At 65.9% G+C, this 56,628-nt stretch carries 53 protein-coding genes and 1 pseudogene (2 of these 54 cut by a window edge); 19 read left to right on the forward strand and 35 right to left on the reverse strand.

Translation table 11 applies throughout. The annotated features are described in order from the left end of the window. The 6 genes from PL79_RS09145 to PL79_RS09170 form a co-directional block, all read right to left on the reverse strand. A protein-coding gene (locus PL79_RS09145; protein WP_044847795.1) for an ABC transporter permease crosses the window boundary here: on the reverse strand, positions 1-693 show its 5' portion. 345 nt of this gene lie to the left of the window's left edge; the window shows 693 of its 1,038 coding nt (coding positions 1-693); it begins with the start codon at positions 691-693; its stop codon lies beyond the left edge, outside the window. Positions 694-712: 19 nt separating this feature from the next. Beyond that, positions 713-2,257 (reverse strand): sugar ABC transporter ATP-binding protein, encoded by a 1,545-nt coding sequence (locus PL79_RS09150; protein WP_044847794.1) that lies wholly within the window; start codon positions 2,255-2,257, stop codon positions 713-715. 12 nt (positions 2,258-2,269) lie between these two features. Beyond that, positions 2,270-3,046 (reverse strand): SDR family oxidoreductase, encoded by a 777-nt coding sequence (locus PL79_RS09155; RefSeq protein WP_044847793.1) that lies wholly within the window; start codon positions 3,044-3,046, stop codon positions 2,270-2,272. Between the two features lie 83 nt (positions 3,047-3,129). Further along, a complete protein-coding gene (locus PL79_RS09160; protein WP_044847792.1) occupies positions 3,130-4,407 on the reverse strand; it encodes an L-fuconate dehydratase in 1,278 nt (425 codons plus the stop codon). 23 nt (positions 4,408-4,430) lie between these two features. Then, entirely contained in the window at positions 4,431-5,273 is an 843-nt protein-coding gene (locus PL79_RS09165; protein ID WP_044847791.1) for an ureidoglycolate lyase, read from the reverse strand. 54 nt (positions 5,274-5,327) lie between these two features. After that, the gene (locus tag PL79_RS09170) at positions 5,328-6,092 is read right to left on the reverse strand and encodes an SDR family oxidoreductase (protein WP_044847790.1); all 765 of its coding nucleotides are present in this window, start codon (positions 6,090-6,092) and stop codon (positions 5,328-5,330) included. A gap of 677 nt (positions 6,093-6,769) precedes the next feature. Here PL79_RS09170 and PL79_RS09175 point away from each other — a divergent pair. The 3 genes from PL79_RS09175 (at position 6,770) to PL79_RS09185 (ending at position 8,735) form a co-directional block, all read left to right on the forward strand. Further along, entirely contained in the window at positions 6,770-7,060 is a 291-nt protein-coding gene (locus PL79_RS09175) for a DUF3331 domain-containing protein (protein ID WP_044847789.1), read from the forward strand. A 171-nt stretch (positions 7,061-7,231) separates the two neighbouring features. Beyond that, entirely contained in the window at positions 7,232-8,218 is a 987-nt protein-coding gene (locus PL79_RS09180; RefSeq protein ID WP_044847818.1) for an oxidoreductase, read from the forward strand. Positions 8,219-8,432: 214 nt separating this feature from the next. Further along, on the forward strand, positions 8,433-8,735 hold the full coding sequence (locus PL79_RS09185; RefSeq protein WP_044847788.1) for a DUF4148 domain-containing protein: 303 nt from the start codon (positions 8,433-8,435) through the stop codon (positions 8,733-8,735). 222 nt (positions 8,736-8,957) lie between these two features. On the opposite strand, the gene PL79_RS09190 is transcribed toward PL79_RS09185, so the two are convergent. From PL79_RS09190 to PL79_RS09240, 11 genes and pseudogenes are all read right to left on the reverse strand, one after another. Then, positions 8,958-10,154, reverse strand: a complete 1,197-nt coding sequence (locus tag PL79_RS09190) for a TauD/TfdA family dioxygenase (protein WP_044847787.1) — start codon at positions 10,152-10,154, stop codon at positions 8,958-8,960. Between the two features lie 23 nt (positions 10,155-10,177). Further along, on the reverse strand, positions 10,178-11,137 hold the full coding sequence (locus PL79_RS09195; RefSeq protein WP_044847786.1) for an alpha/beta hydrolase: 960 nt from the start codon (positions 11,135-11,137) through the stop codon (positions 10,178-10,180). A 43-nt stretch (positions 11,138-11,180) separates the two neighbouring features. Beyond that, complete coding sequence (locus PL79_RS09200; RefSeq protein WP_044847785.1) at positions 11,181-11,669, reverse strand: thioesterase family protein; 489 nt, start codon at positions 11,667-11,669, stop codon at positions 11,181-11,183. A 6-nt stretch (positions 11,670-11,675) separates the two neighbouring features. Then, positions 11,676-12,641: an L-carnitine dehydrogenase gene (locus PL79_RS09205; RefSeq protein WP_044847784.1), complete on the reverse strand. Its 966-nt coding sequence runs from the start codon at positions 12,639-12,641 to the stop codon at positions 11,676-11,678. Positions 12,642-12,726: 85 nt separating this feature from the next. Further along, the gene (locus PL79_RS09210) at positions 12,727-13,656 is read right to left on the reverse strand and encodes a 3-keto-5-aminohexanoate cleavage protein (protein WP_006484708.1); all 930 of its coding nucleotides are present in this window, start codon (positions 13,654-13,656) and stop codon (positions 12,727-12,729) included. Between the two features lie 100 nt (positions 13,657-13,756). Next, positions 13,757-14,710, reverse strand: coding sequence for a choline ABC transporter substrate-binding protein (locus PL79_RS09215; protein ID WP_044847783.1), 954 nt, complete (start codon positions 14,708-14,710; stop codon positions 13,757-13,759). Between the two features lie 262 nt (positions 14,711-14,972). Next, positions 14,973-15,578 (reverse strand): M17 family peptidase N-terminal domain-containing protein, encoded by a 606-nt coding sequence (locus tag PL79_RS09220; RefSeq protein ID WP_044847782.1) that lies wholly within the window; start codon positions 15,576-15,578, stop codon positions 14,973-14,975. A gap of 145 nt (positions 15,579-15,723) precedes the next feature. After that, positions 15,724-17,289: an outer membrane protein assembly factor BamB family protein gene (locus PL79_RS09225; protein WP_082088706.1), complete on the reverse strand. Its 1,566-nt coding sequence runs from the start codon at positions 17,287-17,289 to the stop codon at positions 15,724-15,726. Next, the gene (locus tag PL79_RS09230; protein WP_135801020.1) at positions 17,286-17,525 is read right to left on the reverse strand and encodes a hypothetical protein; all 240 of its coding nucleotides are present in this window, start codon (positions 17,523-17,525) and stop codon (positions 17,286-17,288) included. Before PL79_RS09230 ends, PL79_RS09225 begins: the two co-directional genes overlap by 4 nt. Before the next feature lie 173 nt (positions 17,526-17,698). Then, positions 17,699-17,947 (reverse strand): annotated as a pseudogene (locus PL79_RS09235) (porin); the annotation flags it as partial. A gap of 644 nt (positions 17,948-18,591) precedes the next feature. Next, a complete protein-coding gene (locus PL79_RS09240; protein ID WP_044847779.1) occupies positions 18,592-19,563 on the reverse strand; it encodes a LysR substrate-binding domain-containing protein in 972 nt (323 codons plus the stop codon). A 136-nt stretch (positions 19,564-19,699) separates the two neighbouring features. Here PL79_RS09240 and PL79_RS09245 point away from each other — a divergent pair, with 136 nt between their 5' ends. Together PL79_RS09245 and PL79_RS09250 are read left to right on the forward strand one after the other, a co-directional pair. Continuing rightward, complete coding sequence (locus PL79_RS09245) at positions 19,700-22,000, forward strand: NADP-dependent malic enzyme (RefSeq protein WP_044847817.1); 2,301 nt, start codon at positions 19,700-19,702, stop codon at positions 21,998-22,000. A 124-nt stretch (positions 22,001-22,124) separates the two neighbouring features. Next, a complete protein-coding gene (locus PL79_RS09250; RefSeq protein ID WP_044847778.1) occupies positions 22,125-22,853 on the forward strand; it encodes a transporter substrate-binding domain-containing protein in 729 nt (242 codons plus the stop codon). Between the two features lie 217 nt (positions 22,854-23,070). Here the strand turns inward: PL79_RS09250 and PL79_RS09255 are convergent, their stop codons facing one another. From PL79_RS09255 to PL79_RS36100, 3 genes are all read right to left on the reverse strand, one after another. After that, a complete protein-coding gene (locus tag PL79_RS09255; RefSeq protein ID WP_135801021.1) occupies positions 23,071-23,328 on the reverse strand; it encodes a hypothetical protein in 258 nt (85 codons plus the stop codon). A gap of 129 nt (positions 23,329-23,457) precedes the next feature. Continuing rightward, complete coding sequence (locus tag PL79_RS09260; RefSeq protein WP_082088705.1) at positions 23,458-24,279, reverse strand: cysteine hydrolase; 822 nt, start codon at positions 24,277-24,279, stop codon at positions 23,458-23,460. A gap of 401 nt (positions 24,280-24,680) precedes the next feature. Then, positions 24,681-24,836 (reverse strand): hypothetical protein, encoded by a 156-nt coding sequence (locus tag PL79_RS36100; protein WP_193759826.1) that lies wholly within the window; start codon positions 24,834-24,836, stop codon positions 24,681-24,683. Positions 24,837-25,366: 530 nt separating this feature from the next. Between PL79_RS36100 and PL79_RS09265 the strand changes: the two genes are divergently transcribed. Together PL79_RS09265 and PL79_RS09270 are read left to right on the forward strand one after the other, a co-directional pair. Then, positions 25,367-26,197: an alpha/beta fold hydrolase gene (locus tag PL79_RS09265; protein WP_044847776.1), complete on the forward strand. Its 831-nt coding sequence runs from the start codon at positions 25,367-25,369 to the stop codon at positions 26,195-26,197. 137 nt (positions 26,198-26,334) lie between these two features. Next, on the forward strand, positions 26,335-27,765 hold the full coding sequence (locus tag PL79_RS09270; RefSeq protein ID WP_044847775.1) for a catalase: 1,431 nt from the start codon (positions 26,335-26,337) through the stop codon (positions 27,763-27,765). Positions 27,766-27,845: 80 nt separating this feature from the next. On the opposite strand, the gene PL79_RS37020 is transcribed toward PL79_RS09270, so the two are convergent. After that, positions 27,846-29,657 (reverse strand): LysR substrate-binding domain-containing protein, encoded by a 1,812-nt coding sequence (locus PL79_RS37020; protein ID WP_082088704.1) that lies wholly within the window; start codon positions 29,655-29,657, stop codon positions 27,846-27,848. A 232-nt stretch (positions 29,658-29,889) separates the two neighbouring features. Between PL79_RS37020 and PL79_RS09285 the strand changes: the two genes are divergently transcribed. Further along, positions 29,890-31,437, forward strand: a complete 1,548-nt coding sequence (locus tag PL79_RS09285; RefSeq protein WP_044847774.1) for a winged helix-turn-helix domain-containing tetratricopeptide repeat protein — start codon at positions 29,890-29,892, stop codon at positions 31,435-31,437. A 209-nt stretch (positions 31,438-31,646) separates the two neighbouring features. Here the strand turns inward: PL79_RS09285 and PL79_RS09290 are convergent, their stop codons facing one another. From PL79_RS09290 to PL79_RS09305, 4 genes are all read right to left on the reverse strand, one after another. Then, complete coding sequence (locus tag PL79_RS09290; RefSeq protein WP_044847773.1) at positions 31,647-32,774, reverse strand: aminotransferase class V-fold PLP-dependent enzyme; 1,128 nt, start codon at positions 32,772-32,774, stop codon at positions 31,647-31,649. Positions 32,775-32,918: 144 nt separating this feature from the next. Continuing rightward, complete coding sequence (locus PL79_RS09295; protein WP_044847813.1) at positions 32,919-34,298, reverse strand: epoxide hydrolase family protein; 1,380 nt, start codon at positions 34,296-34,298, stop codon at positions 32,919-32,921. A 178-nt stretch (positions 34,299-34,476) separates the two neighbouring features. After that, positions 34,477-35,469 carry a carbon-nitrogen hydrolase family protein gene (locus PL79_RS09300; protein ID WP_044847772.1) on the reverse strand — a complete coding sequence of 331 codons (993 nt, stop codon included), beginning with the start codon at positions 35,467-35,469 and terminating at the stop codon, positions 34,477-34,479. A gap of 205 nt (positions 35,470-35,674) precedes the next feature. Then, positions 35,675-36,712, reverse strand: a complete 1,038-nt coding sequence (locus PL79_RS09305) for a GlxA family transcriptional regulator (RefSeq protein ID WP_044847771.1) — start codon at positions 36,710-36,712, stop codon at positions 35,675-35,677. 104 nt (positions 36,713-36,816) lie between these two features. Here PL79_RS09305 and PL79_RS09310 point away from each other — a divergent pair, with 104 nt between their 5' ends. The 6 genes from PL79_RS09310 to PL79_RS09335 all read left to right on the forward strand — a co-directional run bounded on the left by PL79_RS09310 (position 36,817) and on the right by PL79_RS09335 (position 42,860). Beyond that, positions 36,817-37,362: a tautomerase family protein gene (locus PL79_RS09310; RefSeq protein WP_044847770.1), complete on the forward strand. Its 546-nt coding sequence runs from the start codon at positions 36,817-36,819 to the stop codon at positions 37,360-37,362. Positions 37,363-37,367: 5 nt separating this feature from the next. Beyond that, positions 37,368-37,844: a hypothetical protein gene (locus tag PL79_RS09315; protein ID WP_044847769.1), complete on the forward strand. Its 477-nt coding sequence runs from the start codon at positions 37,368-37,370 to the stop codon at positions 37,842-37,844. 43 nt (positions 37,845-37,887) lie between these two features. Continuing rightward, the gene (locus tag PL79_RS09320; RefSeq protein WP_044847812.1) at positions 37,888-38,226 is read left to right on the forward strand and encodes a muconolactone Delta-isomerase family protein; all 339 of its coding nucleotides are present in this window, start codon (positions 37,888-37,890) and stop codon (positions 38,224-38,226) included. 82 nt (positions 38,227-38,308) lie between these two features. After that, positions 38,309-39,283, forward strand: a complete 975-nt coding sequence (locus PL79_RS09325) for an alpha/beta fold hydrolase (protein WP_044847768.1) — start codon at positions 38,309-38,311, stop codon at positions 39,281-39,283. A gap of 237 nt (positions 39,284-39,520) precedes the next feature. After that, positions 39,521-41,308, forward strand: coding sequence for a SulP family inorganic anion transporter (locus PL79_RS09330; protein ID WP_082088703.1), 1,788 nt, complete (start codon positions 39,521-39,523; stop codon positions 41,306-41,308). 25 nt (positions 41,309-41,333) lie between these two features. Continuing rightward, positions 41,334-42,860 (forward strand): CYTH and CHAD domain-containing protein, encoded by a 1,527-nt coding sequence (locus PL79_RS09335; RefSeq protein WP_044847767.1) that lies wholly within the window; start codon positions 41,334-41,336, stop codon positions 42,858-42,860. Between the two features lie 37 nt (positions 42,861-42,897). Here the strand turns inward: PL79_RS09335 and PL79_RS09340 are convergent, their stop codons facing one another. From PL79_RS09340 to PL79_RS09370, 7 genes are all read right to left on the reverse strand, one after another. After that, the gene (locus tag PL79_RS09340; protein ID WP_044847766.1) at positions 42,898-43,275 is read right to left on the reverse strand and encodes a RidA family protein; all 378 of its coding nucleotides are present in this window, start codon (positions 43,273-43,275) and stop codon (positions 42,898-42,900) included. 133 nt (positions 43,276-43,408) lie between these two features. After that, positions 43,409-43,891: a c-type cytochrome gene (locus PL79_RS09345; RefSeq protein ID WP_235879241.1), complete on the reverse strand. Its 483-nt coding sequence runs from the start codon at positions 43,889-43,891 to the stop codon at positions 43,409-43,411. A gap of 41 nt (positions 43,892-43,932) precedes the next feature. Then, positions 43,933-44,436: a c-type cytochrome gene (locus tag PL79_RS09350; protein ID WP_044847764.1), complete on the reverse strand. Its 504-nt coding sequence runs from the start codon at positions 44,434-44,436 to the stop codon at positions 43,933-43,935. Then, the gene (locus PL79_RS09355) at positions 44,433-44,978 is read right to left on the reverse strand and encodes a methylamine dehydrogenase light chain (RefSeq protein WP_044847763.1); all 546 of its coding nucleotides are present in this window, start codon (positions 44,976-44,978) and stop codon (positions 44,433-44,435) included. Before PL79_RS09355 ends, PL79_RS09350 begins: the two co-directional genes overlap by 4 nt. Before the next feature lie 39 nt (positions 44,979-45,017). Continuing rightward, positions 45,018-45,653: a methylamine dehydrogenase accessory protein MauD gene (gene mauD, locus PL79_RS09360; RefSeq protein ID WP_044847762.1), complete on the reverse strand. Its 636-nt coding sequence runs from the start codon at positions 45,651-45,653 to the stop codon at positions 45,018-45,020. Next, the gene (locus tag PL79_RS09365; protein ID WP_044847761.1) at positions 45,650-46,207 is read right to left on the reverse strand and encodes a MauE/DoxX family redox-associated membrane protein; all 558 of its coding nucleotides are present in this window, start codon (positions 46,205-46,207) and stop codon (positions 45,650-45,652) included. Before PL79_RS09365 ends, mauD begins: the two co-directional genes overlap by 4 nt. 7 nt (positions 46,208-46,214) lie before the next feature. After that, complete coding sequence (locus PL79_RS09370; protein ID WP_044847760.1) at positions 46,215-47,372, reverse strand: amine dehydrogenase large subunit; 1,158 nt, start codon at positions 47,370-47,372, stop codon at positions 46,215-46,217. Positions 47,373-47,613: 241 nt separating this feature from the next. Here PL79_RS09370 and PL79_RS09375 point away from each other — a divergent pair, with 241 nt between their 5' ends. The 5 genes from PL79_RS09375 (at position 47,614) to PL79_RS09395 (ending at position 53,659) form a co-directional block, all read left to right on the forward strand. Further along, complete coding sequence (locus PL79_RS09375) at positions 47,614-48,576, forward strand: helix-turn-helix domain-containing protein (protein WP_044847759.1); 963 nt, start codon at positions 47,614-47,616, stop codon at positions 48,574-48,576. A gap of 137 nt (positions 48,577-48,713) precedes the next feature. Further along, a complete protein-coding gene (locus PL79_RS09380; RefSeq protein WP_044847758.1) occupies positions 48,714-49,658 on the forward strand; it encodes a GlxA family transcriptional regulator in 945 nt (314 codons plus the stop codon). Positions 49,659-50,137: 479 nt separating this feature from the next. Beyond that, positions 50,138-51,850, forward strand: coding sequence for a M36 family metallopeptidase (locus tag PL79_RS09385; RefSeq protein ID WP_044847757.1), 1,713 nt, complete (start codon positions 50,138-50,140; stop codon positions 51,848-51,850). 76 nt (positions 51,851-51,926) lie between these two features. Then, the gene (locus tag PL79_RS09390) at positions 51,927-53,180 is read left to right on the forward strand and encodes a M20/M25/M40 family metallo-hydrolase (RefSeq protein WP_044847756.1); all 1,254 of its coding nucleotides are present in this window, start codon (positions 51,927-51,929) and stop codon (positions 53,178-53,180) included. 110 nt (positions 53,181-53,290) lie between these two features. After that, entirely contained in the window at positions 53,291-53,659 is a 369-nt protein-coding gene (locus PL79_RS09395) for a YbjQ family protein (RefSeq protein ID WP_044847755.1), read from the forward strand. Positions 53,660-53,693: 34 nt separating this feature from the next. Here the strand turns inward: PL79_RS09395 and PL79_RS09400 are convergent, their stop codons facing one another. The 3 genes in view from PL79_RS09400 to PL79_RS09410 are tightly spaced (at most 46 nt apart) and all read right to left on the reverse strand, a layout consistent with a single transcriptional unit that may run on beyond the window. After that, positions 53,694-54,404 carry a PepSY-associated TM helix domain-containing protein gene (locus PL79_RS09400; protein WP_044847754.1) on the reverse strand — a complete coding sequence of 237 codons (711 nt, stop codon included), beginning with the start codon at positions 54,402-54,404 and terminating at the stop codon, positions 53,694-53,696. Next, a complete protein-coding gene (locus PL79_RS09405) occupies positions 54,401-55,084 on the reverse strand; it encodes a Fe2+-dependent dioxygenase (RefSeq protein ID WP_044847753.1) in 684 nt (227 codons plus the stop codon). Before PL79_RS09405 ends, PL79_RS09400 begins: the two co-directional genes overlap by 4 nt. Positions 55,085-55,130: 46 nt before the next feature. Beyond that, a protein-coding gene (locus tag PL79_RS09410; RefSeq protein WP_044847752.1) for a TonB-dependent receptor crosses the window boundary here: on the reverse strand, positions 55,131-56,628 show its 3' portion. Its footprint extends 698 nt past the window's final position; only the last 1,498 of its 2,196 coding nucleotides appear in the window; the start codon falls outside the window, past its right edge; it ends in the stop codon at positions 55,131-55,133.

A 56,628-nucleotide genomic window follows, 5' to 3' on the forward strand; every position in this document is an offset into this window, starting at 1 on the left:
CCGCAGCGCTTCCTCGTTGCTGCCGAGCGCGAACGTGTAGCGGCCGAAGATCGTCCGGTTCAGCACGATCGACGCGCCGACCGCGACGAGGAACAGGATCAGCACCGCGTTCGGAATCGGCAGCGCGGGAACGAGGCTGCCGATCAGCGAATCCTGCGCGATCGACGTGAAGCCCGGCGTGTCGTTGAAGTAGATCGGCCGCGTGCCCGAGATCACGAGTGACAGCCCCTTGAGCAGCATCATCATGCCGAGCGTCGCGATGAACGGCGGCACCTTCATCTTCGCGATCACGAAGCCCGACACGCTGCCCGACAGCGCGCCGAACAACAACGCGGCCAGGATCCCGAGCGGCAGCGGCATGCCCCACTTCGTCAGCACGACGCCGGCCATCACCGCGCAGAAGGTCATCAGCGTGCCGACCGACAGGTCGATGCCCGACGTGATGATCACGTAGGTACACGCGACGGCCAGCACACCGTTCACGGCGGTGGCCTGCAGGATCGTCACGAGGTTGTCGACTTCGAGGAAGTTCGGCGACGCGAAGCTGAAGAACACGATCAGCAGCACGAGGCTCGCGAACGCGAGCAGCTTCTGCCGCGCGGCCGGGTTGAAGAAGCGGGCACGGAGGCCCGCTGCGCCGGCCGGCGTGTCGCCGGTGGCCAGAGGCGGAACGGGATGCGTATCGTTGGACATGATCGGGTAAGCGTCGGAATCAGGACAATACGGTCGACTCGCGCTGCGTCGCGAGCTGCATGATCTTTTCCTGCGTGGCGTCGGCCGCGCGCAATTCGCCGGTCACGCGCCCTTCGCACATCACGAGGATCCGGTGGCTCATGCGCAGCACCTCGGGCAACTCCGACGAGATCATCACGATCGCCTTGCCGTCGGCGGCGAGCGCGTCGAGCAGCTTGTAGATCTCGCTTTTCGCGCCGACGTCGATGCCGCGGGTCGGTTCGTCGAAGAACAGGATGTCGCAGTCGCGCAGCAGCCACTTCGCGATCACGATCTTCTGCTGGTTGCCGCCCGACAGGAGCCGCGCCGGCTGCGCGACGGACGGCGTGCGGATCGCGAGCTGGCGCACGTACGACTGCGCGGTGTCGCGCATCCCGCGCGCATCGAGGAACATGCCGCGGCGCACGAAGCGCCGCATGCTCGACAGCGCGATGTTGTTCTGCACGTCCATCCCGACCGCGAGCCCGAAGTGCTTGCGGTCCTCCGAGAGATAACCGATCCCGTGCCTGACCGCGTCGGCCGGCGTGCGGATCGTCACGGCCTTGCCGTGCACGCGGATCTCGCCCGCGTCGACCGGGTCCGCGCCGAACACCGCGCGCGCGACCTCGGTGCGGCCCGCGCCCATCAGCCCCGCGAAGCCGAGGATCTCGCCTCGCCGCAGCGTGAAGCCGACGTCGCGGATCGCGCGGCCGCGCGACAGCCCGCGCACCTCGAGCGCGACCGCGTTGGCCGACGTATCGGGCGGCGTGCGGAACGTCGCATCGAGCTGGCGGCCGACCATCATCGCGATGATCGCTTCCATCGACGTATCCGCCATCGGCACGGTCGCGACGTACTTGCCGTCGCGCATCACCGTCACGCGATCGGCGATCTGGCGCAGCTCGTCCATCTTGTGCGAGATGTAGACGATGCCGACGCCGCGCGCGCGCAGGTCGCCGATGATGCGGAACAGCTCGGCGATCTCCGCGTTGTTCAGCGCGGCGGTCGGTTCATCCATGATCAGCACGCGCGAGTCGAACGACAGCGCCTTCGCGATCTCGACCATCTGCTGCTTCGCGACCGTCAGCCGGCCGACCGGCGTGCGCGGATCGAGATCGAGCCGCATCCGCGCGAAGATCGCGGCGGCGTCGCGGTTCAGCCTGTCCTCGTCGACGAACACGCCGAAGCGGCCGCGCGGCTCGCGGCCGATGAAGATGTTCTGCGCGACGCTCAGGTGGTTCATCAGGTTCAGTTCCTGATGGATGATGCCGATCCCGAGCGCCTGCGCGGCGCGCGGATCGTCGATGTCCACCGCGCGGCCGTCGATCCGGATCTCGCCTTCGTCCTTCTGATAAACGCCGGCGAGAATCTTCATCAGCGTCGACTTGCCGGCGCCGTTCTCGCCCATCAGCGCATGCACTTCGCCGGCGCGCAGGTCGAAGCGGCAATCGTCGAGCGCCAGCACGCCCGGAAAGCGCTTGCTGACGCCGGTCAGCTCGATCAGCGCCGCGGGCGCGAGGGTCGTCGGGTTCGGATCGGGTTGCATGGCTCGCCGCCCTCAGCCGATCGCGCGATCGAGATGCGTATAACCGCCATCGACGAACAGCCACTGGCCCGTCGTGTGCGATGCGCGCGCCGACAGCAGGAACACGGCCGTGTCGGCAATCTCGTCGGCGGTCGTGAAGCGCTTGCCGAGCGGCACCTTGCCGGCGATTTCCGCGAGCTTCGCTTCCGGGTCGTCGAAACCGGCGATCCAGTTCTGGTAAAGCGGCGTCATCACCTCGGCCGGGATCACCGCGTTCACGCGCACGCCGTCGTCGCGCAGTGCGACCGCCCATTCGCGCGTGAGCGCGAGCTGCGCGCCCTTCGATGCGCAATAGCCGCTCGTGTTGCCCTGGCCGGTGACCGCCGTCTTCGACGAGATGTTGACGATCGCGCCGCGCGTCGCCTTCAGGTGCGGCACGCAGTAATGCGCCATCACGTAGTAGTGGATCAGGTTGCGTTCGAGCGATGCGACGAACGCGTCGCGCCCGGCATCGAGCCCGACGCCGTCGTTGATGCCCGCGTTGTTGACGAGGCCGTCGATGCGGCCGAAGCGCGCGAGGGTCTGCGCGACCGCGTCGCGGCATTGCGCGTCGTCCTGCAGCTCGACGGACACGCACGCGGCGCGCGGCTGCTTCTGCGCGAGCGCGCGCCAGAAGCCGTCATCCGGCGCGTGGCGCGCGAACACCACCGGAATCGCGCCTTCGTCGGCAAGCCGCATCGAGATCGCGGCGCCGATGCCCGACGCGCCGCCGGTCACGATCACGACCTTGTCTTGCAGATTCAAATCCACTTCGCGTCTCCGTCGTTCATGTTGTCGCCGCGCGCAGGCCATGCGCGGGTCATCGTGCGCCGTCGTGCTGCGTGCTGCGTGCTTCAGCCGCGGAACCGGTACCGCTCGAGCGATGCGGGCTTCATCTCGATCGAGAAACCGGGTGCCGTCGGCGGCATGTACGCCGCGCCGCGCACGACACAGGGCTCGACGAAATGCTCGTGCAGGTGATCGACGTATTCGGTCACGCGCCCTTCCTTCGTGCCGGCAATGCACACGTAGTCGATCATCGACAGATGCTGCACGTATTCGCACAGCCCGACGCCGCCCGCATGCGGACACACCGGCAACCCGTACTTCGCGGCGAGCAGCATCACCGCGAGAATCTCGTTCACGCCGCCGAGCCGGCACGCGTCGATCTGCACGACGTCGATCGCGCCGCGCGCGATGAACTGCTTGAACATCACGCGGTTCTGGCACATCTCGCCGGTCGCGACCTGCACCGGCGCGATCGCCTCGCGGATCTTGCGGTGCCCTTCGACGTCGTCGGGGCTCGTCGGCTCCTCGATGAACCACGGTTTCGCGAACGCCAGCTCGCGCACCCAGTCGATCGCCTCGTCGACTTCCCACACCTGGTTCGCGTCGATCATCAGCTTGCGGTCCGGGCCGATCACCTCGCGTGCGATCGTCACGCGGCGGATGTCGTCCTCCAGGTTCGCGCCGACCTTCAGCTTCACGTATTCGAACCCGGCGTCCACCGCTTCATGGCACAACCGGCGCAGCTTGTCGTCGCTGTAGCCGAGCCAGCCGGCCGACGTCGTGTAGCACGGGTAGCCTTCGCGCTCGAGCGTCGCGATCCGCGCCGCCTTGCCCGGCGCCTGCCGGCGCAGCAGGCCGAGCGCTTCGTCCGGCGTCAGGCAGTCGGTCAGGTAGCGGAAGTCGATCGCGCGCACGATCTCCTCGGGACTCATGTCGGCGACGAGCCGCCACAGCGGTTTGCCGACCGCCTTCGCCCACAGATCCCACACCGCGTTGACGACGGCGCCCGTCGCCAGATGAATCGCGCCCTTGTCGGGGCCGATCCAGCGCAACTGGCTGTCCGAGGTCACGTGCCGCCAGAAGCGGCCCATGTCCTCGCGGATCCAGTCGAGGTCGAGGCCGACGACGAGGTGACGCATCGCGTCGATCGCCGCGCAGCAGATTTCGTTGCCGCGCCCGATGGTGAACGTGAGCCCGTGGCCCTCGAGCCCGTCGCGGTCGGTTTCGAGCACGACGTACGCAGCCGAATAATCGGGGTCCGGATTCATCGCATCGGAACCGTCGAGCTGGCGCGAGGTCGGGAAGCGCACGTCGAGGACGCGCATCGATCGAATGATAGGCATAACGAACCGTCCGGGAAAGGGTTTCAGGCCTGCACGGTGCGCTGGCGCTGCTCGCCGAGCCCGTCGATGCCGAGCGTGATCACCTGCCCGGCGCGCAGATAGACGGGCGGCTTCTGCCCGAGGCCCACGCCCGGCGGCGTGCCGGTCGAGATCACGTCGCCCGGCTGCAGGCTCATGAAGCGGCTCAGGTAGCTGATCAGGTGCGGCACACGGAACACCATCGTCGCGGTCGTGCCGTTCTGGTAGCGGTGGCCGTCCACGTCCAGCCACAGCCGCAGCGCGTGCGGATCGGGCACTTCGTCGGCCGTCACGAGCCACGGGCCGAGCGGCCCGAACGTATCGTTACCCTTGCCCTTGTCCCACGTGCCGCCGCGTTCGAGCTGGTACTCGCGCTCCGACACGTCGTTCACCACGCAGTAGCCGGCGACGTGCGACAGCGCGTCGGCTTCGTCGATATAGCGGCCGCCCCGGCCGATCACGACGCCCAGCTCGACTTCCCAGTCGGTCTTCTCCGAGCCGCGCGGGATCTCGACGTCGTCGTTCGGCCCCGAGATCGCGCTCGTCCACTTGCCGAACACGACCGGCTCCTTCGGGACGTCCATCCCCGATTCGGCCGCGTGGTCGGAATAGTTGAGCCCGATGCAGATGAACTTGCCGACGCGGCCGACGCACGCGCCGAGCCGCGGCGCGCCTTCGACGAGCGGCAGCGACCCCGGGTCGAGCTCGCGCAGCCGCGCGAGCGACGCGGGTGCGAGCGCGTCGCCGGCGACGTCGTCGATCACGCCCGACAGGTCGCGGATCCTGCCCTGCGCATCGAGCAGGCCCGGCTTTTCATGGTGTTTGTCGCCAAATCTCAGCAGTTTCATGTGGTGTGGGCGGAAATGGAAAGTGAGTGGAAAGGCGCGGTCGGCTAGACGCGGTCAGTTCGACCAGCCGCCATCGATCAGGTGAATCGCGCCGGTCGTGAACGACGCTTCGTCGGACGCGAGATACAGCGCGAGCGCGGCCACTTCGTCCGCGGTGCCGATACGGCCCATCGGCTGACGCGCGACGAACGCCTGGCGCACGGTATCGGTCGACACCTGGCGCGTGCGCGCCTGCTCGGCGATCCGCTGCTCCAGCGACGGCGACTCGATCGTGCCCGGGCAGATCGCGTTGCAGCGGATGCGCTGCTCGACGAAATCGGCGGCCACCGACTTGGTCAGGCCGATCACGGCCGCCTTGGTCGTGCCGTAGACGAAGCGGTTCGGCACGCCCTTCACGCTCGACGCGGCCGACGCCATGTTGACGATCGACGCGCCGCCCGCTGCCAGCATCGCCGGCAGCAGCGCACGGATCAGCCGGTACATCGACGTGACGTTCAGGTTCAGCGAGAACGCCCACGCGGCGTCGTCGCAGTCGAGGATCGAGCCGTGGTGAACGAAGCCCGCGCAGTTGAACAGCACGTCGAACGCGCGCTCCTGCGCGGCGAGTGCGGCAACGTCGCCCGCATCGGTCACGTCGAGCCGCCGCGTGGCCAGCCGGCCGCCCGCGCGTTCGGCGTCGGCCGCGAGTTGCGCGAGCGCGGCTTCGTTGATGTCGGTTGCCAGCACGTCGGCACCCTCGCTTGCGAACCGCAGCGCGGTCGCGCGGCCGATACCCTGCCCGGCCGCCGTTACCAGCGCGCGCTTGCCCTGCAATCTCATGAGCACCTCTCCCGAAGAAGCCGGCCGGGCCGGCTGATTGGCACAAAGGACTAAAGGTCCAACCAATCATAGGAACAGATTCCGGATTTGTCACGTTCGCGTGATTCAGTATTTTCCCGAGCGGGAGAATCGGGCGGAAGGCGCTGCGGCGGGCTTCGATTACCGTATTTTTCAGGTTCCGCCGATCGGCCGCGTATCGCGCAAAGCCAATACCGGTGGGCGTTTCGGCGACACCCGGGGCACCGGAGTCGCGCCGTCGGCACGGCGAAACTGACAAAAAAGTCATGTTCCCGTCAGGGTGTCAACGGCGGGCGCGCGCGATCATGGTGTTGCCGGACCGCGCTTCCCCGGACACCGCCCCCGCCCGTCGCCGATCCCTGACGGGCGTCTCCGTCCCCCGCGGTGTCCACGTGACTGAGCGAGCAGACACGGGGGCGCGGGCCGATTTTCCGCCCCGGGCGTGCGCGTCCGGGGCGCTTTTGTCGTTGGCTTTTTCACGAAAATGCGCGTCGATTGTTTCTGATTCGGCAAAAGGTAATTTGAGCCAGACAGGATGTTTTTTCCGGTCACAGACGCTTACATTTAGCGCACCACTCATGGAAACCGCTACGGATTCGCCCTCGGGTAGTGACATCCACTGCCACGGCCGAAACCGCACGAGCTTTAGGAAACGGCAAATGAAGGCCTCCAAATCCCTGCCTGTGCTCGATCCCGCCGACGTCCACGTCGAAATTCTGGAACGCTCCGATACGCTGCTCGTCGTCCGCTGGGTCGAACCCGGCCGCTGTCACTACGGCGAACAGCGCTGGCGCCGCCGCTTCGCGCAGCGCACCGGTACCTGCGCGCTGTCGCGCCAGGTCATCCAGCGCGGCGACGAAGTATTCCGCCCGGCCGAGCGCCCGGCACCCGCGAATGCGGCGGCAATGATCTCCGCCGCCGAAGTGCTCGCGCTGGCCGGCAGCCGGTAACGCCCACACCGGCCACCCGTGCCGCGGGGCCCGCGGCGTGATGCGCTTGCGCGCCCTAGAAGCGCCGGTCTAATTCCCCCGCTTGTCTGTCCCGCCCGCGCGGACTATCGTTACACCACTCAATGTAACGATTGCGCGTCGTGGCGCACCGCCACGCCGATGGAGGCAGACATGCATGCATGGAGCGCGCGCCACGTCCCGGCGCAAGGCGGCAAGGTCGCGGTCGTGACCGGCGCCAACAGCGGCCTCGGCTGGCACATCGCGGAAACGCTGGCCGCCAAGGGCGCGACGGTCGTGATGGGCTGCCGCGATGCCGCGCGCGCCGCACAGGCCGCCGCTGCGATTCACCGGCTCCATCCCGCCGCACGGGTCGAAGTCGATGCGCTCGACCTCGCCGATCTCGCGTCGATCCAGCGCTTCGCCGCCGGTGTCGCCGACCGCCACGGCCGCGTCGACATCCTCTGCAACAACGCCGGCGTGATGTTCCTGCCGCTGCGGCACACGCACGACGGCTTCGAGATGCAGTTCGGCACCAATCACCTCGGCCACTTCGCGCTGACCGGCCATCTGCTGCCCGCGTTGCGCGCCGCCCGGCGCGCGCGAGTCGTGACGATGTCGAGCGGCTTCAACCGCGGCGGCCGGATCCGGGTCGACGACCTGCGCGCCGAGCACCGTTACAACCGTTATCTCGCCTACTGCGACAGCAAACTCGCGAACCTGGTGTTCGCGCTCGAGTTGCAGCGCCGCTTCCAGCGCGCGGGGTTCGCGGGAATCAGCGTCGCCGCGCATCCCGGCTACGCGGCAACCAACCTGCAGTTCGCGGGCCCCGCGATGGACAGTTCGCCCACGCGCGCCGCGCTGATGCGCGCGGCGAACCGATATCTCGCGCAACCGGCCGAGCAGGGTGCGTTGCCCGCGATTCATGCGGCGACGTCGCCCGACCTCGCCGGCGGCTCGTACATCGGGCCGTCCGGCTGGCTCGAGTCGCGCGGCCTGCCGGCACCGGCGAGCGTGCCGCGCGCGGCACGCGACGTGGCCCTCGCGGCTCTGCTGTGGGAGGCGACCGAAGCCGCGACGGGCGTGCGTTTCCTGAGTTCGGGCGCGCCCGCCGGCCGGCCGCCCGCCAAGCCGTTCGACGCGGCCGCCGAGGCGCGCTGAATGCGGTGCGCGTCGCGGCCACATTCTTCATACTTATTACGCTTACAGAAACGAAAGCCGGATGAAAGCGTGATCCGGCGTCCCACTGTTACCGCCTTGGAAACAATCTATCGTCAAAACCAGCGTTTACCCTGAACGACCCGGTGACTAAGATTTAGTCAATCGCTGCAGACATGGTGTCGCAAGCGAACCCAATAAAACACCGGAGGTCATCATGAAATCGCTCGTTTCCGCAGTTGTTGCCGCTGTCGCCCTGTCCGCTTCGTTCGGCGCTTTCGCACAAAGCACCGTGACCCGCGCGCAAGTCCGCAACGAACTGGTTCAGCTCGAACAAGCCGGCTACAAGCCGGGCGTGTCGAGCCCGTACTACCCGAACGACATCCAGTCGGCGGAAGCGCGCGTTCATGGTGCCGACGCCAGCGGCTACGGCGCGCAACCGGCTCCGGTCGTCCACTCGGGCGCCCCGGCTGCCGCAACGTCGTCGAACGCACGCGACTCGGTCTTCTTCGGCCAGTAAGCCGACGCGCCCCCGGCGGGCGCACCGCGCATCGCGCGATGAAGAAGCTGGATCCGGACGAGCCCCTCATGCGGGCTCGTCTTTTTTTGTGAAACGCATACCTCCGCCGCCCGGCAGCGGGTGGCTTCGCCCGGGCGCCCTGCGTCCGGGCGCTTTTTCCCCGGCGAGGTATGCGTAACGAAGTCGAATGCGGCAGCCGACTGCGGAAGTCGAATGCGCCGATCAGCGCCCGGCGGCAGCCGCGGGCAGCGCACGCGACAGCACACGCCAGCGCGACAGCAGTTCGTCGCGATCGACGTAGCAGCCCTGCAGATGCCGGCGGCCCGTCGACGGATCGAACTCGGTGCGCGCATGCAGCACGCGCCGGTTGTCGAACGCCCACATGTCGCCCGCCCGCAGCCGGCGCTGCACGCGGAAACGCGGCTCGCGCGCGAGCGCGAGAAACCGCCGGTACGCGCGGTAGACGGCCGCGACGGCGCCGGCCGGCGCATCGAGCGGCCCGCGCAGGAAATTCGCGACGCGCACCTCGGTCACGTTGCCGCGCGCATCGAGTCCGATCACCGGCGCCGAACAGCGGTAGTCGCTGTTCGCACTCTTGTTCCAGAACTCGAACGGTGTCGACGCAAGTTGCGTGAAATCGTCCGGATATTCGTGCCGCAGCGCATCCGCGAGCGCGAAGCCGTCGAGAAACACGCTGTCTCCGCCCGTTGCGTCGTTCGCGAGGCAGTGCAGGAACTGCACGCCCGGCTGCAATTCACGCGTCGGCAGGTCGGTGTGCGGCGGCAGGTTCAGCGACGTATAGGCATTGCTGTCCGGCCGCGGCTTCGATTCGACATCGAACAGCACGCCGAAATTGCTTTCGCGGATCAGGCCGACACGCCGCGCGATCTGGTCGACCCGGCCGGGTTCGGCCGGCACGCCCTCGACGAGCGTCAGCCCGGTGCGCTGCAACGCGGCGAGCCAGGCGAGCAACGCGCCGTCGTCCTCCATCACGTCACGCCACGCGAACACGCCGATCGCCGTCGCATCGTCGCCGGTCCACACGTGCCGCCCGTGCGCGGCCTGGCGTTCCGCGCGGGACGCATCGTCGTAAGCATGCGCGCGCAACCATCCCGGCGACCAGGCGCTGCGATGCCCGTCGTTCCACTCGACGTGCAGCGCGCCGTCGGTTTCGACATGCACGACGAGCGCCGACAGATCCTCGCGCGCATCGGCGATCTCGAACACCTGTTCGCGCGTGAGCGCATGCACGCACGCGGAACACGCGCAGTTGTCGCGCAACCAGTCGAAGTGAAACGGCGATCGTCGCGTGTCGCTCCACTCGACGTTCACCGCACCCTCGCCGATCGTCGCCGCCGCAATGGCCGCGTCGGCGGAAAAGGTCCGCCAGTCCTCGATACGGTGTTGCGCTGCCTGCATCGTTGCCTCCCGGAAAACGCCCGCTACGCGTGTGGTGCGAGCAGAAACCCGCCGATCATCCGGTGCATCCGCGCCGCCTGCGGGCTCTTTCCGAGCGCGCGCCAGCAGCCGTGCACCAGCCCCTCTCCCATCCAGTAACGCGCGGCGCCGCCGGCCGCAAGAATGTGTTCGACATAGACGCGCGCATCGTCGCGCAGCGGATCGTGTTCCGCGCCGATCGCGAGCACGGGCGGCAGGCCGTCGAAACGCGCCGCCGCGAGCGGCACCGAAGCGCGCAGCAGCGGATCGTCATCGCCCGGCGCATCGTCGCGTTCACTGCCCCAGTACAACGCGCGATAGCGATGGACGTCGTCGAGCGTCAGCATCGGCGCGTGTGCCTCGGTTTCGCGCGCCGGCGATTGCGGTTCGAAGCCGAGCATCGGATAGACGAGCGCGATCCCGTCGATGCCGCCTTCGCCCGCATCGCGCAGCGCGGTCGCGACGGCGGCCGCGAGGTTGCCGCCGGCACTGTCGCCGGCGAGCGTCAGCGGTCGCGCGCACGCGTCGAACGGCCAGTGCGCTGCGTCGCGCGCGGCGCGCGTGACGGCCAGGCAATCGTCGAGCGCGGCCGGCGCGCGATGCTCGGGCGCGAGCCGGTAGCCGACCGCGATCACGGCCAGCCCCGTGTCGGCCGCCAGTTGCGCGGTGATCAACGCATGACTGTCGAGCGAGCCGACGACGAAGCCGCCGCCATGAAAGAACAGCACGGTGCCGCGCGGCTCACCGTGCGCGGGCGCATAGCGCCGCAGCGCGATCGCGCGTCCGTCCGGCGCATGCCACACCGCATCGTGCCGGACGATGCCGGCCGGCAGTTCGGCGGGCGTCCATGCGGCCGCGAAGCGATCGTAGACGCGGCGTTGCTCGTCGGGCGAGCGCGCCGCTGTGTCGGCCGGATACCACGCGTCGACGGCCGCGACGAACGCCGCGATTTCCGGTTCGAGCATCGTGTGCGCTCCGCGGTCGAAGGTCGAAAGTTGAACGCCGACGCTAGCGGCGCGGCGGCAGTCCGATCACGCGGCCCGCATACGCGGGGGCCGCGCAATCGCGCTGCACCGCATGCAGTTCGGCCACGCGCGCGGCGACGTCGTCGTCGAACGGCGCCGATTTCGCGCCGTCGCGCGTGTCGACGTGCAGCAGCATCTGCTCGCTCGCCGACACCGCGCCGTCGTGCCCGTCGGCGAACAGTTCGAGATACAGGTGCAGCCGCTTCGCGTCGTGCGCGAGCACGCGCGCATCGACGCGCACGCGCGTGCCCTCCTTGATCTCCTGCAGATAGTTCACGTGCGCTTCGAGCGTGTAGACCGAGCGGCCCCGCTCGCGACGCGCGGCGTCGTCGAGACCGATGCGGTCCAGCAACGCATCGGTCGCGAAGCTGAAGATCAGCAGATAGAACGCGTCGCGCAGATGGCCGTTGTAGTCGACCCATTCGGGCCGCACGACGTCGCGGTAGATCGTCAGCGGGGTATCGCCTGTCATGTTCGTTCAGTCCTCGAATCGCATTCCGTGCCGCGCCTTCACCGCGGCGATCGCCTTCAGCACCTCGGTGATGCACTCGTCGCGATAGCGCTCGAGTTCCTTGATGCTGCGCGTGCCCTGCTGCTCGCTCGTGCCTTCGACGACGCTGTCGATCAGTGCATCGGTCAGCTTCGGCGCGACCAGCTTCGTCCATGGCAGTTCGAGCGCGGGGCCGAACTGCTGCATGAAGTGTCGCATGCCCGCGTCGCCGCCAGCCAGCGTGTACGTCAGGAAGGTGCCCATGAACGACCAGCGGATGCCCGCGCCGAAGCGGATCGCATCGTCGATCTCGCCGGTCGTCGCGACGCCCTCGTTGACGAGATGCAGCGCCTCGCGCCACAGCGCTTCGAGCAGCCGGTCCGCGATGAAGCCCGGCACTTCCTTGCGCACGTGCAGCGGCCGCATGCCGAGCTTGCGATAGATCTCCATCGCCGCCTCGACCGCTTCCGGCGAGGTGCGCGCGCCGCCGAGCACCTCGACGAGCGGCAGCAGGTAGACCGGATTGAACGGATGACCGACCACGCAGCGCTCCGGATGCGTCGCACGCGCATAGAAGTCGGTCGGCAGCAGCCCCGACGTCGACGATGCGATGATCGCGTCGGGCTTCGCCGCGCGGCTGATCTGTTCGTGCAGTTCGAGCTTCAGCGCCTCGCGCTCGGGTGCGCTTTCCTGGATGAAGTCCGCGTCGGCGACGCAGGCCTCGATCGTCGACTCGAAGCGCAGCCGCGCGGGATCGGCGCCCGGCGCGAGGCCGACGCGCTCGAGCGCGGGCCATGCATTCGCGACGCTCGCGCGCAAGCGCGCTTCCGCGTCCGGCGCGGGGTCCCACACGACCACGTCCAGACCATGCGCGAGCGCACGGCAAATCCATCCGCTACCGATCACGCCGGTGCCGATCGCGGCGAACGTCTTGATGTCGGTCTTCACTGCCATGTCAACACATCCTTCAAATCGAGGAGAATCGGACGGCGGCGCACCCGTGTGCGCCGCCGCATTGAAGCGGAATCAGCGTTGAAACTCACGCGAACTCGGCCACCGCGCGGCGTTCGAGCAGGCGCTCGCCACGCGCCGGCAGGCCGAGCTTGCGACGCCCTTCGGCCGGCGTCAGCACGCGGCCGCCGAGCCGTTCGACGATTTCCCGCGCACGCTCGACGAGCGTGCCGTTGGTCGCGTGCACGCCGCGATCGAGCCAGATGTTGTCTTCGAGGCCCACGCGCACGTGGCCGCCGAGCAGCATCGCCTGCGCGACCATCGGCATCTGCATGCGGCCGATCCCGAAGCCGGCCCAGTGCGCGCCCGGCGGCAGGTTGTCGACCATCGCCTTCATCGTGCCGGTGTCGGCCGGCGCGCCCCACGGAATGCCGAGGCACAGCTGGAACAGCGGCGGATCGTCAAGGAGTCCTTCCTTCAGCAATTGCTTCGCGAACCACAGATGGCCCGTATCGAAGATTTCCAGTTCCGGCTTCACACCGAGTTCCTGGATGCGCTTGGCGCCGGCGCGCAGTTGCGCGGGCGTCGACACGTAGATGTAGTCGCCGTCGCCGAAATTCAGCGTGCCGCAGTCGAGCGTGCAGATTTCCGGCAGCAGTTCCTCGACGTGCGCGAGACGCGTGAGGCCGCCGACGAGATCGGTGCCCTTGCCGAAGCGCATCGGGTCTTCGCCCGGGCCGATCTCCAGATCGCCGCCCATGCCGGCCGTCAGGTTGATGATCACGTCGACGTCCGCCGAGCGGATCCGGTCGACCACTTCGCGGTAGAGGTTCGGGTCGCGGCTGCCGCGGCCCGTCTGCGGATCGCGCACGTGGCAGTGCGCCACCGTCGCGCCGGCCTTCGCGGCCTCGATCGCGGCGGCCGCGATTTCCTTCGGCGTGACCGGAATCGCCGGATGTTTGCCGACCGTATCGCCCGCGCCGGTGACCGCGCAGGTGATGATGACTTCGTGGTTCATGCTGAGTGCCCTCGTTTGCTTCGGTTCGTGTCGCTCGATTTCCGTCGTACTGCAGATGATTTTTCGCTGCGCGCCGCACGCTCGCGGCGCGTGCGGGCCGTTACAGGCCGAGATAGGCCTTCACGGCAGGCAGGCCGTCCTTGCCGTCGAACGTCTTGACGCCGGCGAGCCAGGCATCGAGCACCTGCGGATTCTTCTTCAGGTACGCCTTCGCGGCGTCGGCCGGCTTCGTCTTGTTCATCACCGACTGCATCAGCTGGTTCTCCAGCTGCGTCGTGAAGCGCAGGTTCTCGACGAGCTTGCCCGCGTTCGGGCAGCGCGAGATGAAGTCGGGCGCCGTCAGCGTGTACACGCGCGCTTCGCCGTAGTTCGGGCCGAACGCCGCATCGCCGCCGGACAGGTAGTTCATGCTGATCTGGATGTTCATCGGATGCGGTTCCCAGCCGAGAAACACGACCCACTTCTTGTCGCGGATCGCGCGCTCGACCGTGACGAGCATCCCCGCCTCGCTCGATTCGACCAGCTTGAAGCCACCGAGGCCGTACTGGTTCGTGTCGATCATCTTCTGGATCGTCGCGTTCGCGCTGCTGCCCGGCTCGATCCCGTAGATCTTGCCGTCGAGCTCCGCGCGGTGCTTCGCGATGTCCTCGAAGGTCTTCAGGCCGGCCTGGTATTCGTAGCTCGGCACCGCGAGCGTCGCCTTCGCGCCCGACAGGTTCGGCGGTTCGACCACGTTGATCGACTTGCTGTCGAGGAATGGCTGGAGCTGCTTCTGCTGCACCGGCCACCAGTAGCCGAGCGAGATGTCCAGCTGCTTGCTCTTCAGGCCGGCGAACGAGATCGGCACCGATGCGATCGTCGTCGTCGGCTTGTAGCCGAGCCCTTCGAACACCGTCGACGCGAGCGCCGTGGTGGACGTGATGTCGGTCCAGCCGATATCCGCGAAGCGTACGTTGCGGCAAGTCGCGGCATCCGTTTCGGCCTGCGCCGCGGTCGCGAACGCGCCGGTCGCCAGCACGGCCGCGACGAACGCGGCGATCTTTGTCGACTTCATGGTTTCTCCCCTTCGGTTGGACCGATGTCCGACGGTGCGCGGAGTGCGTCCCGGCCTGCATCGTGGGAGTAAAAGTAACGAGCCATATTCACCGCAAGACGACCGCCGGCGACCTGTTCTTGACTATTTGCGACTATGGGTGGAAACCACTATGCGCGGGGAGTGGCTTGTATGGCGGGGGTTTGGGGCGGATTTCGATGAGGAGGGGTTTGTCCGGATGCGGCGTCATGAGATGCCGTACGCGACAGCCAAACGGGGTCAGTCAGGTCCGTGCGGCTGCAAGCGCGTTGCCGAAATGCTCGACGGCGCCGTCGAAGCGCGCCGCGCCGACGTCGAACACCCAGCGGCGCAGCGCGGGGGGCGTGGCAAGACCCAGCTCCGCGACCCGATACCCGGTGTCGATCGCGGCCAGCACGGCCTTCACCATCGCTTGGGGCATGCCTTCGGTGGCGGCGGTCGTCAGCCCGCCGTCGAGTATGCTAGGCGCAAAGGCCGCGCTTTCGACACCCTGCTGGATCGCCGTCCGCGCGGCCGTGGCGACGGCATCCGCGGTTCTTTCGATCGTCCAGCTTGCCGGATCGCCGAGCCCGACCAGCAACAAGGCACGCGCCGCGATGCCCGCGGGCGGATGGCTGATCCACAGCGTTTCCATCGGCGCGGCCAGAAAACGGCCCTCGCGCCGCAAGCCGGTGAGTGCCCCCGACAGTGCGAGGTCGAGATGGCGTAACCCGCCGGTCGGGCCATCGCCCGTCGCCTCGCGGGCAAACATGCAGCCACAGGAGAGGTCGACCTGCGCGCCTACGCCATCCCATGCGGCGACCTCGAAGGCCACCTCCCGCCAACGACCGATATTTTGTCGAAGAACCAAATCGTCTCTCCCGCAAGATTGGAACAGGGTCCGGAGCGCAGCGCGCGCCCCGGTGTCCGGCGTTGCGCCTCTTCATCCGCCTGGCCGGGCTTGCGCCGGCGCACGAGCAACCCGTCATCCGCGTACGCCGGTATCTGCGTTGCGCTTATTGCCTGGCGGCAAGACCGAACGCATAGAGCTTGTGACTCGTGCCGTCGTACGGCAGACCGAGTACCTTGGTGTGGTAGCCCGCCCCCCAGTACACCGACCCGTCGACGATGGCAGCGCCCGACACCACCGCGCCGTTGTTCTCGTAGCTCCACTTGATCTCGCCCGTCGCCGCATCGAGCGCATACATGCTCGCGCCCGTCCCGGCCAACGAGCCGGCATAGACGACACCGTTTGCGGCCGACATCGCCACCGTGTCCATCTTGCCCTGCGGGTCGGCCGTGCGCCACAGCACCTTGCCGGTGGCGGCGTCGACCGCCGCCCAGATGCCGCCCTTGGTCGTCTTCTGGCCGTTCGGACCGTTGTCGACGTCGATCGATTTGCCGTCCAGGTTGCCGATCGAAACGTAGATGCGCTTGCCGTCGGCGGCCGTCCCCCACAGCATGCCGCCCAGCAGGCTGCCCGGGCCGACCTGCGTCTGCCAGACCACCTTGCCGGTCTTGGGATCGAGCGCCCAGTACACGCCGCTCTTCGCGCCTGCGCCCACCAACGTCCTCTCCTTCCCGTTGATGGTCGCCTTGAACAGGTTGGGCCCCGAGCCGAAATCGTAGTCCGGGCCGTCGTCGTGGTCGTAGTTGGTCGACATGTCGGCCGCCAACGTACGGGTATGCCAGACGATCCTGCCGGTCTTGAGGTCGAGCGCGACAAAGCTGTCGATCATGTTGGCCGGCGTATCGGGTTTGCAGTTCTTCTGGGTCGGGTAACGGCAGTGACCCGGCGGAACCGAGAAGTTGTTGCCCGTGGTCACGTAGAGCAGGCCGGTTTCATGATCGACCGCCGCCGTGTTGCCCCACACCGAGCCGCCGGTATATCCCTTCGGCACCATATAGGTCTTCCACAGCATCTTGCCGGTCTTGGCGTCGAGGGCGACCACCGCGCCGCGATAGGTCGGCTTGTCCTTGAGCGCCTCGGCACGCGACGAGAGGCCGACGTACACCACGCCGCGATCGACGATCGGCGACTGGGTAATGATCGCGGTCGGATCCGAATCCACCTTGGTCCGCCACAGTGGCGCACCATCGTCTGCCTTCGCTGCCAGCACGAACGCGCCGGTCGGGTTGTTCGCGACCTGGGTGCCCTGCCCGAAGATCAGCGTGCCCTCCCAGTAGGCCGGGCTGGTGCGCGACGCATCGTTGTCGATGCCGCTGTATTCGGTGATCTTCTTCTTCCACTTCACCTTGCCGCTGGCGGCATCGACCGCCCACAGCGAGCCGCCGAAGTCCGGCACATACACGGTGCCGTTGGCGACGGTCGGCGTGGCCGACACGTTGCCGTCGGTATCCAGCGTCCAGCGCGGCGCAAGCTGCGAGACGTTGTCGACGCCGATCACGCGCTCGTCCGGCGCGGTGCGCGTGTTGTCGACACCCTGCCCGGCAAAGACCCAGTCTGCCGCCGCACCCGGGCCGCTTGCGATCATGCCGAACAGGGCAAGCGTTCCGATCATGGCCGGCGTACGCCGGCGCCACGAGGCAAGTCCGGCATGCTGCTTGTTGGAGGTTTTCATGACATCACCTTACCGAGAGAAGAGTGACTGATGACCGGCCGAACCGAAACGGCCGCGGTGAAAAAAACTGGCGCGCCGGGGCGACTGGAAGCGACCGGGACGCTGGCGATACCCGACCTGCGCGTGCTTTCAAAAGCGGGGAAAAGATCGACATGGCCGGGATGAATCATTTGACGCAGCGTGAATATCGATACCCAAAGTTCGGTTGCGAAGCGCGAAACATAGGACCACTGCATGAAACCACCACACGCGCCGATGAAACATGCGCGCCCGTGACGACAGCGCGTGACGACGCGCGAACCCTGAAGCCGATGCACCGGCGGATCCGCCGCTCAGAACGTATGCATCATCCCCACATACGCGCCCGTCTGCGACTCGCCCGTCATCGGGCTCGTGCCCGACGTCGCGTCGCGCGGCGACGGTTGAAGACCGTCGACATCCCGCCGCCGAGATCCTCGAAGCCCTTCAGGCCGAACATGCTGGTGCCCCAGTCGCCGCCTTCCGCGCTCCAGCGCGTCGAACTGCCGCCGGGCGTCGCGATGTGGTTCAGGTATTCGACGCCGCCGTCGATCCGGCCGTACAGCGTCACGCTCGTCTGCGCGAACGCGGCCGCCGGTGCGGCGGCCACGATCAGCCATGCGAAATGTTTGAGTCGCAAAATCAAGCTCGCCCCCTCCACGCCTCGACCGCCCGCGGCATGCCTCGCGAGCGCGCACGTTGTGTCCGCAATCGATCGAAAAAACACCCGGGCCCTCGCCGCGCCAGGCGCGAGCAGGTTGCCCGACATCCCGATACCCTTCCGGCAAACGACTGCTTGCCGATCGCACCGCACACGCCGGCGCATTATCGTTGGCCGGCAACCCATGCCATCACGGCAGCGATGGTGCAACGCACACCATACGAATCGACATGCACGCGTCTGACGTTGATAATCCGCCGAACTGCGACGGAACAAGCGACAAAGACGATGGAATCGATACGGTACGCGGCCGCCGCGAGCCTTCCTTGTGGACCGATTATGAGGGTAGGACAAGCACCGCTCGATGAACAACCACTATTTGGAAATCCACCCATGCCGCTCGTTTCTTGATGACGAAATCGAGTCGTGCCAGCATCGGACTTGCCGCCTCTGTTGCCGGCCATGCGCCGTGACGATCCAGTGATGGTTGACGACGCAGTTGACGATGACGATCCATGCAATTGCAGCACGCCCGCCGCAGCACGCCATGTGAATCGGCGGACGATGAAAAGCGGGAATGACGCGGTTGCCGGCCGCGCACGTACCGGCCGGCACCCGAAGGCTTATCGCGGCGTTTCGACGTAGGTTTCCCTGCAGATCTCGCGCAGCGCCTGGACGAGCACATCCCGCGTCGGCGCATGCGATTCGGCGGCGCGGGTAAACAGCGCGATGGGCGGCAGCGTCCAGACCAGCGAGTAAGGCACGATCGCCACGCCGGCGATGCGCACCATTTCTTCCGCGATATCGGCCGGCACGATCGACACCGCGTCGTCGCTCGACGCGATCATTTCGCCGATCAGCTTCGACGAGTAGCTTTCGACGATCGGCACGGGCGGCGCGATGCCCGCCGACAGAAACAGGTCGGTCACCTGCTCGCGCATCGGCGTGTGGGGCGCGCCGAGAATCCAGTCCAGCGCGTGCAGCTTCTCCCAGTCGAGCTTCGTGCGGGCCAGTTTCGCGGCGAGCCGCCGGCTCGCGATCATCCGGGGCTGCTGCTGGTACAGGACTTCGAAGGAGACCTGCCCCAGATCGATCGCCGACGACGCCCGCCCGATCACGAGATCGACGCTGTGATCCTTGAGCTGCAACAGCAGCTGATCGCTGGTGCCCTCGTGGATCGTCACGGTCAGGCGCCGTTCCATCCGGGATTGCAGCCGCTTGAGCGCCGCCGACAGCATCTGGCCCGAAATAAACGGAATCACGCCGATATGCAGGTGCGCCGCATGGCCGGCGGCAACCGCCTCCATCTCGCGGGCGAGATGGTCGAGATCCTTCAGCATCGCCTTGGCGCGCTCGAGCACGACCGAACCGAGCGCGGTCGGCCGCATCCCGCGCGACGAGCGCTCGAACAGCGGCGTGCCGAACATGCTTTCCAGCTCGGACAGCGCATTCGTCACGGCGGGCTGGCTGCTGGCCATGTGCTCCGCGACGCGCGTCAGCGACCCGTGCTGCTGGATCTGCAGCAACAGCATCAGGTGCCGCATCTTCAGGCGCGCGCCAAGCCGCCTGACCACGTCGTTCGCGTCGAATGTCATTGCCGTACCGCCGCACCATCATGAAAAAGTGATGGAGCGATATTAAAACAGAATCATCTCCTTATGGCCGATCCCTAGAATCACCTCCATGGATCGCGTCGGGACTGGCCTGGCGCGCACGCCCGGACCCGACAACATGAAACAGACAGAGACCCAGCAGCAGGCCGCGTACGACTATCACGAGTTTCCGACCCCGGGGAAGATCTCCGTCGTCGCCAGCAAGCCGCTCGTGACGCAGCGCGATCTCGCGCTCGCCTACACGCCCGGCGTCGCCAGCGTCTGCGAGTCGATCGCCGCCGAGCCGCTGAACGCGCACCGCTTCACGAGCCGCGGGAATCTGGTGGGCGTCATCACCAACGGCACCGCCGTGCTGGGTCTGGGCAACATCGGCGCGCTCGCGTCCAAGCCGGTCATGGAAGGCAAGGCCGTGCTGTTCAAGAAGTTCGCGGGGATCGACGTGTTCGACATCGAGATCAACGAGACCGACCCGGACAAGCTCGTCGACATCATCGCCGGCCTCGAGCCGACCTTCGGCGGGATCAACCTCGAGGACATCAAGGCGCCGGAGTGCTTCACCGTCGAGCGCAAGCTGCGCGAGCGCATGAAGATTCCCGTCTTTCACGACGACCAGCACGGCACCGCGATCACCGTCGCCGCCGCGTTCATCAACGGGCTGAAGGTGGTCGGGAAGTCGATCAAGGAAGTGAAGGTCGTGACGTCCGGTGCCGGCGCGGCGGCGCTGGCCTGCCTGGACCTGCTCGTCGACCTCGGGCTGCCGGTCGCGAACATCTGGGCGACGGATATCGAAGGCGTCGTCTATCGCGGCCGCACCACGCTGATGGATCCGGCCAAGGAACGCTTCGCGCAGGAAACCGATGCGCGCACGCTGTCCGAAGTGATCGGCGACGCGGACGTGTTCCTCGGGTTGTCGGTCGGCGGCATCCTGAAGCCGGAGATGCTGAAGGCGATGGCCGCGCGTCCGCTGATTCTCGCGCTCGCCAACCCGACGCCGGAGATCTTCCCCGAACTCGCGCATGCGACGCGCGACGATGTCGTGATCGCGACCGGCCGCTCGGATTTCCCGAACCAGGTCAATAACGTTCTCTGCTTCCCGTACATCTTCCGCGGCGCGCTGGATGTGGGCGCGACGACGATCACCCGCGAAATGGAAATCGCCGCGGTTCACGCGATCGCCGGCCTCGCGCAGGAAGAGCAGAACGACATCGTCGCGGCGGCCTACGGTGGCGACGAAGTGTCGTTCGGTCCGCAATACCTGATTCCGAAGCCGTTCGATCCGCGCCTGATCGTGCGTATCGCACCGGCCGTCGCCAAGGCGGCGATCGAAGGCGGCGTGGCGACGCGTCCGCTCGCGGATCTCGACGCGTATGTCGAGCAGCTGCAGCAGTTCGTCTACCACTCGGGCGCGTTCATGAAGCCGCTGTTCGCGACCGCGCGCCAGCTCGTGCGCGACGGCGGCAAGGCACGCATCGTGTTCACCGAAGGCGAGGACGAGCGTGTGCTCCGCGCGGTGCAGGTGATCGTCGACGAGAAGCTCGCGCGTCCGATCCTGGTCGGCCGTCCGGAGGTGCTGCTCGCGCGGATCGAGCGGTTCGGCCTGCGCCTGCGTCTCGGTCAGGACGTCGAGGTGACCAATCCGGAATATGACGAGCGCTTCCCGCAATACTGGACCACGTATTGGGAACTGCGCTGCCGCGACGGCATCTCGAAGGAAATGGCGCGCGTCGAAATGCGCCGGCGCCTGACGCTGATCGGCGCGATGATGGTGCGGCTCGGCGATGCGGACGGGATGATCTGCGGGACGGTCGGCGAGTATCACAATCACCTGCGCTTCGTCGACGAAGTGATCGGCAGGAAGCCCGATGCATCGACCTACGCGGCGATGAATATCCTGCTGCTCAACCAGCGGACGGTCGCGCTCGTGGATACCCACGTGAACGACAACCCGGATGCGGAGCAGATCGCGGAATTCACGATCGCGGCCGCGCGGCAGATGGAATGGCTGAACCTCACGCCAAAGGCTGCGCTGCTGTCGCGGTCGAACTTCGGGTCGGGCAGCGCGGCGTCGGGCGTGAAGATGCGCAAGGCGCTCGAGATCATCCGCGCGCACGCGCCGGATATCGAAGCCGATGGCGAGATGCATGGCGACTGCGCGCTCGATGAGGCGCTGCGTGCGCGGCTGCTGCCGATGTCGCCACTGAAGGGCGCGGCGAACCTGCTCGTGTGCCCGAACGTCGATGCAGGGAACATCGCTTACAACCTGCTCAAGACGGAAGCCGGCAGCAACGTCGCGGTCGGGCCGTTCCTGCTGGGGGTCAATGCGCCGGTGAACATCCTCACGTCGAGCGCGACCGTGCGACGGATCGTGAACATGACGGCGTTGACCGTGATCGAAGCGAATCGGAACGTGGCGGGTTGAGTGCGGCCCAGGTAGTCGCATGATGGGTGCCGGCTGCGGCCGGCCCTGTCCTGCGAGCGAAGTATTAGAATCGTCGGCAATCGGCTGCCGATTCGGCGGCCGTCCCTGCTCGCGAGAAGACGCGATGAAGGTAACGATTGCATACCTCGACGAACCGCCATTTGGATGGACGGAACCGGACGGCACGGCAACCGGTGCCGACCTCGATCTCGCCGGCGAGATCCTTCGGGCGATCGGTGTCACGCGGATCGAACCTCACCTGACGACGTTCAGTGAACTGCTGCCCGGTGTCGCCGCAGGCCGCTGGGACATGAACGTTCCGCTCTTCGTTACGCCGGAACGCGCCGCCAAGGTCGCGTTCAGCGTACCCGTGTGGGGAATCGCGGACGGCTTTCTCGTTCGTGCCGGAAACCCGAAGCAACTGACCGGCTATGCGTCGCTTGCCGCACGTCCCGATGCACGTCTTGGCATCATTACCGGACAGGTACAGCACGACTCGGCGAAAGCCGCGGGCGTGAGCGAGCATCAGATCACCCTGTTCGACCGGCAAGCCGATGCGATCGACGCGGTGTGCGCTGGCGCGGTCGACGCGTACGCCAGCACTGCGCTCGGACTTCGGATCGTGGCGAAGCGGATGGGCGGCGCATTGCTCGAGGCCGTCGCGCACGAACCGGTGGCGGACCGGATACACCACCGGCCGCCGTTGGGTGCCTTCTCGTTCAATCGACAAAACAGCGCGTTGCTCGATGCGGTCAACCGGCAGCTGCGCGCGTATCTGGGCTCGCCGGAGCATCGCGCGCGCATGGCGGGATTCGGATTGAGCAGCGCCGAAATCGATCCTGCCCTCCGCTGAAACGGTGCCGCGAGGATGAGCACCGGCAACTGGATAAGCGCATTCGAGATGGTGACGCTGGAAGCTGCGCATCGCGCACGCTCGTGCTCGTGCTAGTGCTCGCGAAAACAGCGCACCGGCACGCCAAGGCGCGACTGCGCCTCACCCAACTCGCCCGGACCGAACACGGCCGCGCTTTGCCGCAGGTCTTCCCATGCGAAGACATCGTCGTTGACGATCAGGCGGTTACCGAACTGCCTCGATATGCGTCAAACAGCTGTGAGCACAGGGCCGCCAGGGCCGCGAGATTCACAGCCTGGTCCGCGTGCTCGACTTCGCCGGCATTAAGCACGTCATCGAGGACAGGAGCCAGGCGACGCAGTTTTCGGAAGGTAGCGGCATCAAGTTTCATGTGATGATGCGCGAAGGGGCACGCTGGACTTCTGCCAAGCTCTTCGCGCTGGAACTTCAGGAAGCCTTCGATCAGGTCTTGCATGATGTCGCCCGTTTGGTTGTGTGGGAACTCGATGTGCAATCGAGGTGGCCACGAAAATATGCCTGCGCTTTATGCTCAGATCGTGCACCCCCGACATCCATGACCGGGGGCGCGTAGGCTGGGAATGCTTCAGACCGACTTACCTTCCAGCATCTTTACCGTATCGTCTGTGGTCCAGACTCCATCGGCGATGAAGCGATAATTGACTAGCGCAGCGCCATAGCCATCGCCTTCCGGCAGCTTCGGTCCCGCTACGGCGTCACGCACGACTGCCACCTCGAAGCCATTCTCGAGCAGATCGCGCAGATGCGACTCCACGCACAGGTTGGCCAGCATGCCCGCCAGAATGACCTGCTCCACGCGCTGCTTGCCCAGTTGGAGCTTCAGGTCGTTGACCTGGGGGCCATAGAGCTTGTGCGGCGAGCAAATGATTGTCTTGTCATCCTCGATGTACGGTTTGAACTCCGGAAGGAAGTCCGAGCCTGACCCGCGGAAGCCTTCAAGCGAGAGCGCACTCGGACGGTCGAACAGGCCGAGGTTGTGCTGAAATATCTCCGCCCCACCCTGGAACTTCCACCGATGGTCCTGCGGATAGTAGTAGTGGGGGGAAATCGCTATCGTAATTCCGGCCTTCTTGGACGCCTGAAACAGTCGCACCAGGTTCGGCACCATATTCTGTTCGGTCACGCTTTCGCCCACCACCGGCCACGCCTTGCCCTTCGGGCTCATGAAGTCAATCTGCGGATCGATCACGACGAACGCAGTACGGGTGAGGTCAAGCTTCATGCCCGTCTTGGGCAGTGCCGGTTTGGCCGGATCCGCGTACTTGGCACCGCCACCGGCGGGCGCTGAGTTGGCCAGCGAGGGCAGTTGCGTGGAGGCCACTGCCGCGGCGGCAGCCATGCCCTTGAAGAAGGTACGGCGGCCATGAAATTTCGAGGATTCACACATAGTAATTCTCCGGTTGGCTGCGCGGGAACGCTAGCAGGTGCGGCCGACGCGCTGTCACGGGTCCCAAGCGCACGTTCGCTAAAGCAACTTCCAGAATCGGGAAGAGACGGAGTGGTCGTCACAGCCGCCAGGTTTCATCACCGCCTGGAAAGCGCACTGCGGCTACCCGAACTCCTTGTCAGACGAGCCGGGCGATGCAGGACGCAACGTTTACGGGGTTCCAGTTGTTGATCGTCCCCACGAGGCAGGTGAGGATCGGCAGTTCCTGCTAGCTGTATTGCGTGTGTACACGTTCTCGCGAATAGGCCCTTCGATCGTGATCTTCTGAAACAGCGGGCCGAACTCCATGCGATTCGTGGACAGTTCTCTGGACTTCTTAACGTAGGTAGGAATCTGAGTCATTAGGTTTCCTTTATGAACTGACTGAAGGCGTGTTTCTCGACCATGGCGGTGCGTTCCAGATCGAGTGTCATCGTGGGGAACGGGCATGGCGCGCGCGCTCGGATCGGTGTACCAGGCCGCTTGTTCTGCTGTTGGTAGTTGCTGTGTTGGATCATGTTGGTTCCTGGGACTGGGGTGGACAACGAACACGCCGCGAGAATCTCGAGCCGATGCATCGATGCTGACGTGATGCGTTGAAATCTAGAGGCAAATGCCTGCCTGAACTAGGGGCCGGGTGCGGATAGTTCTGTCAATCGCGACGCACCAATCGCGTTTAGCGAGAGTTCATCAAGAATGAGCCGGCGCATTTGAAGATCCTGTCGTGCGGATGGCTGAGCCCGGTGAACGACCCAGCGGCACGCGCTGGATGCGTTGCCGCGACATTGGTGAAGCACCTGCAACATCGAATTGCACGTGATGCATATCGCACGGCGAGGTGACCGTGGCTAGACTGATCGCGTCTCCCCTCAGGCCTATACCCATGAAGATCGATCCCGTGCCAATGCAGCGTGGCTTCGCCAGAGTCACGCGTCGTCAGTTGTTGATCATCGGGGCAGGCACTGCAGCAGCAGTGGCTTTGCCATTCGCAGCGTTCGCTGCACCTACTGCGCCGAATGGCGCCGAAACTCCGGAAGGAAATCCACCCATGAGCTATATCACCACCAAAGACGGAGTCCAGATCTTCTACAAGGATTTGGGTCCCTCCAATGGCACTCCGATCGTCTTCTCGCACGGATGGCCTCTGAGCTCCGACGATTGGGACGCGCAGATGATGTTCTTCCTCTCCAAGGGCTATCGTGTCGTCGCGCACGATCGGCGCGGGCATGGTCGCTCGGCGCAAGTCTGGAACGGCCACGACATGGATCACTACGCCGACGACCTCGCCGCGGTCGTGAACCATCTCGACCTCAAGGGCGCGATCCACGTCGGGCACTCCACCGGCGGCGGCGAGGTCGTGCGCTATCTCGCTCGCCACGGCGAGAAGCGGGCCGCGATGGCCTGCCTCATTAACGCCGTGCCGCCGCTGATGGTCAAGACCGCGTCGAATCCCGGCGGCCAGCCGAAGGACGTGTTCGACGGCCTGCAACGGCAGACGGCCACGAACCGGGCGCAGTTCTACCGAGACATTCCCGCCGGGCCGTTCTACGGCTTCAACCGGCCGGGCGCGAAGCCGCAGGAAGGCATCATCCAGAACTGGTGGCGCCAGGGGATGATGGGCAGCGCCAAGGCGCACTACGACGGCATCGTCGCGTTCTCGCAGACCGACTTCACCGACGACCTGAAGAAGATCGGACTGCCGGTGCTGGTGATGCACGGCGACGACGACCAGGTCGTCCCCTACGCCGACTCCGCGCCACTGTCGGCCAAGCTGCTGAAGAACGGCACGCTGAAGACCTACAAGGGCTTTCCGCACGGCATGCCGACAACGCACGCGGACGTCATCAACGCGGACCTGCTGACATTTATCCAGGCCTGATGGAGTCCGAATCAGTCGGCACCGTCGATGGCCGGTCCACGCTTGTGGTGAAGGCCATCGACGCGACGCCCACTCCGGACGTCCAGTCCTCCCTCCTGAAGACGCTCCGCCGAACCCTTCTTCTTGCCCACATTGCCATGACCAAACTCACTTTTGCCAACGGCGCCCCCGTCGTCGACAACTTCAACATCGAGACCGCCGGTGCGCGCGGCCCCGCGCTGTTGCAGGACATCTGGCTGCTTGAGAAGCTCGCCCACTTCGACCGCGAGGTGATCCCCGAGCGGCGCATGCACGCCAAGGGCTCCGGCGCATTTGGCCACTTCACGGTGACGCACGACATCACAGCGTTCTCGAAGGCCAGGCTCTTTTCCGGCGTCGGCAAGAAGACGGACGTCTTCGTGCGCTTCTCCACGGTGGCCGGAGAGCGCGGCGCGGCGGATGCCGAGCGAGACATCCGCGGCTTCGCGGTGAAGTTCTATACCGAGGAAGGCAATTGGGACCTGGTGGGCAACAACACGCCCGTGTTCTTCCTGCGTGACCCGCTGCGATTTCCCGACCTGAACCACGCCGTCAAGCGCGACCCGCGCAGCAACCTGCGTAGCGCCCAGAACAACTGGGACTTCTGGACGCTGCTACACGAGGCGCTGCATCAGGTGACCATCGTGATGAGCGATCGCGGCCTGCCCGATGGCTATCGCCACATGCACGGTTTCGGCAGTCACACGTTTAGCCTCATCAACGAGGACAACGAGCGGCACTGGGTGAAGTTTCACCTGCGCAGCCGGCAAGGCATCCGTAACCTCACCGACGCACAGGCCGCCACGATCGTCGCCAACGACCGCGAGAGCGCGCAGCGCGACCTGCTCGAGGCAATCGATGCCGGCGACTTCCCGCGCTGGACGTTGTGCATCCAGGTGATGACCGAGCAGCAGGCGCAGGTCTGCCCGTTTAATCCCTTCGACCTCACCAAGGTCTGGCCGCACGGCGACTACCCACTCATCGAGGTGGGTGTGCTGGAACTCAACCGCAACCCCGACAACTACTTCGCCGATGTGGAGCAGGCGGCGTTCTCGCCCGCCAACATCGTGCCGGGCATTGGCTTCTCGCCGGACAAGATGCTGCAGGGGCGGCTCTTCAGCTACGGCGACGCGGTCCGCTACCGTCTGGGCGTGAACGCGCAACAGATCCCGGTGAACGCCCCGCGCTGCCCGATGCACAGCTATCACCGCGACGGCGCGATGCGCGTGGACGGCAACCAGGGCGGGCTGCCCGGCATCGTGCCAAACAGCCGCGGCGAGTGGGCCGACAGCCCGCGGCTGGCGGAGCCACCGCTGGCAGTCTCGGGGGCAGCCGCGCACTGGGACCATCGCACGGACGAGGACTACTACTCGCAGCCGGGGGCGCTGTTCCGACTGATGTCGCCCGAGCAGAAGCTGCAGCTCTTCGACAACACGGCGCGCTCGCTCGGCGGCGCGAGCGAGGACGTGCAGCAGCGGCATATCCGCAATTGCACGATGGCCGATCCCGCCTATGGTGCAGGAGTTGCCGAGGCGTTGAAGAACCGCTAGTCAGGCACGGGGCGCGTTGGTGCTGCAAGTTGCCCAACGCGCTCGTGAAAGGCGCGGCAGGGTGCATACGCTTATGCGCATCAATGAAGAGGGGGCACCCATGGCGCCGAGACGGCCTGTCGATCATCACGCGTTGGTGAAAGAGCACCTGCGCATTGAAGGTTCAGCGCCCGGATTGCTTCCGTCATGTGATCAACGAACACGCGGATACGCGACGGCAGATGCTGACGACTCAGGTAGCAGATGTGGTGGCCGCGGTCATCGGGTGCGTACTGTGACATGGAGTAAACCAGTTTCCCCTCGCGCAGCAGATCGCAGATCAGGTACCCGCCCAACTGAGCGATGCCTTTGCCTTGGAGGACGGCCTCCAGCACTAGCCCGACATCGTTGAACATGAGGCGCGATGGCGGAGTCAGCTTGCGCGATCCCCCCTCCACCTTGAACTCCCATTCGTAGACGCGGCCCGACGGCAGACGGACGTTGATGCAGTCGTGCTGCATCACCGCGTCCGGCGACTCGGGCATACCGCGCCTTACGGCATACTCGGGCGAGGCGCATACCAAAGTCTGCATCGGGACGATCTGTTTTGCGACGATCCGGGTGTCGGCCAGGCGCCCATTGAGAAACGAGACGTCGATGCGGTCCGACGTGAAGTCGCTCGCGACATCGCTCAGGTGCAGCTCGATCTCGATGTCGCGGTACTTCTCCTGGAAGCCCCACAGCAACGGTGCAACCACCTTGCGGCCGAAGCCCACGGAAGCGGAGACCCGCAGGCGTCCTCGCGGCGGACCGTCGCGCAGATCGCGCATGTCTTCCATCGCCTCTTTGATGAGAGCGACGCTGGGCTGGCAGCGGGCATAGAAGATCTCGCCTTCGCGCGTGAGCGAAATGCTGCGCGTCGTCCGACTCAACAAACGCAAGCCGACCTGCGCCTCCAGTTTCTGGATGCCGCGGCTGACCGCGGAACGCGTGATCCCGAGCCGGTCAGCAGCCTTGGAAAAGCCGCCTTCGGCCACAACCGTGATGAAGGCGACGACTCGGGGATAGCTCATCGCGAAACTCGATGCAAGCGCGTCCGAGTTATCCGCGGCGGCAATCTCCACAAGAGGGGACTGCATCGCGAAGCAGGACTGAGCCTTGTAGCGATCGAGCCAGTCCTCGAACCGGATCGCGCCGATGCGGGGGTTCTCCCCGGGCGTGAGCGTCCGATCCGAGAGGAGGCCACCGAAGTAGCGCGCGTGGATGTCCGGCACGACCTTGCGCGTATCCTGCGTCGCCCGCAGGAAGCGCCTGACCAGTTCGTCCAGTGGCATCGCCTCCGGACCGGCGACTTCCACCGTGCCGTTGACCGGCGGCGCGACTGCGACCTCGGCAAGCGCCGCTGCCACGTCCGCTGACGCGATCGGCTGGATCAGCGCCGGCGACAAGCGAATCTCCTTGCCTAAGGTGGCCAACCGGGCAGCCGACTGGGCAATGTAACCGACAGACTCGTAGAACTGCGTCGCACGCACGATGGTGTATGGAATGCCGGATGCCTTGATGAGGCCCTCCTGCGCGACCTTCGCCCGGAAATTGCCGCAGTCGGTAAGCCGTTCGCTACCAACGATCGACAGGGCCACATGGTGGCGTACGCCGGCGGCAGCGCCCGCAGCCAGCAGGTTGCGGCCCGATGTCTCGAGCAACTCGATGGCCGCCTTGTCTTCCCCTACTGGCGCGTTCGCCGCATCGACGACGACCTCGGCACCGTCGAGCGCTTTGGCCAAACCCTCGCGGGTGCTGGCGTTGTCGCCGGTGTCAGGGGCGGCTGCGAGCACGTCATGGCCGCGCCTGCGCAGGTCCTCCACAAGCATCGTTCCGATGAGGCCGGTGCACCCGATGACGACAATTTTCATGTTTTCTCTCCGTTACTCGACCGCAAACCGTTGTCGTCGATGTGTATGGAGATTGCCTGCGCGCGCCGGGGAAGTCCTTGCCTTCGCCTTGAATTTCTCTGCAGGAGACCTTGATTATTCGTCCAAGCGTTGCCCGATCGGGATGAGATGCGCTCACCTCCGGTTGCAGTATCATCCATGGACGGAATTCGCCAGTTACCCCCTGGGAGCCGAATCGGCCACGGGATGTCAAGTGAAGTTCGAGTTTGGAGACTACGTGATCGACCCGGAACGCCGGGAGCTTTCGCATCGCGCGAAAGTCGTACCTGTCGGGCCGCAAGTCTTCGATCTGCTCCTGCATCTTGTCAGGAACCGCGACCGTGTCGTCAGCAAGGACGACCTGCTGCAGGCGGTATGGCGCGGCCGAATCGTCTCGGAATCGACGATCACCAGTCACATCAATGCGGTCCGCAAGGCCATCGGCGACACCGGCGGGGAACAGCGCTTGGTCAGGACTGTCGCCCGCAAGGGTTTCCGCTTCGTCGGCGAGATCGGCGAACACATCTCCAGAGAATTGAGGGAGCCGCCGTCCGCGCTCCTCCTTCCGGGTAAACCCTCCATTACCGTATTGCCCTTCCAGAACCTGAGCGGCGATCCCGAGCAGGAGTATTTCGCCGACGGCGTGGTGGAGGACATCATCGCTGCGCTATCGCGCATACGCTGGCTGTTCGTCATCGCGAGCGACTCGAGCTTCACCTACAAATGCCGCGCAGTCGAGGTGAAGGACGTCGGCCGCGAGCTTGGCGTGCGCTACGTGCTGGAAGGTAGCGTGCGCAAGACTGGCAACAAGGTGCGCATCACAGGGCAGCTCATCGATGCCAGGATCGGGGCCCATCTCTGGGCGGAGCGCTTCGAAGGCACGCTGGACGACATCTTCGAACTGCAGGACCAGGTTGCGGAAAGCGTCGTCGGCGCCATCGCGCCGCAGCTCGAGCGGGCGGAAATCGAGCGTGCCAAGCGCAAACCGACGGAGAACCTGTGCGCCTACGACTATTACCTTCGCGGCGCCGCGCACTTGCACAGCGGGACGCGCGAATCAATCGAGGCGGCGCTGCCCTTGTTCTACAAGGCCATCGAGCTCGATCCGGCTTTCGCATCGGCCTATGGCATGGCGGCCTGGTGTTATTTCTGGCGCAAGATGAATGGCTGGATGACCGATCCGCCCCGGGAGATTGCCGAGGGCACTCGCCTGGCGCGACTGGCGGTGGAGCTTGGCCGGGACGATGCTGTGGCGCTCACGAGAGGAGCTCATGCACTCGGGCATCTCACCGGCGACCTCGACGGCGGTATCGCGCTGTTCGACAGAGCTTTGCTGCTCAATCCGAACCACGCCCCTGCATGGTCCCTGTGTGGGTGCCTGTACGCTTGTCGCGGTGAAACAGACGTTGCGATCAAGTATTTGGCGCGTGCCATTCGCTTGAGTCCATTGGATCCAGAAATGTTCAGGATGCAGGCTGGGATGGCGCTGGCACATTTCTTTGCAGGACGCTTCGACTCCGCTTCGGATTGGGCCGAAAGGGCCAAATGGAATCTACCCAGTTTCCTTGCCCCGGTCGGCATTCTGGCGGCGAGTCATGCGTGCGCTGGACGCATGGACAAAGCGAAGGACGCGATGCAGCGCCTGCGCACGCTCGATCCGTCACTCCGCGTCTCCAATCTCAATGACTGGCTTCCGATCGGCCGCCCAGAAGATCTGACCCAGTTTGCGGAGGGGCTGCGGCGGGCCGGATTGCCCGAGTGACTACGGCACGATTGCTCCTCGTCGATGGCGCATACCGCGCCGAGCAGAGCGTGCTCTCGAACTGCCGCACCGATCGCATGGATGAGGCCGCGAGGCATCGGCCGAAGATCGGTCGCGGCGGCATTCGGGAAACGCGGCGCATCCGTGATCGTGATCGGATCGATCTCGTCACGTCATGCGCCGCAACGCACGCCTGGATCGGCGACGCGCTACAGCACCCGCTCCAGCGCACTCGCGAACCGCGCAACCGCCGCATCGACATCATTCAGCTTGTCGAGCCCGAACAAGCCGATGCGGAACGTCTTGAAATCCGCCGGCTCATCGCATTGCAGCGGCACACCGGCCGCGATCTGCATGCCGACATCGGCGAATTTCTTGCCGGACCGGATATCGTCATCATCGGTATAACAGACGACGACGCCCGGCGCCTCGAAGCCTTCGGCCGCGACACTCCGGAACCCCTTCTCCGCGAGCAACGCACGAATCCGCGTGCCGAGCTCGAGCTGTTCCGCCCTCACCTTGTCGAAGCCGTACGCGTCCGTTTCCTTGATCACGTCGCGCAGCGTCGCGAGGCTGTCCGTGGGCATCGTCGCGTGATACGCGAACCCGCCGTTCTCGTACGCTTCCATGATCTGCAGCCACTTGCGCAGATCGCACGCGAAACTGGTGCTCGTCGTCGCATCGATGCGCTCGCGGGCGAGCGCACCGAGCATCACCAGCGCACAGCCGGGCGACGCGCTCCAGCCCTTTTGCGGTGCGCTGATCAGCACGTCGACACCGCTCGCCTCCATGTCGACCCAGATCGTGCCGGACGCGATGCAGTCGAGCACGAACATGCCGCCGACCGCATGCACGGCGTCGGCGACCGCACGCAGATACGCATCGGGCAGCATCATCCCCGACGCGGTTTCGACGTGCGGCGCGAACATCAGATCCGGCTTGTGCTCGCGAATCGCCGCAACGACTTCATCGATCGGCGCCGGCGCGAAGGCAGCCTGTCTGCCCGCTTCGACCGGACGCGCCTTCAGCACGATCGACTCGGACGGAATGCTGCCCATGTCGAAAATCTGCGACCAGCGGAAACTGAACCAGCCGTTGCGGATGACGAGGCACTTCCTGTTCGTCGCGAACTGCCGGGCCACGGCTTCCATGCCGAACGTCCCGCTGCCCGGGACGATTGCGACCGCCTTCGCGTTGTAGACCTTCTTCAGCGCAGCGGAAATATCGCGCATCACGCCCTGGAAGCGCTGCGACATGTGATTGATCGACCGGTCGGTGTACACGACCGAGTATTCGAGAAGCCCGTCGCGGTCGACATCGGGAAGTAATCCTGGCACGTTCGCCTCCGGTAAAGGACATGGGATGAGCGCGAGCGGTGTTCATGAGCGGATGCCGCTGCGCCGATGCAACGCTGCTTTTCTCTGATAGTCGAACGATTCTAACGAAAGCTGCCGCTCGTTGGAAATTTCGGCGGTTGCCCGTCACGCGCGCAACGGTCTCAACCCGGCACGCACTTCATTCGCGAAGATCATCGGTTCTTCCCATGCCGCGAAGTGCCCGCCTGTTGCCGGTTTGTTGAAGTAAATCAGATTGTGATAAGCCCTCTCGGTCCAGCTCCGCGGCGCCTGGTAGTTTTCCCCCGGAAACGCGCTCACCGCCGCCGGCACGCCGACGTCAGCCGCAAGGAAGAAGTTCGCATGCGATTCCCAGTAGAAACGCGCCGCCGAGACGCCCGTGTTCGTCAGCCAGTAAAGCGTGATGTCGTCGAGCACGTCGTCCCGTGTCAGCGCGCCGGCCGAGTGGCCGTTGACCGGGCGACCCTGCACGGCCGCGCTCAGCGCTGCCGCCGGCTGGCCGTAACCGTCCCCGTGGTCGAGCAACCACGAAGCCAGCGCGACGGGCGAATCGGCGAGTCCGTACAACGTCTGCGGGCGCGTACCCATTTCAATCGCGTAACCGCGCTTCCTCTTGAAATTGGCGCTCAGCTGTTCATATGCGTGCCGCTCCTCGTCCGACAAGCCGGCAGGCGCGGGATCGCCGGCCGTCAGCGACTTCAGAATTTCCGCCGGCACGGACGCCGGGAAATTCACATGAATGTCCATCAGCTCAGGCGGCGCCTGTTTCGCCATGATGTTCGTGACGATGCCGCCGAGGTCCCCGCCCTGCGAAGCAAAGCGCGCGTAGCCGAGCCGTTTCATCAGCGTCACCCATGCGCGCGCCGTGCGCTCCGGCCCCCATCCCGTCGTCGTGGGTCGCGCCGAAAAGCCATAGCCGGGCAGCGACGGAATCACGAGATGGAACGCATCCGACGCCGGCGCGCCGTACGCAGTCGGATCGACGAGCGGCGCGATGATCTTGAACTGCTCGATGATGGAGCCGGGCCAGCCGTGGGTCACGATCAACGGCATCGCATTCTCGTGCTTCGATCGCACATGGATGAAGTGGATGTCGAGGCCATCGATTTCGGTCACGAATTGCGGATACGCATTCAGCGTCGCTTCGCACTTGCGCCAGTCGTAGTCGCTCGCCCAATACCGCGCGAGCGCCTGAATGGTCGCAAGCTGAATGCCCTGCGACTCGTCGGCCACGGTCTCGCGGTCCGGCCAACGCGTCGCGTTGATGCGGTGCCGCATGTCGGCGAGCTGCGCGTCGGGCACATGCACCCGGAACGGCCGAATCGCCGATCTGTCGCCGCGTGCGGGTTCCGCGGTGCCGATTGCCGGCCTGGTCTGCGCGAGCGCCAGGCGGCTCAGCGAACCGGCCGCCAGTGCGGCGGCCGCGATACCGACAAAGCGCCGGCGCGACAACGACGTCGTCACGTTGCGACCGACGCCGGCAGGCGCGATTTCGGCGCCCGACATCAGGAGCGGCCGATCATCGGCAGCGTTCGTTTTCATATCACACCTTTCAAGGAAAGATTTCATCGCACCCCTACATGCATATGCACATGTTGCGATCAAGAGAATGCGCGTTCATGCGGCGACTGCCGGCCCCGATCGGCAAGCCGAATGTTCGGCAACGGCCGGGCAAGCCCGCGCATCACGCAGCCGCGGCACGCCAATCGTCCGCGCCCGCGTCATATCCGGCCACCGGCTGCGCGACGCGTTCGTGAACATGCGCGGTCGGCGTACGGTCGATCATCAGGCTCAGCAATTCCGAGCGGTTATAGTGACCGGCCGCGTCCATCAGCATCTTGCGACGGTCGATCAGCGAGAAGTCCAGATCGACGATGACCTCGCCCTCGCCCGATCGAAGCGGCTCGGCCATCAACATGCCGTCGGGCGACACGATCGTCGTGAAGCAGCCGCCCGAGATAGGCCCGATCGCGCAACCGGTGTCCTTCATGATTTGCGCCTGCTGGTCGGCATCCAGCCACGCCGTTGCATTGACGACGAACGCGCCGGACTCGAGCGCATGCTGCCGGATGTTGATCTCCATGCGCTGCGCGAAGCCTTCCCCGAAGGCCGAACCCGGATACATCGCCGAATGAATCTGTTCGCCGTCGGCAATCATCGCGTAGCGCGCGAGCGGATTGTTGTGCTCGAAACACGCGAGCTGCCCGATACGGCCGACGGCGCTGTCGACCGCGCGCAACCCCGATCCGTCGCCCTGCCCCCAAACCATGCGCTCGAAGTGCGTCGGCGTGATCTTGCGACGGCGCTGGATCAGTTGCCCGTCCGCGTCGAACAGCAATTGCGCGTTGTACAGCGTGCCGCCGTCACGCTCGTTGACGCCGATGGACACGACCATGCCGGCCTTGCGTGCTGCTTCGCCGATCGCATCGGTCGCGGCGGACGGCACGGTGACGGCCTGTTCCAGCAGCCGAAGATGCTCGGTACCGGACAGCAGTTCGATGCCCGTCTGAACGGCCGCGAAATACGGGTAATAGGGGACGACCGTTTCGGGAAAAGTGGCGAATTGCACACCTTGCCGGCCAAGGTCGTGGATCTTTTCCACGACCTTGGCGACGGTGGCTTCACGACTGTAGAGCACCGGGCTGAACTGGACAGCGGCGGCCTTGACGACTTTCATGACACACTCCTTGGACAATGCGCGGTGCGGCACTCCGCTCGCGACAGGCGCATTGGAGCAGGCGAACGTATCCCGTTCTTGTCGGAAAGTCGGCGATATGTATGCGTACGTATCCGCGTCTGTTGCAGATACTTCGGGATACAAAGAAAGGGGGCGACCGGAGCGGCCCTGACCTGACGCGAGCGGTAACGCGACGTCGCGACGCTCAATCGCGCCGATCGCGTGGTTCGGCTTGCACGCTCTTTGCCGCCGCACGCGAGAACTGCACTTGATATTCGCTCGGCGACAACCCCGTCTTGCGCTTGAACAATTGCCGGAACGTACTGACATCGCTGTAACCGACGCGCTGACTCACGTCCTCGAGCCCGATCGGCCGTGTTTCCAGCAGACGTTTCGCAACCTCGACCCGCAGATTCTGCAGATACGTCAACGGCGCGAGGCCGACCGCTTCCTTGAAGCGACGATTGAGCGTGCGTTCGCTGACGGCCAGCGATGCCGCCAGATCGCCGAGCCGGAATCCTTGCTGCAATGTCGCTTCCATCCGCTGCTGAGCGCGCGCCACGAGCGTGTCGGTATGCCCGTGTTCGTCGAGCAGCGTGGCAAAGGAGGCCTGCGACGTCCGGTTCATGTCGATCAACAGCGCCTTCGCGGTCATCGTCGCGAGTTCTCCGCCGGCGCAGGCTTCGACGAGATGCACGGCGAGGTTCAGATAGGACGTCACGGAGCCGCCCGAGATGATCCCGTCTTGCGCGAGCAGCAGTTCGTTCGCGCGGACTTCGACACGCGGATAGCGGCGCGCGAAATCCGCCGCTCTCGCCCAGTGCGTCGTCGCGACGCGGCCATCCAGCAGGCCCGCCTCGGCAAGCAGGTAATTCGCCGTGCAATACGCGGCGAGCATCGCGCCGGCCTTGTGTTGACGCCGCAGTGCGGACGTCAGTTCGCTCAACTGCTCGCGATGCCCGAGGAACTCGTCGATCCGCGAAAAGAATGGTGCCGTCAGCAGCACGGCGTCTGCTCGTTTGCGCGGGTCGATCTTGCCGTCGACCGGAATGATCTGACCTGACGCCGCCTTCACCGGTTGCCCGTCGAGCGACTCCACGCGCCATGCGAACAACGGCGCGGACGACGCGCCCGGTTCCGCCCGGCGCGCATGGAACTGATTTGCAGCGCTGAAGACATCGACCGGGCCCGCGACGCCGGACGCCAGGATTCCGTCATAGACCCAGATGCGGATGATCGCCATTGCGTGTCCGAATTTCCTTGAATAGTGGCGATGCTGCCACTTTCCTGCGCCCGCGTAAACCGCGACGATGGCGCCATCCGATCAACCGAAAACAGGAGCATCCCATGCCGATGATCGATGCGATGTGGCCCGACCACGCACTGACGCCCGATGCTGAAGCCCGCCTCGTCAGGGAACTGACCGATATCCTCATCGAAGCAGAAGGGTACGATCCCGCGAGCCCGGTCGTTCAGCGCGTGACCGTATTCCATCTGCACCGGCCGGCCGCGATCTACATCGGCGGCGAACGTACCGATACGGTGCGCTACCGGATCATTCCTTCGGTTCCCGAAGGGCAATACACCGACGAATCGCGCCGCTCGCTCGTCCGACGCGTCACGGAAGCCGTGGCACGCGCGGAAGGCCGGCCGTTCGACGATGTCGCACCGCGCGTCTGGATCTTTCCGACCGAGATCCCGGACGGTGCGTGGGGAACGCGCGGCGCGATCTGGACGCTGCCCGATATCCATGCGCTGCTCGCGGGTGAACCGGAGCGCGACGCGGGCACCGAGCGCCTTGCGCGACGGCGCCGGGAAAAGGCACGCGTTGCGCTCGCGGCAGCGCTCGATGCCGCAAACGCAGGTGTCACGCGCAACGCGTGCAAGGAGTAACCGCCATGAAATTCAACGACACGACCCCGATGATGGCACCCGCCGACGGTCCGCCGCGGTGGCTGGCGCGCCTGGCCGAAAACGCGACGCTGGAAGCCACCGTGCTGAAGCGCCCGATCGACGGACGAGCCGACATTCTCTCGGTGATCAAGCACGCGGTCTCGCTCTACGAGTTCCAGCAGCATGCTTACAAAGGCATGATCGGCGACGATCTTTATCTGGAATCCTATCGTTCACGTATCAATGGCGTGCCGATCGAGACGGTGGTCGTCGCCCATATGAACGAGCAAGGCGATACGGATTCCGTCGTCATCAATCATCGACCGCTCGATGCCGCACTGCTGTTCTCGCAGTTGATGCGCGAGCGCGTGGACGAGCGCTTTCGCGCGTGTTATCTGTCGGAACGGGAAGCCGCCGCGCTCAATGCGGCAGCCGTCCCGCCACCGGGCCCGGGGCCGCAGGATGAAACGCCTTCTTCTTGATTTGACGGCAGCATGCTTGCTGCTCGCTTGCACAGGAGTCTCCATGGCACATTCCGCTGCGTTGCCGACCACGCCCACCACGAAGATACTGGCGATCGGTACGTTTCCTCCCGGCACGGACATGCAGCACGTCCAGACCATTCTTCCGACCGAAGTCCGCGAGACGACACAGCTGTATCTCGCGGGCAAGATCGATCAGTGGTATTCCCTGCAGGACCGGCCCGGGGTGGCGTTCGTCCTGAACGTGACGGACACGGGTGAAGCGCATGAAATGCTGGAACGACTCCCGTTGGGGAAGGCTCACCTCATGACCTTCACGCTGCTCCCGATCGGCCCGCTCAAGCCATTGAGCAAGCTCTTGAATCCTCCGGCGGCTCAGTAGAACCCCCTGCACCCCGCCATCTTTCGAAACAGCGAAGCGCAACGTGTGCCGCGCGATGTCGCACCGAACGAGATCCTCGATCATGACTCGACCCGTAACGAAAACACCCGCATCTCCCGCCGCCGCTGCGAGTTCTGCAACGTGCCCGACCGTGCCGGCGCCGTCATCGCCGGAACCCACGGTCGACGTCGGCGACGTGCAGGTCGATGCCGACATCACGCTGCGCCGCATGGTCTACCGCCCCGCACGATCGAAGGGCATCGTGCTGTTCCTGCACGGCTTCCCCGAGACGATGTATGCGTGGAAGCCGATTGCCGAATCACTGTCCAGCGACTACGAGGTCCATGCGTTCGACTGGCCAGGCTACGGGCAATCGTCGCGTCCGCGCGCCGATCGCTTTTCGTACGCGCCGAGCGACTATGCCCGTGTGCTGAGAGACTACATCCGTACGTCGGGCATCGATGGTTCGAGACTGTTGATTTATGCGACGGATATCGGTGCGCTTCCGGCGCTGCTGGCAGCGTTGGAACAACCGGATATCGCGCGGGAAATCATCGTTGGCGACTTTGCCCCGTTCAACCGGCCGCAATATATGTACGAAAGCCTGCAAGGCCTGAAGTCGAAGCCTTCATCGGATATCGTGCGCGCCGCCATGAACAGGAATCGCGACGAAATCCTCGCAAACACGTTCTTCCGGGGCATGGAGGATGACGAGCGCTACACGTTGCCCGAGGAATTCATGGACGACGTGGCGAAGGGATGGGACGGTGACTTGACCGCGGCCGACGCCTTTTTCCACTACTACGCATGCTTCACCCGGGATCAGGACTACTTCGAAGCCAATATGGCAAAGCTGAAAGTCCCCGTGAAGGTCGTGTGGGGCGGGAAGGACATCTATATCAAGAAGGAAATGGGCATCGAGTACGCGGACCGAAACGGGGTGAACATTTCGATTCTTCCGGAACTGGGTCACTTTCCGCATCTGCAGGCGCCCGCCCGGACGGCGAACGAAGTTCGGGCTTCGTTCGGCGAGGCGAGCGATCGCGCGACCGAGTAGCGGACAACGGCGGGACGATGCCTCTCCCGCCGGCGATTCACCCGCACCGCCGATCACTTCGGCCATCGCCAGCCTGGATCGGGCAAGTGTTCGGCGAAGTAGCCGGACTGTCAGGCCGGCGCGCCGAAACGCAACATCGTGAAACCGGGCTTGCGCTCCGAGGGCACGGGAACATAATCTTTAACGATACCGGCGGACGTAACGAACGATTCCGCCCGGGTTCCCTGACGTCCTGCGATGAACATCAAAAGCCGTGCCCGCCAGCACACGGCCCGCCCGCCCCGCAAGCCCGATGCCGGCCTGCTGCAGTGGATCAACGGACTCGCCGCGGCGCGCACGTATCGATTGCATTGGCTGCCGCACGATCTGCTTGCCGGCGTCACCCTCAGTGCCGTGCTCGTGCCCGCCGGCATGGCGTACGCGAACGCAGCCGGCCTGCCCGCCGTCAACGGGCTTTATGCGTCGCTTGCCGCGATGCTCGCGTATGCGCTCTTCGGCCCCAGCCGCATCCTCGTGCTCGGCCCCGACTCCGCGCTGGTCGCGCTGATCGCCGCAAGCATCACGCCGCTTGCTCACGGCGATGCCGCGCATGCGCTGGCCCTTGCCGGCGCGCTCGCGATACTCGCGGGCGCGATCTGCATCGCGGTCGGGGTGCTCAGGCTCGGATTCGTCACCGAGCTGCTGTCGCTACCCATCCGGTACGGTTTTCTGAACGGCATCATGCTGACGATCAGCATCGGACAATTGCCCAAGCTCCTCGGCTACAAGGGCAACGGCGAATCGTTCATCGAGCAGGTGCGCGACGTGGCCGCCGGCATCGCGGCATCGAAGGTGAACGCGACGTCGTTCGCACTCGGCGTCGCCGCGCTCGCGCTGATACTCGCGTGCAAACGGCTCTGGCCCAGGATGCCGGGTGTGCTGCTCGCCGTGGCGGGCGCGACCGCGGTGGTGATGTGGTTCGATCTGTCGACGCGCGCCGGCGTTGCAACCGTCGGTGCGGTCCCGCAAGGCCTGCCGGTGCCGCGCATCCCCGACGTGAGCCTCGACGACTGGCTGCATCTCGCGGGCAGCGCAGCGGCGATCGCGCTCGTTTCGTTCACGGATATCAGCGTGCTGTCCCGCACCTACGAACTGCGCAACGACACCAGCGTGGACCGGAATCACGAATGCATCGCGCTCGGGCTGTCGAACCTCGCCGCCGGCCTGATGCAAGGGTTCGCGGTGAGCGCGAGCGGCTCACGCACGCCCGTCGCGGAAGCGGCCGGCGCGAAGACGCAGGCGACGGGCGTGGTGGCTGCCGCGGTCGTTGCCGCACTGCTGCTGTTCGCGCCGCGCGCGCTTGCGCACACGCCGCAATCCGCGCTGGCCGCCGTCGTGATCGCGGCATGCGTGAACATGATCGAGGTGCGCGGCGTCGTGCGGCTTTATCGGCTCCGCAAAAGCGAGTTCGTGCAGGCGGTCGCATGTTTCGTCGGCGTTGCAGCCGTCGGGGTCGTGAACGGCATTGCGCTGGCACTGCTGCTCACCGTGCTGTCGTTTCTATGGCGCGCGTGGCGGCCTTACGATGCCGTGCTCGGGCGGGTCGACGGCAGGAAGGGCTATCACGACGTGTCGCGCCATCCGGACGCGCGGCGCGTGCCCGGACTCGTGCTGCTGCGCTGGGATGCGCCGCTCTTTTTCGCGAATGGCGAAATCTTTCGGGAACGCGTGTTGCGCGCCGTCGATGAATCGCCGGAGCCGGCACGCTGGATCGTCATCGCGGCGGAGCCCGTGACCGACATCGACCTCACGGCTGCCGATGTGCTCGAACGGCTGCATCTCGAACTTGCCGCGCGGCAGGTCAAGCTGGTCTTCGCGGAGCTGAAAGGCCCCGTCAAGGACAGCCTCAGGCATTACGGCATGTACAGCATGTTCGGCGACGACAACTTCTTTCCGACGATCGGCGCAGCGGTAAGTCGTTATGTGGACATGCATCGAATCGAGTGGCACGACTGGGAAGACTCCCGGGGATCGGCGGGGGACTGATGGTCGGCAACATATCGGAGGCGGTATGGAACGAGAGCTGAAGCTGCGGGTTTCCGCAAAGAACCTCGACAAGTTGCGCCACGCGCCGTTGCTTGCGCAGTCCAACGGCGCCGGTGCGACTCAACAGCTGACGAGCACGTACTTCGACACTGCCACGCTCGCATTTCACCGGTGCGCGGCTTCCCTGCGGGTGCGTGCGGCAGGCAATCGCAGGATCCAGACATTGAAACTGGAAGGATCGGCCCGGGCCGGCCTGTTCGAGCGGGACGAATTCGAGACGCCCGTCGACGGCGACGTCCCCGATCTGACACGGCTGCGGGACACGCTCCCCGATGACACCGAGTGTGGCCGCCTGGTTCGCGACCAGGCCACGGCACCGGATCTTCAGCCCGTGTTCGTCACGCGGATCAAGCGGCGGGTTCTACCGCTGCGCCTGCCTTCCGGCGATGAAGTCGAGGTCGCGCTCGACAAGGGGACGGTCGACGCGGATTCGAAGTCGGTCCCGATCGCCGCGATCGAACTGGAACTGAAACGCGGCCGCCCCGAAAACCTGTACGGCATCGCACTGGAATTGCTCGACATCGCGCCATTGCGCATCGATCACGAGAGCAAGGCCGATCTCGGGTACGGGCTGCTCGTCGCCGAGCACCAGCCGGCCGTCAAGGCGCAACCGGTGCAGCTGAAGAAGCGCGATTCGATCGAAGACGCGTTCTGCCGGATCGTGCGCAACTGCCTGGACCAGATCCGCGCCAACGAACGCGGTGTCGAGTCCGGTCATGATCCGTCGAGCGTGCATCAGATGCGGGTGGGGCTGCGTCGCCTGCGTTCGGCGCTCGACCTGTTCGCGAAAGTGATTCCCGCGTATCCCGGCCTTGACGACGAACTGCGCTGGATCGCCGGCGAGCTCGGCGCCGCGCGCGACTGGGAAGTGCTTGCCGGAGCGACGCTCGACCATGCCGGCACGAACGGCAATCCGGACGAGATCCGTTCAGTGCGGAACGCCTGCAAGCGCATTGCCGCCGTCAATCGCCAGCGCGCGGCTTCCGCAGTCGGATCGGTTCGCTACACGCGGCTCGCGTTACCGCTCGCGTCATGGGTGAACCGAAAGGGCTGGCGGGACGGGATGCCTGACGAACGGCGCGATGCCATCATGCAGCCGGCGAGTCCGTTTGCTCACGAGGTTCTGCGTCGCCGGCACCGGAAACTGATCAAACGCGGCAAGAGGCTGGCCGATCTCGACGATCACCGGCGTCACCGTGCGCGCATCGCGGCGAAGAAGGTCCGGTACGCCACCGAATTCTTCGCGTCGCTGTGCCGCAAGCAAGCCGTCCGCACGTATGTCGACGCGCTGTCCGAACTTCAGGATGATCTGGGCTGGCGTAACGATGCCGTGGTCGCGGAGCAGTTTCTGAAGGCGCTGCCTCGCACGTCACCCGACGCCGCGCCGGGCGCGGGCTTTGCTCGCGGCTTTCTGGCCGCGCGTGCCGCGGCCGATCATCAGACGTTGAAGCAGCTGTGGAGCCGCTTCAAACGGCTGTCGCCGCCGCACTGAAGCGGCACGCGGCCGCATCGACGTGGCGCGGTGGCACTCAGGGCTTGCACGCGATCGCCTCGATCTCGATCCTGGTGCCGACCATGTTCGTCGCCTGCAACGTCGAGCGTGACGGCTTGTTCTCGGGGAAGAACTCCGCATAGACGCGATTGAATTCGGCGAAGTCGCGCGCGTCTTCGAGCCAGACGGTGGTTTTCACGACGTCGCCGAGCGTGCATCCTGCCAGCGCGAGTACGTGTGCGACGTTCTTCAACGTCTGACGCGTCTGCGCTTCGATCCCGCCGGCGACGATGCTGCCGTCTTCGTTTCTCGCCACCTGACCGGATACGAATACCAGATCGCCGGCTTTGGTCGCCAACGATCGAGGCAGGTTTCGCGTGACGGGGTTGCTTTCTGCGAAGTATTCGATTGCCATTTGAACCTCCGTTCGATCCGCCTGGCGCATGCGCCGGCCAATGACGACGAGCGTAGCGCGGAACCCGCGCGCTGCCAATCCGGTGTTCGCGACCGAAGCGCCGCGACATGCTGCGTCGCCTCGTCGTCGCCAATCAATAGCGCTCGGACACACCGTCGATCCCGCGCTCGTGCAATTCGCGCACGAGCCGCGCACGCACCGTCGCGACATCGGAAAACGCAGGCCGTCGACGCGCGGCGATTTCGTCAGCCGTATAAGGCTTGAAATCGCGCGGCAGCGCATCGCGATTCATCGTCGTGAGCACCCAGTTCAGTACGTCGGCGAGATCCTGGTCCGACAGCGCCGAGTTCGACGCGCCGGGCACGCGCATCACGTATTCGCGCCCGGCCGGCAGATGCGTGAAATAGCCGAGCGAGTTCGCGAGCGGCGGCACCTTGCCCGGAATGCCGCCGCCCGTCGCCGTGTGGCAGCCCATGCAGTTGAGGACCCAGTGCTGCCGCGCGAGCGTGGCGTCGGCCGCGCCGTCGGCATGCACGGGAGCTGCAATCGCACATGTCGCGACAGCAGCCACCAGCGCCGAAGACAGACGGCGTGTCACGCACGAGCCGATCCGCAACGCCGCCGTACGCCCGCCACGACGCCGAATGCCGGCCGCATTCACAGCCCCAGCCCCTTCGTCACGATCGCCCGTTGCGCGTGAACGGCCGTGCCGTCCATCTCCTTCGCCCGCGCCGCGCGAATGTCGGCTGCCGTGAACGGCTTCGCGTCGCCGTGCCGGTCGTTGAGATCGAACACGACGTAGTTGAGCACGTTCGCGATGTCGTCGTCGCTCGCGCTCGCGAACGACGGCATCTTGAAGTTGTAGTTCTTGTCGTGCACCTTGATCTCGCCGAACATCCCGTGCAACAGCGTCGCGACGAGTTGCGCGCGGCCCGCGTCGGCCGTCGCGTACTTGCCCGGATACTCGGTCAGCGGCGGCGCGAGGCCGTCCTGCCCCTTGCCGCCCGCCTGGTGGCACACCGCGCACTGCGCGTCGAACAGGCTCTTGCCCGCCGGGTAATGAACGGCCTGCTGCGCACCGGCCTCGCCCGGCAGCATCAGAAACCCGGCGGCGGCGGCCACGCACGCGGCCACGATCTTTCCAGCTTGCTTCACTTTCATTGCTTTGCCGCTCCCAGCAGGACCGAAACCGAACAGTGGTAATTCGAATTACCGTTCGCCATGCACCAGTTGATGTCGTTGTTCAGCGACAGCTTGTACAGCGGCTTCTCGCGCTCGTTGCGGTTGCAAAAGCACTTGCCGCACGACGTCTTGCCGCAGCAATCGTTGTACGACACGATGTAGTCCGAACCGTCGTGCGGATTGCGACAGGTGCCGATCCACGTGATCGGCGACGGTGTGGTGCCCGGCGGGCAGCTGCTCGACGTGCCGCCGCAGCAGCTGCACAGCCAGCCGTCGATCGCGCAGTATTTCCAGTAGTCGCAGCTCATCGGATCGTCGCTCGCGCCCGATGCGGCGGCACCGGACGCCGCCGATGCACCCGAGGCCGCGTCGGCCGCGTACGCGGTGCGATCGACGGGCAGCAGCGGCAGCATCGCCGATCCCACCAGCACCTTGCCGAGCTTCGCCATCGCGCTGCGCCGCGAACTATGCTGCGCGACGCCGCGCGCCGACCGTTCGAACCATGAATCAAACAGGCCCATTCCGTTGTTCTCCGTTGACGTTGAAGGAAGGTCGGCCGCTCACGCGTGCTGCGCGTGCTCTTGATGGCCGTCGTGGTCGTGATCGCCGTGCACGAACTGCTGCAGCGATGCGACGCCACGCTCTTTCGCTTCGAACAGGCTCTCGAGATGCTCGCGCGTATTGACGAGCCCCTTCGCCCGCACGGTGCCGGTGTCGTCGAGCAGCACCGCGTACGGCAGCTTGCCGATCTGGTACGCGAGGCCGAGCTCCTGCGACAGCACGTACGGGAAGCGCGCGAGGTCGTGCTTCTGCGCGAAGCGCGTGTGTTCGTCGGGATCGCCGTCGCTCGCGAGCACGATGTTCACCGGCGTCGACTCGCTCGCCTGCAGCGACGGCAACAGCGGCAGCAGCTTCTTGCAGACCGGGCACGTCGGCGACAGGAAGAACAGCAGCGTCGCCTTGCCCGCTGCATCGATGCCGCCGACCTTCACCTGCGAGCCGCGAATGTCGGTCAGCTCGAAGGCGGGCGCGATCGCGCCGACCGCCGGCCCCTTGTCGATCATCAATGCGCCGGCCGGCATGATGCGTTCGTACAGGATGCCGATCTGGCGCACGAGTGCGAGGCAGATCGCGCCGAGCGCGAGCACGGCGAGCCACAGCAAGGCGGTGGAAACGGTGAGAGCGGTTTGCATCATGAATTCCTCAGGTGGGAAAGGCGCGGTACGTTGGCGAGCAGCACGTCGACGGTGAGCAGCGCGCAGACGATCAGCAGCACGGAAGAGAACAGCGTCAGGTAGTCGAACCACACGACCGCACGGCTGCCCGGCTCGACGAGCGCGGTCGCGGCCAGCACGACGAGCAGCAGCACGCGCGCGACATGCAGCCAGCCGATGCCGCGCGGCGCATCCGTGCGCGCGGCCGCGGCAAAACCGGAACAGCCGCAGTCGATGTCGGTGTGGCCGCGCAGGATGTTGATCGTCATGCCGGCCGCGAACACGAGCAGCAATGCGATCAGGCCGAGCGCGCCGGTCATGCGTGTATCGGGAAACAGCAGCGCCGTGGCGCAGACGGCTTCTGCGAGCGGAATCGCTAACGCGGCGGGCGCGGTGAGCGCATCGGGCAGCAGGCGATAGCCGGCGAGCGCCTGCCGGAACGCCCCGGGCCGGCGCATCTTCGCGAAGGCGCCGAGCAACACGACGACGGCCGCGCCGGCCTGCGCGCTGGTGGCGAGTACGGGATCGAGCGTCATCGCGGCCTCACGGATTCACGAGCAGCGTCGGCGTACTGCCGATCTGCTTCTCGACGTGCTGCAGCTTGCCGCTGTGCGCGTCCATCACGACGAGATCGGACGTGCCCGTCAGCCCGTAGAACAGCGGCTTGTCGTCCTCGCTGACCTGGATCGACACGAGCGGATCGACCTTCTGCTGCGCGAGATCCCAGCGCGCGACGCGCTGTTTCGTCTTCAGATCGTAGATCCACACCTGCGTGCCGGGATCCTTGTGCGTGCCGTCGCCACCCTTGTGCATCAGCACGTAATAACGGTTCTGCCTGACCTGCACGGCCGTCTGCTGCATGCCGCCCGGGCGCCAGCCTTCGGCGCGCTCGGCATCGGTCAGCAGCGACCACGACTTGCCGAACGCGGGCTTGGCGCCGCCGAAATCGGCGCTGCGCACGTTGCCGTGATACGTCGTGAACAGATAGCCGCCCTGGTAGCGCGACGCGTTGATGAAGGCCGGATCGTTGTCGACGTCGATGAATGCATCGGACATCGTGCGCTTCACCTCCTTGCCGTTCGCGTCGAGCGTGACCGTGAGCGCCTTGCCGCTTTCGCACAGCGCGGTGAAGCGGTCGTTCCCCGACGGATACGCGAGCACGCATGCCGCGGTGTCGATCTCGGACAGCACCTGCTTCGACACCGCGTCGATCACCGTCACCGACGCGGCCGGCGTGATGTTCGCGACGTACAGCCGCTTGCCGTCCGCGCTGAACGCGGTGTTGTACGGCGACGGCACGTGCTGCCCGTGCTTCGCCGGAATCACGATCTCTCCGGTGTGATCGAGCGTCGTGTTGTCGGTCATCTCGACGACGTCGGTGCGCGTGCCGTGCGAGCCGCGCGAGAAATAGGTCGTCGCGATGAAGCTCGTCTTGTGGTCGGGCGAAATCGCGAGGCCGGGCGCGAAGCCGCCGTCGATCTGGCCGAGCAGCTTCTTCGCGTCGGCGTCGTACACGAAGATGCGCCCGTCGGTCATCGTCGGCATCGCGATGTCCACGACGTACACCGCGTGCGGATGCCACGGCGGCATCTTCTGCACGACCAGTTCCTCGGGCTTTTCCGTCGCGTCCGCGCTGCCGGCCCACGCCGCCGCGAACGCCAGCGTCGCCGCGAAAGCCGCGGTGCGTCGCCTTGTTCTCATGTCGCCTCCAGTTGGGATTCAGGTAATGTGGGGCGACTGTAGTTCGACAATAAATCGGTTCAGCACCCGGACCGGCAACGCGTGCGTGCCGATTCGGGATATTGGAAAACCGCCTGAAAGGCACCTGCGGCGCGCCCCATCCGACCCCGCCAGAACCCCTGCCGGAATAGCGCTCCTCCGTATTGCACCGACCGCCCGGTCGGTTTAATCTTGCGCGGTCCGAACGACCGCCGGAGGCGCCGTGCTCGTGTTTCACCAGATGTTCGACGACGCAGACCGGCATGCCGAGGCGCTGCGCGGCTGGGATCAGCGTTACGACCAGATCGGCTGCGGCTCGTATCGCAGCACGGTCAAGCACGTGGAGCTCGACGGCGTGCAGTTGTTCCAGGAAGCGGCGAACGTGCGCGTCATCCAGCGCGGGCGCCTGCCGGCCGGCCATACGGTATTCGGAATGCCGCTCACCGGCTCGGGTACCTTCGCCTTCGGCGATGCGCGCATCGAGCGCGGCACGATCGTGATGGCGCGCGGCGGCTCGCCGTTCGAACTGCATTCACCCGACGACATGTCGCTGATCGGCGTGGTCGTCGACGCCGAGCTGATGCAGCAGATCGAGGATGCCGCCGACGTCCGGGTCGACGAGCGCGCGCTGCGGCGCGGCGTCGTCGACGTGCCGGTCACCGCACGCGAACGCGCGAGCCTGCAGTTCGCGACACTGCTCGAACGCGTGCTGTCGGCACCCGCTACGTTCGACGCGGCGCATGCGCAGTCCGAGTTGCGCGGCGAGGTCGCCAACGTGCTCGTCGATCTCCTGACCTACCGGATGCCCGAGCCGCCGAACCGCCTCACGCATGCGTGCCACGCCGACATCGTGCGGCGCGTGCACGACTACGTGATCGAGCACCCGGAAGCGCCCGTCGACATCCTGAGCCTGTGCACGCAGCTGCGCGTGAGCCGGCGCACGATGCAGAACAGCTTCCAGTCGGTCGTGCAGACCGGTCCGCTGAACTACACGCGCTCGCTGCGCCTCGCGCAGGTGCGACGCCTGCTGCTCGACACGCGGCAGTCGGACCTGCCGATCAGCGAGGCGGCCGCGCGCTGGGGCTTCATCCACCTCGGGCATTTCGCGAACGCGTACAGGGCCCAGTTCGGCGAACTGCCTTCGACGACGGCGCGCCGGACGGTGCGCGGCGCAAAAACGCGCTGAGCGCCGGCAAAAACCGCGATAATCGTGCGTTGAACGTCCGGCTTCCGCGAGCCGAGCGCGGCGTGCGCGGGCCTGCCCGCTCGCCGTGCCGCGCCCGCGCAGTACGTGACGACCACCCGCTTCCACCCCACGCCCCGATGCCAGAGGATTTCCACTTCCTGTTGCTGCCCGGCTTCTCCGCGCTCGGCTTCATGTCGGCGGTCGAACCGCTGCGCGTCGCGAACCGCTTTCGCACCGAGCTGTACCGCTGGCACGTGATCAGCGCGGACGGCACGCCCGTCGCCGCGAGCAACGGCATTCCGGTCGCGGCCGAAGCCGCGTACGCGGACGTCGCGCAGGTCGAGACGGTGTTCGTCGTCGCCGGCTTCGATCCGCTCGTGTGCTACGACCGCGCGCTCGCGGACTGGCTGCGCCGCCAGAACCGGCACGGCGCGACGCTCGGCGGCATCGACACCGGCAGCTTCGTGCTCGCGGAAGCCGGACTGTTCGATGCGTCGCAAACGCTCACGCTGCACTGGGAAGCGCTCGCCGCGTTCCGCGAGCGCTACCCGGGCCTGAACGCGACGCAGGAACTGTTCGAGATCGACGACCGGCGCATCACCTGCGCGGGCGGCACCGCGTCGATCGACATGATGCTCGACCTGATCGGCCGGCGGCATGGCGCCGATCTCGCGGCGGCCATCTCCGAACAGTTCGTCGTGAGCCGCATCCGGCAACGCTCGGACAGCCAGCGGCTCGAGATCGCCGCGCGCTATGGCGTGCACAACCGCAAGCTGATCCAGGTGATCGACACGATGCAGCGGCACATGGAAACCCCGCTCGGCTCCGATGCGCTCGCGCAGGACGTGGCGATCACGCGGCGCCAGCTCGAACGGCTGTTCAGCGCGACGCTGAACGACACGCCGACGCGCTTCTACCTGAACCTGCGCCTCGATCGCGCACGCGAGCTGCTGCAGCAGACCGACATGAGCATCACGTCGGTGTGCGTTGCGTGCGGCTTCGAATCGCCGTCGCATTTCTCGCGCACGTATCGCTCGCGTTTCGGCGTGAGCCCGCGCAGCGACCGCCGCGCGACGCGCTGAACGGCGCCGCTTTTGCGTACAATCCGGCGCGCCATTGCACGCGCCGGCAGCGTTTCCCGCCATTCGCTCAACAATGCCGCCGATTGATCGACGCACCGAAGCGGCCTTCGAAAATAAATTGCAAAGTGGCCGAAAATATTCTGTAACATACCTCGCAATTAGATAGGCAGCCCTAAGGAGATGAGAGCCCTGGCCCGACGCATGTCGCGCCACGCAGGCTGCCATACCGATATCAATGCCGATCCGAGGGGTATGACATGACGATGCTCGCTTCGCCGTCGCCGCACCTGCCTGCCGTTCGCTTCCCCGCCGCCATTCCGTTCCGATTCGTTTCGACCTGACGCTTAGTTATCCTCAGTCAGTCGAATCTCCGAGCACCGCTTCGCCGCACCGGTTCCATCGAGCCGGCGCGCGAGCCGTGTCGTGCCTGCTCGCCATAAGTGCGCGGGCGTGTCCAACCGTTGAGATGAGGATCACCCATGCAGACATCACGCAAAGCATTGCCGCTCGCCCTGGGTCTCGCGCTCGGTTTCGGCATCGTCGGCGGCAGCGCGGCCGATACCAAGGTCGCGAACCCGCAGGCGTCGAGCCTGCGCGAAAGCCTGACGCGCGGCGTGGCACCGGCCGCGGCCAAGGCCGATACCGCCGCCGGGCAGTTCCGCGCCGACGGCGCCGCCGTCACGCTGTACACCCCCGCCTATCGCGCGAACAAGGCGGCCGCCACGCCCGCGGCCGCCGCGCGCGATTTCGTCGCGGCGCAGGCGACGCAGCTCGGGCTCGACCCGGCCGCACTCGCGAGCCTCGCGGTGACGTCGGAGCGCAGCGATGCCGATTTCACCGTCGTGCGCTTCCAGCAGCAGGCGGCCGGACTGCCCGTGTACGGCAGCGACATCGCGGTGACGGTCGCGAAGGACGGCCGCATCCTGTACGTCGCGAGCAACACGATCAACGGCGTGGCCGTCACCGCGCGCAAGACACAGGCGGTCGACCAGCAGCAGGCGCTCGACCGCGCCCGCGCGTATCTCGGCGTCAGCGGCTTCACGAACCTCGACGCACAGCGCGTCGCGTTCGTCGACAAGGCCGGCACGCATACCGCATGGAAGGTACGCGGCCGCCCGCAGGACGGCCCGAAGGGCGACTGGGAACTGCTGATCGACGCGGACAGCGGCGAAGTGCTGCGCGCCGAGGACAAGGCGTTCTATGCGACCGACGGCACCGGCTTCGTATTCCGGCCCGATCCGCTTTCGTCGACGAAGAGCAGCTACGGCAGCACGGGCTACAAGGACGGCAACGACGCCGATTCCACCCAGCTCACGGCCGCGCGCGTGCGCGTGACACTGAAGGATCTCGCGCAGTCGAACTCGCGCTACGTGCTGTCGGGCCCGTATGCGTCGTGCGTCGACTTCGATGCGCCGCGCGACAACGCGTGTCCGGCGCAGGCGACGCCGACGTTCGAGTTCACGCGCGGCAACCTGTATTTCGAGGCGGTGAACACGTACTACCACATCGACACGTTCCTCCGTTACGTGAACCAGACGCTCGGCATCAAGGCGCTGCCCTACCAGTACACGGGCGGCGTGCAGTACGACCCGCACGGCGAATCGGGCGACGACAACTCATCGTACTCGTCGAGCAGCGGCCGGCTGACCTTCGGCCAGGGCGGTGTCGACGACGCGGAAGATGCGGACGTCGTGATCCATGAGCTCGGCCACGGCATCCACGACTGGGTGACCAACGGCGGCCTGTCGCAGCAGGAAGGCCTGTCGGAAGGCACAGGCGACTATCTCGCCGCCGCGTACAGCCGCGACTTCAATCAATGGAGCCCGTCCGACGCGCAGTATCACTGGGTCTACAACTGGGACGGACACAACGAATACTGGGGCGGCCGCGTGACGAACTGGAACGTCGGGCGCACCTACGCGCAGGCACGCGGCGCCGAGATCCACACGGCCGGCCAGTACTGGGCGTCGTGCAACCTCGTCGCGCGCGACGCGATCGGCGCGCAGGCGATGGACAAGGCCTTCCTGAAAGGGCTGTCGATGACCAACAGCTCGACGAACCAGAAGGCCGCCGCCCAGGCGGTGCTGACGGCCGCCGCCGCGCTCGGCTACAGCAGCGCGCAACTCACGGCGATCGGCAATGCATACAACAAGAGCTGCACGTACGGCGTGACCGTGCCGCAGAAGTCGTAATTCCGCAGCAGGCGGGGGCGCCGCACGACCTGCGCGCGCCCTCTTCCTCGACATCGCCATCCTCACGAGATCGAACATGCCTACTCTGACATTGACCCGCCTGAGCGCCGCGCTGGGCGGCATGCTGCTGACCGCCGCCGCGCACGCGACGCCGGTGTGGATCACGCTCGGCGACACCGTGTTCCGCCAGCTTCAACGCATCGATGCGAGCGCAACCGCGCAGTACAGCACGGCGGTCGACGCCGGCAAGACGGCCGACGGCGCCGTGCGCCGCGAAACCGTGCATATCGTCGAGATCGACGATTCACGACTCGGCGAACTCGCCCATGCTGTCCACCATGCGCGCGGCCACGGGCCCGGCCACATCGTGCACGACTCGTTCGACGACGCACGGCAGGCATTGCAGCCGGTACCCGCGGCACTCGCGAAACAGGCGGCCGTGCCCGCCTACCCGGTATCGAACGCGCCGCAGATCAAGACCTGGATCCAGCAACTGCAGGCCAGCAACATCGTCGGCACGATCACGTCGCTGTCCGGTTTCACGAACCGCTACTACACGACGTCGCACGGCGTCGCCGCGTCGGACTGGCTCACGCTGCAGTGGCGGCAACTGGCCGGCTCGCGAACCGATATCGCCGTCGAGCAGTTCACGCATGCGGGCTTTCCGCAGAAGTCCGTGATCCTGACGATCCGCGGCAGCGATCCGGCCGCGGGCACGATCGTGCTGGGCGGCCACCTCGATTCGACGGTCGGCCGCACGACGGAAAACACGCGCTCACCCGGCGCCGACGACGATGCGTCCGGTATCGCCAGCCTGACCGAAGCGCTGCGCGTGCTGCTCGCGAACGGCTACCGGCCGAAACGGACGATCAAGTTCGTCGGCTACGCGGCCGAGGAAGCCGGCCTGCTCGGGTCGAAGGCGATCGCGAAGCAGTTCCGCACGCAGAACGCGAACGTGGTCGGCGTGCTGCAGCTCGACATGACGAACTACCAGGGCGATCCGAAAGACATCTACCTGATCACCGACTACACGAACGCCGCGCAGAACACCTACCTGACGAATCTCGCGAAGACCTACCTGCCCGAGCTCGCGATCGGCACGTCGCAATGCGGCTATGCGTGCTCGGATCACGCGTCGTGGCATGCGCAAGGCTATCCGGCGTCGTTCCCGTTCGAGGCCGACCAGAACGACAGTCCCTATATCCATACCGTGAACGACACGCTGGAGAATTCGGACCGGCAGGCGAACCACGCGCTGAAGTTCGGCAAGCTGGCGCTTGCGTATGCGGTCGATCTCGGCGGCGACGGCAGCACGACCGTCAAGCGCTGACCGGCTCGAGCCGCCCGGGCGGGCGCGCGCATCATGCGCGCCCGGTCGAGCGCGTTTCCCGTTCCGGATAGAATCGTCGTTCGACCACTTCCGCACCACGGTGCTCCGTCATGACCGACTTCTCCCGCTCCGTCGACGCCCTCTCGCCCGAGCACGTCACGACCGCATTCGATTTGCCCGGCCACACGATCGTCCGCTCGCTCGGCGTCGCACAGGGCATCATCGTGCGTTCGCGCTCGATCGTCGGCTCGTTCGGCGCGGCGCTGCAAACCATCTTCGGCGGCAACATCACGCTCTATACGTCGCTGTGCGAGAAGGCGCGCCAGCAGGCGTTCGACAAGATGCTCGCCGACGCGCGCAAGCTCGGCGCGAACGCGATCGTCGCGATGCGCTACGACTCGACCGAGATCGGGTCGGGCGTCACGGAAGTCATCTGCTACGGCACGGCCGTACAGGTCGCGCGCGACGCCGGCGTCTGACCGTCAGCCGTTATGCGCTTATGCGCTTATGCGCTTATGCGCTGGCCGCACACACGATCGCGACGATCGAGCCGATCACGAGCACCACGCCGATCGTCTTGCGCTTGTTCAGCTCCGTCCACAACAGCACGCCGGTGAGCGACAGCAGGACCAGCGCGCCCGCGAGCGTATCGACGAGCAGCACCCAGCCGATGCTCGTCCCGACGCCCTTGTGCAGGTTCGTCAGCCACGCGAGCGTGCCGTTGCCGGTACGCTTGAGCGTCATCGTGTCGCTGCCGATCCAGTAGTCGACCGCGACGTTTTCATGCGGCGACGCGAACACGAGTTGCCAGTGCTCCGGCTGCACGGTTTCGCGGTCGCCCCATGCGACCGGATGCGCGGGCTCCTTCTGCACGCGGCCCATGCGTTCGGGCAGATGCAGATCCGGTTGCGCGCGCAGCCATTGCTCGAGCGCGCGCGGTGACGCGGGCCGCGGATCGGGCACGCCGAGCCGCAACGTCTCAACGCGCGGCGCGCCGGTCTGGATGCGCAGCGGCGGCGCACGATGATTCAGCAGGAAGCCCGTCGTGCCGAACAGCAGGCCGAGCGCCGCGCCCCACAGGCCGATCCAGCCGTGCACCTTGCGCAGCCATTTGATGAAGGTGCCGCGGCGCGAACGCGCGCCGCCGGAGCCGGCCGGGCGCACGCCCGGCGCGATGCGCGACGCGGATGCCGCGTCGATGTCGATGGGATCGGCAACGCTCACGTCTCGCTCCAGATTCTCAGAAGATTGTGGTAGCAGCCGACCAGGCTGCGGCACGCCTGCGTATCGGCGCCGCCGGCGTTGAGCCGCTGGATCGCCGTGTCCATGTCGAACAGCAGCGCCCGCTGTGCATCGCTGCGCACGAGGCTCTGCACCCAGAAGAAACTCGCGACGCGCACGCCGCGCGTGACCGGTGTGACCTGGTGCAGGCTCGTCGCCGGATAGACGATCATGTCGCCCGCGGGCAGCTTGACCTGTTGCACGCCATACGCGTCCTCGATCACGAGTTCGCCGCCGTCGTATTCGTCCGGCGCGGACAGGAACAGCGTGACCGACACGTCGGTGCGCAGCTTCACGCCGTTCGGCAGCACGCGCACCGCGCCGTCCACGTGACTGCCGAACGTCATCCCGCCTTCGTAGCGGTTGAAGAGCAGCGGATAGACCTGGTTCGGCAGCGCCGCGCTGATGAACAGCGGATTGCGCTCGACCGCAGCGAGGATCGCGTCGCCCAGTTCGCGCGCAATCGGCGCATGCTCGGCGATCTGCTGGTTGCGCTTGACCGGCGCGCCCGTGTAGCCGGCCGTCGCGCGGCCGTCGACCCACGCGTCGCCCGCCTGGTCGAGCCGGTCACGCACCGTGCGCACCTGCTCGGGCGTCAGCACGTTCGGGATGTGTACAAGCATCGTTCCACCTTTTTCATCGAATGACGCGGCGATCGCACGCGTGCGGTCAGAACCGGTAGTCGAGCGTCGCGAGGAACGTGCGTCCGACGCCCGGCACCGCGCGGCCGCCGTCCGACTGGATCAGCGCATCGTAATAGAACTTGTCGGTCAGGTTCAGCAGGTTCAGGCGCAGGTCCCACTGCTTCGCGTGATACGCGGCCGTTGCATCCCAGCGCGTATAGCCGCCCACCTGCACGTAGTTCGTGTTCGCCGCGTAGCGACCCGACATGTAGGTCGGGCCGCCGCCGATTTCCCAGTGCGGCGTGAACGCATACGTAGTCCACAGCGTGAACGTGTTGCGTGGCGTATTCGCGAGCGTCTTGCCCTGGGTGCCGTCGAGCGCGCTCAGGATCACGCCGTTCATGTACGTATAGCTGCCGAACACCTGCCACTTCGGCGTGATGTGGCCAGTCACGCTCGCCTGGAAGCCACGCACGCGAATGTCGCCCTCGAGCAGGTATTCACCCGTCGACGTCAGCGTGCGCGCGTTGCTCTTCTCCTGCTGGAACAGCGCCGACGTGACCGACAGGTTGTCGTTCAGCAGATCCCACTTGCCGCCGACCTCGTACGACTTCGTGTGTTCCGGCGACAGGTTCTGCGTGTTGTTCGTGACCGTCAGCGTCTCGAGCGACGGGTTGAACGACGTGCCGTACGAGAAGTAGTACGACTGCGATTCGGTCGGCTGGTAGATCACGCCGGCCCGCACGCTCGTGAAATGGTTCGTCTGCGACGCGTAGCCCGGCGCGCTCACCGTGTTCGCGAGATGCGCCTGGAAGCGATCCCAGCGCAGCCCGCCGACGAATTTCCAGTCGCGGCCGATCGATACCGTGTCATTCATGTACGCGGCGAGCGTCGTCGCGCCCGATTCAGCGTGGTTGGCCGGCGTCTGCGTCGCGTTGGACGCGCTCGACGACAGATAGGCCGGATCGATCAGCGACAGGATCGGCAGGCCGCTGCGCGTATACGCCTGGTTCGTGTAGCTGTCGTGCCCGACCTCGACGCCCGCGATCAGGTCGTGCTTCACGAAGCCGGTGTCGAACTTGAAATGCGCCATCGTGTCGTTGTCGACCGAATGGTTTTCGATCACGCGATCGTGACTCGCGAGCTTCACGTACAGCGCGGACATCGGCAACGACGTGTAGTTGCCGTTCGCGAGCGCGGTGCTCGACGCGAGCGGCCCGGTCAGTACCGCGTTCGCGGCCGTCTCGCGCGCATCGGTCATCGAGTGCGAGAACGACGTGCGGTTGCTGATCGTCAGCGCGTCGTTGACGCGATGATCGATGCGCGCGGACACCGTCTGCACGTCCTGGATCGTGCGGTCGTCGGTGAGGCCGTAGAACGTGTGCTTCGATACCGGCGCCGGATGGCCGTTGACCGCGAGCACGCCGTAGTCCGGCATGTCGTAGTTGTGCTGGATCAGCGCGGACAGCGTGATCTCCGTCGGCGTGCCGATGCCGAAGCGCAGCTCCGGCGCGATTCCGTAGTCCTTGTTCTTCATCACGTCG

It is taken from the genome of Burkholderia sp. USMB20 (assembly GCF_000949135.2).
Taxonomy (GTDB): Bacteria; Pseudomonadota; Gammaproteobacteria; order Burkholderiales; family Burkholderiaceae; genus Burkholderia.

What these genes read in the sequence shown, in the direction of transcription:
- PL79_RS09150 (WP_044847794.1), bottom strand. Translation starts at nt 2,257, where the DNA reads ATGCAACCCGATCCGAACCCGACGACCCTCGCGCCCGCGGCGCTGATC.
- PL79_RS09160 (WP_044847792.1), bottom strand. Translation starts at nt 4,407, where the DNA reads ATGCCTATCATTCGATCGATGCGCGTCCTCGACGTGCGCTTCCCGACC.
- PL79_RS09165 (WP_044847791.1), bottom strand. Translation starts at nt 5,273, where the DNA reads ATGAAACTGCTGAGATTTGGCGACAAACACCATGAAAAGCCGGGCCTG.
- PL79_RS09170 (WP_044847790.1), bottom strand. Translation starts at nt 6,092, where the DNA reads ATGAGATTGCAGGGCAAGCGCGCGCTGGTAACGGCGGCCGGGCAGGGT.
- PL79_RS09175 (WP_044847789.1), top strand. Translation starts at nt 6,770, where the DNA reads ATGAAGGCCTCCAAATCCCTGCCTGTGCTCGATCCCGCCGACGTCCAC.
- PL79_RS09180 (WP_044847818.1), top strand. Translation starts at nt 7,232, where the DNA reads ATGCATGCATGGAGCGCGCGCCACGTCCCGGCGCAAGGCGGCAAGGTC.
- PL79_RS09185 (WP_044847788.1), top strand. Translation starts at nt 8,433, where the DNA reads ATGAAATCGCTCGTTTCCGCAGTTGTTGCCGCTGTCGCCCTGTCCGCT.
- PL79_RS09190 (WP_044847787.1), bottom strand. Translation starts at nt 10,154, where the DNA reads ATGCAGGCAGCGCAACACCGTATCGAGGACTGGCGGACCTTTTCCGCC.
- PL79_RS09195 (WP_044847786.1), bottom strand. Translation starts at nt 11,137, where the DNA reads ATGCTCGAACCGGAAATCGCGGCGTTCGTCGCGGCCGTCGACGCGTGG.
- PL79_RS09200 (WP_044847785.1), bottom strand. Translation starts at nt 11,669, where the DNA reads ATGACAGGCGATACCCCGCTGACGATCTACCGCGACGTCGTGCGGCCC.
- PL79_RS09205 (WP_044847784.1), bottom strand. Translation starts at nt 12,641, where the DNA reads ATGGCAGTGAAGACCGACATCAAGACGTTCGCCGCGATCGGCACCGGC.
- PL79_RS09210 (WP_006484708.1), bottom strand. Translation starts at nt 13,656, where the DNA reads ATGAACCACGAAGTCATCATCACCTGCGCGGTCACCGGCGCGGGCGAT.
- PL79_RS09215 (WP_044847783.1), bottom strand. Translation starts at nt 14,710, where the DNA reads ATGAAGTCGACAAAGATCGCCGCGTTCGTCGCGGCCGTGCTGGCGACC.
- PL79_RS09225 (WP_082088706.1), bottom strand. Translation starts at nt 17,289, where the DNA reads ATGAAAACCTCCAACAAGCAGCATGCCGGACTTGCCTCGTGGCGCCGG.
- PL79_RS09230 (WP_135801020.1), bottom strand. Translation starts at nt 17,525, where the DNA reads ATGCAGTGGTCCTATGTTTCGCGCTTCGCAACCGAACTTTGGGTATCG.
- PL79_RS09240 (WP_044847779.1), bottom strand. Translation starts at nt 19,563, where the DNA reads ATGACATTCGACGCGAACGACGTGGTCAGGCGGCTTGGCGCGCGCCTG.
- PL79_RS09245 (WP_044847817.1), top strand. Translation starts at nt 19,700, where the DNA reads ATGAAACAGACAGAGACCCAGCAGCAGGCCGCGTACGACTATCACGAG.
- PL79_RS09250 (WP_044847778.1), top strand. Translation starts at nt 22,125, where the DNA reads ATGAAGGTAACGATTGCATACCTCGACGAACCGCCATTTGGATGGACG.
- PL79_RS09255 (WP_135801021.1), bottom strand. Translation starts at nt 23,328, where the DNA reads ATGCAAGACCTGATCGAAGGCTTCCTGAAGTTCCAGCGCGAAGAGCTT.
- PL79_RS09260 (WP_082088705.1), bottom strand. Translation starts at nt 24,279, where the DNA reads ATGTGTGAATCCTCGAAATTTCATGGCCGCCGTACCTTCTTCAAGGGC.
- PL79_RS36100 (WP_193759826.1), bottom strand. Translation starts at nt 24,836, where the DNA reads ATGATCCAACACAGCAACTACCAACAGCAGAACAAGCGGCCTGGTACA.
- PL79_RS09265 (WP_044847776.1), top strand. Translation starts at nt 25,367, where the DNA reads ATGAGCTATATCACCACCAAAGACGGAGTCCAGATCTTCTACAAGGAT.
- PL79_RS09270 (WP_044847775.1), top strand. Translation starts at nt 26,335, where the DNA reads ATGACCAAACTCACTTTTGCCAACGGCGCCCCCGTCGTCGACAACTTC.
- PL79_RS37020 (WP_082088704.1), bottom strand. Translation starts at nt 29,657, where the DNA reads ATGAAAATTGTCGTCATCGGGTGCACCGGCCTCATCGGAACGATGCTT.
- PL79_RS09295 (WP_044847813.1), bottom strand. Translation starts at nt 34,298, where the DNA reads ATGTCGGGCGCCGAAATCGCGCCTGCCGGCGTCGGTCGCAACGTGACG.
- PL79_RS09300 (WP_044847772.1), bottom strand. Translation starts at nt 35,469, where the DNA reads ATGAAAGTCGTCAAGGCCGCCGCTGTCCAGTTCAGCCCGGTGCTCTAC.
- PL79_RS09305 (WP_044847771.1), bottom strand. Translation starts at nt 36,712, where the DNA reads ATGGCGATCATCCGCATCTGGGTCTATGACGGAATCCTGGCGTCCGGC.
- PL79_RS09310 (WP_044847770.1), top strand. Translation starts at nt 36,817, where the DNA reads ATGCCGATGATCGATGCGATGTGGCCCGACCACGCACTGACGCCCGAT.
- PL79_RS09315 (WP_044847769.1), top strand. Translation starts at nt 37,368, where the DNA reads ATGAAATTCAACGACACGACCCCGATGATGGCACCCGCCGACGGTCCG.
- PL79_RS09320 (WP_044847812.1), top strand. Translation starts at nt 37,888, where the DNA reads ATGGCACATTCCGCTGCGTTGCCGACCACGCCCACCACGAAGATACTG.
- PL79_RS09325 (WP_044847768.1), top strand. Translation starts at nt 38,309, where the DNA reads ATGACTCGACCCGTAACGAAAACACCCGCATCTCCCGCCGCCGCTGCG.
- PL79_RS09330 (WP_082088703.1), top strand. Translation starts at nt 39,521, where the DNA reads ATGAACATCAAAAGCCGTGCCCGCCAGCACACGGCCCGCCCGCCCCGC.
- PL79_RS09335 (WP_044847767.1), top strand. Translation starts at nt 41,334, where the DNA reads ATGGAACGAGAGCTGAAGCTGCGGGTTTCCGCAAAGAACCTCGACAAG.
- PL79_RS09340 (WP_044847766.1), bottom strand. Translation starts at nt 43,275, where the DNA reads ATGGCAATCGAATACTTCGCAGAAAGCAACCCCGTCACGCGAAACCTG.
- PL79_RS09350 (WP_044847764.1), bottom strand. Translation starts at nt 44,436, where the DNA reads ATGAAAGTGAAGCAAGCTGGAAAGATCGTGGCCGCGTGCGTGGCCGCC.
- PL79_RS09355 (WP_044847763.1), bottom strand. Translation starts at nt 44,978, where the DNA reads ATGGGCCTGTTTGATTCATGGTTCGAACGGTCGGCGCGCGGCGTCGCG.
- mauD (WP_044847762.1), bottom strand. Translation starts at nt 45,653, where the DNA reads ATGATGCAAACCGCTCTCACCGTTTCCACCGCCTTGCTGTGGCTCGCC.
- PL79_RS09365 (WP_044847761.1), bottom strand. Translation starts at nt 46,207, where the DNA reads ATGACGCTCGATCCCGTACTCGCCACCAGCGCGCAGGCCGGCGCGGCC.
- PL79_RS09370 (WP_044847760.1), bottom strand. Translation starts at nt 47,372, where the DNA reads ATGAGAACAAGGCGACGCACCGCGGCTTTCGCGGCGACGCTGGCGTTC.
- PL79_RS09380 (WP_044847758.1), top strand. Translation starts at nt 48,714, where the DNA reads ATGCCAGAGGATTTCCACTTCCTGTTGCTGCCCGGCTTCTCCGCGCTC.
- PL79_RS09385 (WP_044847757.1), top strand. Translation starts at nt 50,138, where the DNA reads ATGCAGACATCACGCAAAGCATTGCCGCTCGCCCTGGGTCTCGCGCTC.
- PL79_RS09390 (WP_044847756.1), top strand. Translation starts at nt 51,927, where the DNA reads ATGCCTACTCTGACATTGACCCGCCTGAGCGCCGCGCTGGGCGGCATG.
- PL79_RS09395 (WP_044847755.1), top strand. Translation starts at nt 53,291, where the DNA reads ATGACCGACTTCTCCCGCTCCGTCGACGCCCTCTCGCCCGAGCACGTC.
- PL79_RS09405 (WP_044847753.1), bottom strand. Translation starts at nt 55,084, where the DNA reads ATGCTTGTACACATCCCGAACGTGCTGACGCCCGAGCAGGTGCGCACG.